The organism is Streptomyces sp. NPDC048415 (assembly GCF_040651675.1).
In the GTDB taxonomy this organism is placed as follows: Bacteria; Actinomycetota; Actinomycetes; order Streptomycetales; family Streptomycetaceae; genus Streptomyces.
Genome location: NZ_JBEZKJ010000007.1, coordinates 1 through 54,931, shown reverse-complemented (window position 1 = coordinate 54,931; position 54,931 = coordinate 1). Strand labels below are relative to the sequence as shown.

General features: G+C 70.4%; 57 protein-coding genes, 1 tRNA gene and 6 pseudogenes (1 of these 64 cut by a window edge). 38 read left to right on the top strand and 26 right to left on the bottom strand.

What is annotated here, in order from left to right; genetic code table 11:
- From AB0D27_RS07870 to AB0D27_RS07855, 4 genes are all read left to right on the top strand, one after another.
- On the top strand, positions 1–427 hold the 3' portion of the coding sequence (locus tag AB0D27_RS07870; protein WP_362503601.1) for an FG-GAP repeat protein. The gene continues 65 nt to the left of window position 1, outside the view; 427 of the gene's 492 nt are visible here — the last part of the coding sequence; its start codon lies off the left edge, out of view; its stop codon occupies positions 425–427.
- 223 nt (positions 428–650) lie between these two features.
- On the top strand, positions 651–1,640 hold the full coding sequence (locus AB0D27_RS07865; protein WP_362503598.1) for a Yip1 family protein: 990 nt from the start codon (positions 651–653) through the stop codon (positions 1,638–1,640).
- 195 nt (positions 1,641–1,835) lie between these two features.
- Complete coding sequence (locus tag AB0D27_RS07860; protein WP_362503595.1) at positions 1,836–2,249, top strand: hypothetical protein; 414 nt, start codon at positions 1,836–1,838, stop codon at positions 2,247–2,249.
- Complete coding sequence (locus tag AB0D27_RS07855) at positions 2,246–3,121, top strand: hypothetical protein (RefSeq protein WP_362503593.1); 876 nt, start codon at positions 2,246–2,248, stop codon at positions 3,119–3,121. Before AB0D27_RS07860 ends, AB0D27_RS07855 begins: the two co-directional genes overlap by 4 nt.
- A 24-nt stretch (positions 3,122–3,145) precedes the next feature.
- On the opposite strand, the gene AB0D27_RS07850 is transcribed toward AB0D27_RS07855, so the two are convergent.
- Together AB0D27_RS07850 and dcd are read right to left on the bottom strand one after the other, a co-directional pair.
- Entirely contained in the window at positions 3,146–3,643 is a 498-nt protein-coding gene (locus tag AB0D27_RS07850; protein WP_362503590.1) for a phosphoribosyltransferase, read from the bottom strand.
- A gap of 2 nt (positions 3,644–3,645) precedes the next feature.
- Positions 3,646–4,221: a dCTP deaminase gene (gene dcd, locus AB0D27_RS07845; RefSeq protein ID WP_266457691.1), complete on the bottom strand. Its 576-nt coding sequence runs from the start codon at positions 4,219–4,221 to the stop codon at positions 3,646–3,648.
- Positions 4,222–4,721: 500 nt separating this feature from the next.
- On the opposite strand from dcd, the gene AB0D27_RS07840 reads away from it, so the two are divergent.
- A tRNA-Gly gene (locus tag AB0D27_RS07840) sits at positions 4,722–4,795 on the top strand.
- A 301-nt stretch (positions 4,796–5,096) separates the two neighbouring features.
- On the opposite strand, the pseudogene AB0D27_RS07835 reads toward AB0D27_RS07840, so the two are convergent.
- The 4 genes and pseudogenes from AB0D27_RS07835 to AB0D27_RS07820 all read right to left on the bottom strand — a co-directional run.
- Positions 5,097–5,432 (bottom strand): annotated as a pseudogene (locus AB0D27_RS07835) (hypothetical protein); the annotation flags it as partial.
- A 93-nt stretch (positions 5,433–5,525) separates the two neighbouring features.
- Positions 5,526–5,786 (bottom strand): UTRA domain-containing protein, encoded by a 261-nt coding sequence (locus AB0D27_RS07830; RefSeq protein WP_362503587.1) that lies wholly within the window; start codon positions 5,784–5,786, stop codon positions 5,526–5,528.
- A gap of 100 nt (positions 5,787–5,886) precedes the next feature.
- A pseudogene (locus AB0D27_RS07825) lies at positions 5,887–6,271 on the bottom strand (ATP-binding protein).
- A gap of 345 nt (positions 6,272–6,616) precedes the next feature.
- Complete coding sequence (locus AB0D27_RS07820; RefSeq protein ID WP_362503584.1) at positions 6,617–7,357, bottom strand: GntR family transcriptional regulator; 741 nt, start codon at positions 7,355–7,357, stop codon at positions 6,617–6,619.
- A gap of 79 nt (positions 7,358–7,436) precedes the next feature.
- Here AB0D27_RS07820 and AB0D27_RS07815 point away from each other — a divergent pair, with 79 nt between their 5' ends.
- Both AB0D27_RS07815 and AB0D27_RS07810 read left to right on the top strand, forming a co-directional pair.
- Positions 7,437–8,546 carry a DUF1152 domain-containing protein gene (locus tag AB0D27_RS07815; RefSeq protein WP_362503581.1) on the top strand — a complete coding sequence of 370 codons (1,110 nt, stop codon included), beginning with the start codon at positions 7,437–7,439 and terminating at the stop codon, positions 8,544–8,546.
- Between the two features lie 66 nt (positions 8,547–8,612).
- A complete protein-coding gene (locus AB0D27_RS07810; RefSeq protein ID WP_362503578.1) occupies positions 8,613–9,056 on the top strand; it encodes a hypothetical protein in 444 nt (147 codons plus the stop codon).
- Between the two features lie 8 nt (positions 9,057–9,064).
- Here AB0D27_RS07810 and AB0D27_RS07805 read toward each other — a convergent pair.
- Positions 9,065–9,535 (bottom strand): annotated as a pseudogene (locus AB0D27_RS07805) (IS481 family transposase); the annotation flags it as partial.
- Positions 9,536–9,888: 353 nt separating this feature from the next.
- On the opposite strand from AB0D27_RS07805, the gene AB0D27_RS07800 reads away from it, so the two are divergent.
- The 4 genes and pseudogenes from AB0D27_RS07800 to AB0D27_RS07785 form a co-directional block, all read left to right on the top strand.
- Positions 9,889–10,410, top strand: a complete 522-nt coding sequence (locus AB0D27_RS07800; RefSeq protein ID WP_362503575.1) for an ATP-binding protein — start codon at positions 9,889–9,891, stop codon at positions 10,408–10,410.
- Positions 10,411–11,001: 591 nt separating this feature from the next.
- Entirely contained in the window at positions 11,002–14,118 is a 3,117-nt protein-coding gene (locus tag AB0D27_RS07795; protein WP_362503572.1) for a VCBS repeat-containing protein, read from the top strand.
- A 116-nt stretch (positions 14,119–14,234) separates the two neighbouring features.
- Positions 14,235–14,495: pseudogene (locus tag AB0D27_RS07790) on the top strand (alcohol dehydrogenase); the annotation flags it as partial.
- Between the two features lie 35 nt (positions 14,496–14,530).
- Positions 14,531–14,695, top strand: a pseudogene (locus tag AB0D27_RS07785) (IS256 family transposase); the annotation flags it as partial.
- 189 nt (positions 14,696–14,884) lie between these two features.
- Here the strand turns inward: AB0D27_RS07785 and AB0D27_RS07780 are convergent.
- The 3 genes from AB0D27_RS07780 to AB0D27_RS07770 all read right to left on the bottom strand — a co-directional run bounded on the left by AB0D27_RS07780 (position 14,885) and on the right by AB0D27_RS07770 (position 17,072).
- The gene (locus AB0D27_RS07780; protein WP_362503569.1) at positions 14,885–15,103 is read right to left on the bottom strand and encodes a hypothetical protein; all 219 of its coding nucleotides are present in this window, start codon (positions 15,101–15,103) and stop codon (positions 14,885–14,887) included.
- A 44-nt stretch (positions 15,104–15,147) separates the two neighbouring features.
- Positions 15,148–15,381 carry a hypothetical protein gene (locus tag AB0D27_RS07775; protein ID WP_362503565.1) on the bottom strand — a complete coding sequence of 78 codons (234 nt, stop codon included), beginning with the start codon at positions 15,379–15,381 and terminating at the stop codon, positions 15,148–15,150.
- A gap of 302 nt (positions 15,382–15,683) precedes the next feature.
- The gene (locus AB0D27_RS07770) at positions 15,684–17,072 is read right to left on the bottom strand and encodes a S53 family peptidase (protein WP_362503562.1); all 1,389 of its coding nucleotides are present in this window, start codon (positions 17,070–17,072) and stop codon (positions 15,684–15,686) included.
- Positions 17,073–17,468: 396 nt separating this feature from the next.
- Here AB0D27_RS07770 and AB0D27_RS07765 point away from each other — a divergent pair, with 396 nt between their 5' ends.
- A complete protein-coding gene (locus tag AB0D27_RS07765) occupies positions 17,469–18,320 on the top strand; it encodes a hypothetical protein (protein ID WP_362503559.1) in 852 nt (283 codons plus the stop codon).
- A gap of 141 nt (positions 18,321–18,461) precedes the next feature.
- Here the strand turns inward: AB0D27_RS07765 and AB0D27_RS07760 are convergent, their stop codons facing one another.
- On the bottom strand, positions 18,462–18,794 hold the full coding sequence (locus tag AB0D27_RS07760) for a cupin domain-containing protein (protein WP_362503556.1): 333 nt from the start codon (positions 18,792–18,794) through the stop codon (positions 18,462–18,464).
- A gap of 317 nt (positions 18,795–19,111) precedes the next feature.
- Between AB0D27_RS07760 and AB0D27_RS07755 the strand changes: the two genes are divergently transcribed.
- Complete coding sequence (locus AB0D27_RS07755) at positions 19,112–19,918, top strand: aryl-sulfate sulfotransferase (RefSeq protein WP_362503553.1); 807 nt, start codon at positions 19,112–19,114, stop codon at positions 19,916–19,918.
- A 37-nt stretch (positions 19,919–19,955) separates the two neighbouring features.
- Here the strand turns inward: AB0D27_RS07755 and AB0D27_RS07750 are convergent, their stop codons facing one another.
- Positions 19,956–20,570, bottom strand: coding sequence for a TetR/AcrR family transcriptional regulator (locus tag AB0D27_RS07750; RefSeq protein WP_362503550.1), 615 nt, complete (start codon positions 20,568–20,570; stop codon positions 19,956–19,958).
- Between the two features lie 149 nt (positions 20,571–20,719).
- Here AB0D27_RS07750 and AB0D27_RS07745 point away from each other — a divergent pair, with 149 nt between their 5' ends.
- From AB0D27_RS07745 to AB0D27_RS07730, 4 genes are all read left to right on the top strand, one after another.
- Complete coding sequence (locus AB0D27_RS07745) at positions 20,720–21,178, top strand: cupin domain-containing protein (protein ID WP_362503547.1); 459 nt, start codon at positions 20,720–20,722, stop codon at positions 21,176–21,178.
- 49 nt (positions 21,179–21,227) lie between these two features.
- Positions 21,228–22,046 (top strand): alpha/beta hydrolase, encoded by an 819-nt coding sequence (locus tag AB0D27_RS07740; RefSeq protein WP_362503544.1) that lies wholly within the window; start codon positions 21,228–21,230, stop codon positions 22,044–22,046.
- Between the two features lie 19 nt (positions 22,047–22,065).
- A complete protein-coding gene (locus AB0D27_RS07735) occupies positions 22,066–23,562 on the top strand; it encodes a DHA2 family efflux MFS transporter permease subunit (RefSeq protein WP_362503541.1) in 1,497 nt (498 codons plus the stop codon).
- A gap of 172 nt (positions 23,563–23,734) precedes the next feature.
- On the top strand, positions 23,735–24,202 hold the full coding sequence (locus AB0D27_RS07730; RefSeq protein ID WP_362503538.1) for a DUF5990 family protein: 468 nt from the start codon (positions 23,735–23,737) through the stop codon (positions 24,200–24,202).
- 85 nt (positions 24,203–24,287) lie between these two features.
- Here the strand turns inward: AB0D27_RS07730 and AB0D27_RS07725 are convergent, their stop codons facing one another.
- The 3 genes from AB0D27_RS07725 to AB0D27_RS07715 form a co-directional block, all read right to left on the bottom strand.
- The gene (locus tag AB0D27_RS07725; RefSeq protein ID WP_362503535.1) at positions 24,288–24,773 is read right to left on the bottom strand and encodes a hypothetical protein; all 486 of its coding nucleotides are present in this window, start codon (positions 24,771–24,773) and stop codon (positions 24,288–24,290) included.
- A gap of 283 nt (positions 24,774–25,056) precedes the next feature.
- A complete protein-coding gene (locus AB0D27_RS07720) occupies positions 25,057–25,848 on the bottom strand; it encodes a hypothetical protein (RefSeq protein ID WP_362503532.1) in 792 nt (263 codons plus the stop codon).
- 162 nt (positions 25,849–26,010) lie between these two features.
- On the bottom strand, positions 26,011–26,499 hold the full coding sequence (locus tag AB0D27_RS07715) for a hypothetical protein (RefSeq protein WP_362503529.1): 489 nt from the start codon (positions 26,497–26,499) through the stop codon (positions 26,011–26,013).
- An 87-nt stretch (positions 26,500–26,586) separates the two neighbouring features.
- On the opposite strand from AB0D27_RS07715, the gene AB0D27_RS07710 reads away from it, so the two are divergent.
- The 6 genes and pseudogenes from AB0D27_RS07710 (at position 26,587) to AB0D27_RS07685 (ending at position 30,979) form a co-directional block, all read left to right on the top strand.
- Entirely contained in the window at positions 26,587–28,038 is a 1,452-nt protein-coding gene (locus AB0D27_RS07710) for a hypothetical protein (RefSeq protein WP_362503526.1), read from the top strand.
- Positions 28,039–28,053: 15 nt separating this feature from the next.
- Positions 28,054–28,161, top strand: a pseudogene (locus AB0D27_RS07705) (MarR family transcriptional regulator); the annotation flags it as partial.
- A 269-nt stretch (positions 28,162–28,430) separates the two neighbouring features.
- Positions 28,431–28,634: a cold-shock protein gene (locus tag AB0D27_RS07700; RefSeq protein ID WP_030224351.1), complete on the top strand. Its 204-nt coding sequence runs from the start codon at positions 28,431–28,433 to the stop codon at positions 28,632–28,634.
- 210 nt (positions 28,635–28,844) lie between these two features.
- Positions 28,845–30,269, top strand: a complete 1,425-nt coding sequence (locus AB0D27_RS07695) for a DEAD/DEAH box helicase (RefSeq protein ID WP_362503523.1) — start codon at positions 28,845–28,847, stop codon at positions 30,267–30,269.
- A gap of 91 nt (positions 30,270–30,360) precedes the next feature.
- Positions 30,361–30,615: a CBS domain-containing protein gene (locus tag AB0D27_RS07690; RefSeq protein WP_362503884.1), complete on the top strand. Its 255-nt coding sequence runs from the start codon at positions 30,361–30,363 to the stop codon at positions 30,613–30,615.
- Positions 30,616–30,664: 49 nt separating this feature from the next.
- Complete coding sequence (locus AB0D27_RS07685) at positions 30,665–30,979, top strand: SCO5918 family protein (protein WP_362503520.1); 315 nt, start codon at positions 30,665–30,667, stop codon at positions 30,977–30,979.
- A 128-nt stretch (positions 30,980–31,107) separates the two neighbouring features.
- On the opposite strand, the gene AB0D27_RS07680 is transcribed toward AB0D27_RS07685, so the two are convergent.
- The gene (locus tag AB0D27_RS07680) at positions 31,108–31,482 is read right to left on the bottom strand and encodes a hypothetical protein (protein ID WP_362503517.1); all 375 of its coding nucleotides are present in this window, start codon (positions 31,480–31,482) and stop codon (positions 31,108–31,110) included.
- A 405-nt stretch (positions 31,483–31,887) separates the two neighbouring features.
- Between AB0D27_RS07680 and AB0D27_RS07675 the strand changes: the two genes are divergently transcribed.
- Both AB0D27_RS07675 and AB0D27_RS07670 read left to right on the top strand, forming a co-directional pair.
- Positions 31,888–32,226 carry a MerR family transcriptional regulator gene (locus AB0D27_RS07675; protein WP_362503514.1) on the top strand — a complete coding sequence of 113 codons (339 nt, stop codon included), beginning with the start codon at positions 31,888–31,890 and terminating at the stop codon, positions 32,224–32,226.
- A 383-nt stretch (positions 32,227–32,609) separates the two neighbouring features.
- Positions 32,610–34,535, top strand: coding sequence for an Ig-like domain repeat protein (locus AB0D27_RS07670; protein WP_362503511.1), 1,926 nt, complete (start codon positions 32,610–32,612; stop codon positions 34,533–34,535).
- A 64-nt stretch (positions 34,536–34,599) separates the two neighbouring features.
- Here the strand turns inward: AB0D27_RS07670 and AB0D27_RS07665 are convergent, their stop codons facing one another.
- Positions 34,600–35,055: a (2Fe-2S)-binding protein gene (locus tag AB0D27_RS07665; RefSeq protein WP_362503509.1), complete on the bottom strand. Its 456-nt coding sequence runs from the start codon at positions 35,053–35,055 to the stop codon at positions 34,600–34,602.
- A 26-nt stretch (positions 35,056–35,081) separates the two neighbouring features.
- On the bottom strand, positions 35,082–37,229 hold the full coding sequence (locus tag AB0D27_RS07660; RefSeq protein WP_362503882.1) for a molybdopterin cofactor-binding domain-containing protein: 2,148 nt from the start codon (positions 37,227–37,229) through the stop codon (positions 35,082–35,084).
- 328 nt (positions 37,230–37,557) lie between these two features.
- On the opposite strand from AB0D27_RS07660, the gene AB0D27_RS07655 reads away from it, so the two are divergent.
- From AB0D27_RS07655 to AB0D27_RS07640, 4 genes are all read left to right on the top strand, one after another.
- Positions 37,558–37,950, top strand: a complete 393-nt coding sequence (locus tag AB0D27_RS07655) for a helix-turn-helix transcriptional regulator (protein ID WP_362503506.1) — start codon at positions 37,558–37,560, stop codon at positions 37,948–37,950.
- 157 nt (positions 37,951–38,107) lie between these two features.
- Positions 38,108–38,941 (top strand): molybdate ABC transporter substrate-binding protein, encoded by an 834-nt coding sequence (gene modA / locus AB0D27_RS07650; protein ID WP_362503503.1) that lies wholly within the window; start codon positions 38,108–38,110, stop codon positions 38,939–38,941.
- Positions 38,942–38,949: 8 nt separating this feature from the next.
- Positions 38,950–39,816 (top strand): molybdate ABC transporter permease subunit, encoded by an 867-nt coding sequence (gene modB / locus AB0D27_RS07645; protein ID WP_362503879.1) that lies wholly within the window; start codon positions 38,950–38,952, stop codon positions 39,814–39,816.
- The gene (locus tag AB0D27_RS07640; RefSeq protein ID WP_362503500.1) at positions 39,813–40,880 is read left to right on the top strand and encodes an ABC transporter ATP-binding protein; all 1,068 of its coding nucleotides are present in this window, start codon (positions 39,813–39,815) and stop codon (positions 40,878–40,880) included. Before modB ends, AB0D27_RS07640 begins: the two co-directional genes overlap by 4 nt.
- Positions 40,881–40,907: 27 nt before the next feature.
- On the opposite strand, the gene AB0D27_RS07635 is transcribed toward AB0D27_RS07640, so the two are convergent.
- Positions 40,908–41,834 carry an FkbM family methyltransferase gene (locus AB0D27_RS07635; protein ID WP_362503497.1) on the bottom strand — a complete coding sequence of 309 codons (927 nt, stop codon included), beginning with the start codon at positions 41,832–41,834 and terminating at the stop codon, positions 40,908–40,910.
- A 257-nt stretch (positions 41,835–42,091) separates the two neighbouring features.
- Here AB0D27_RS07635 and AB0D27_RS07630 point away from each other — a divergent pair, with 257 nt between their 5' ends.
- Positions 42,092–42,511 (top strand): ATP-binding protein, encoded by a 420-nt coding sequence (locus AB0D27_RS07630; protein WP_362503494.1) that lies wholly within the window; start codon positions 42,092–42,094, stop codon positions 42,509–42,511.
- A gap of 217 nt (positions 42,512–42,728) precedes the next feature.
- Here AB0D27_RS07630 and AB0D27_RS07625 read toward each other — a convergent pair whose 3' ends face one another.
- Entirely contained in the window at positions 42,729–42,932 is a 204-nt protein-coding gene (locus tag AB0D27_RS07625) for a cold-shock protein (RefSeq protein ID WP_020871138.1), read from the bottom strand.
- 403 nt (positions 42,933–43,335) lie between these two features.
- On the opposite strand from AB0D27_RS07625, the gene AB0D27_RS07620 reads away from it, so the two are divergent.
- Complete coding sequence (locus AB0D27_RS07620) at positions 43,336–44,160, top strand: hypothetical protein (RefSeq protein ID WP_362503492.1); 825 nt, start codon at positions 43,336–43,338, stop codon at positions 44,158–44,160.
- Positions 44,161–44,176: 16 nt separating this feature from the next.
- On the opposite strand, the gene AB0D27_RS07615 is transcribed toward AB0D27_RS07620, so the two are convergent.
- Entirely contained in the window at positions 44,177–44,773 is a 597-nt protein-coding gene (locus AB0D27_RS07615) for a short chain dehydrogenase (RefSeq protein WP_362503489.1), read from the bottom strand.
- Between the two features lie 70 nt (positions 44,774–44,843).
- Here AB0D27_RS07615 and AB0D27_RS07610 point away from each other — a divergent pair, with 70 nt between their 5' ends.
- Positions 44,844–45,710: a LysR family transcriptional regulator gene (locus AB0D27_RS07610; protein WP_362503486.1), complete on the top strand. Its 867-nt coding sequence runs from the start codon at positions 44,844–44,846 to the stop codon at positions 45,708–45,710.
- Between the two features lie 107 nt (positions 45,711–45,817).
- Here the strand turns inward: AB0D27_RS07610 and AB0D27_RS07605 are convergent, their stop codons facing one another.
- The 3 genes from AB0D27_RS07605 to AB0D27_RS07595 all read right to left on the bottom strand — a co-directional run bounded on the left by AB0D27_RS07605 (position 45,818) and on the right by AB0D27_RS07595 (position 47,503).
- Complete coding sequence (locus AB0D27_RS07605; protein WP_362503483.1) at positions 45,818–46,096, bottom strand: ribosomal protein L7/L12; 279 nt, start codon at positions 46,094–46,096, stop codon at positions 45,818–45,820.
- Positions 46,097–46,263: 167 nt separating this feature from the next.
- Positions 46,264–46,947: a L,D-transpeptidase gene (locus AB0D27_RS07600; RefSeq protein WP_362503480.1), complete on the bottom strand. Its 684-nt coding sequence runs from the start codon at positions 46,945–46,947 to the stop codon at positions 46,264–46,266.
- Positions 46,937–47,503 (bottom strand): SigE family RNA polymerase sigma factor, encoded by a 567-nt coding sequence (locus AB0D27_RS07595; protein WP_362503477.1) that lies wholly within the window; start codon positions 47,501–47,503, stop codon positions 46,937–46,939. The genes AB0D27_RS07600 and AB0D27_RS07595 overlap by 11 nt, the downstream gene beginning before the upstream one ends.
- 111 nt (positions 47,504–47,614) lie before the next feature.
- On the opposite strand from AB0D27_RS07595, the gene AB0D27_RS07590 reads away from it, so the two are divergent.
- From AB0D27_RS07590 to AB0D27_RS07565, 6 genes are all read left to right on the top strand, one after another.
- The gene (locus AB0D27_RS07590) at positions 47,615–48,550 is read left to right on the top strand and encodes a L,D-transpeptidase (protein ID WP_362503474.1); all 936 of its coding nucleotides are present in this window, start codon (positions 47,615–47,617) and stop codon (positions 48,548–48,550) included.
- 135 nt (positions 48,551–48,685) lie between these two features.
- Positions 48,686–49,279, top strand: a complete 594-nt coding sequence (locus AB0D27_RS07585; protein ID WP_362503471.1) for a hypothetical protein — start codon at positions 48,686–48,688, stop codon at positions 49,277–49,279.
- Between the two features lie 90 nt (positions 49,280–49,369).
- Positions 49,370–49,921, top strand: a complete 552-nt coding sequence (locus AB0D27_RS07580) for a SigE family RNA polymerase sigma factor (protein ID WP_362503469.1) — start codon at positions 49,370–49,372, stop codon at positions 49,919–49,921.
- A complete protein-coding gene (locus tag AB0D27_RS07575; protein ID WP_362503467.1) occupies positions 49,918–50,658 on the top strand; it encodes a hypothetical protein in 741 nt (246 codons plus the stop codon). Before AB0D27_RS07580 ends, AB0D27_RS07575 begins: the two co-directional genes overlap by 4 nt.
- Complete coding sequence (locus tag AB0D27_RS07570) at positions 50,655–52,598, top strand: transglycosylase domain-containing protein (protein WP_362503465.1); 1,944 nt, start codon at positions 50,655–50,657, stop codon at positions 52,596–52,598. The genes AB0D27_RS07575 and AB0D27_RS07570 overlap by 4 nt, the downstream gene beginning before the upstream one ends.
- Positions 52,599–52,660: 62 nt before the next feature.
- On the top strand, positions 52,661–52,882 hold the full coding sequence (locus AB0D27_RS07565) for a hypothetical protein (protein ID WP_362022257.1): 222 nt from the start codon (positions 52,661–52,663) through the stop codon (positions 52,880–52,882).
- 131 nt (positions 52,883–53,013) lie between these two features.
- On the opposite strand, the gene AB0D27_RS07560 is transcribed toward AB0D27_RS07565, so the two are convergent.
- Positions 53,014–53,751, bottom strand: coding sequence for a TIGR03943 family protein (locus AB0D27_RS07560; protein WP_362503463.1), 738 nt, complete (start codon positions 53,749–53,751; stop codon positions 53,014–53,016).
- A complete protein-coding gene (locus AB0D27_RS07555; RefSeq protein ID WP_362503460.1) occupies positions 53,748–54,773 on the bottom strand; it encodes a permease in 1,026 nt (341 codons plus the stop codon). Before AB0D27_RS07555 ends, AB0D27_RS07560 begins: the two co-directional genes overlap by 4 nt.
- Positions 54,774–54,931: the final 158 nt, after the last annotated feature.

Below are 54,931 nucleotides of genomic sequence, written 5' to 3'. Positions count from 1 at the left end.
GCCCACCGACGGCGACAACGTGGCCATCGGGGACGGCGACGGCTACGGCGACATCGCGGTCGGCGTACCCGGCGAGGACCTCGGCTCCGTCCGGGACGCCGGGGCCGTGATCCTCGTCCCCGGCCAGGCGGGCGGGCCCACGGGCGCCGGTTCCGCCACGATCACCCAGGACTCCGCCGCCGTCCCCGGCACCGCCGAGCCCGACGACCGCTTCGGCGACGCGGTACGCCTCTCCGACACGAACGCCGACGGCAAGGCCGACCTGGCGATCGGCGCGTCCGGGGAGAACAACTCCGACGGCGCGATCTGGTCCCTGCGGGGCGCGTCCTCGGGAATCACGACCACGGGCGCGGTCTCCTACGGCGTGACCACTCTGGGCGTGTCGGCCACGGGGACGCCCCGGCTGGGGACGCCGATCACCAGCTGAGGTGTACGTGACGCATGAGAGCGGCGAGTCCGGCGGGCGTGGTCGACACCACCGTGCCGGGCTCGTCGCTTTCGCGGAGCCACAGGGCTCCTTGGGAGGCGGCGACCTCAACGCGGTCGGAGCGGATGCCGACGACTGGGGCTGGTTCCAGGGCAATGGGACGGCGGGCAAGTACGTGTGGTGCGAGCTCCCCGTAGGGGGGCACTCAGCGTTCCCCTAGGTGATGTCACAGATAGGCCCCAAAGCCCGGCCAACGCCCCTGGGCCCGGCACGTCACTCTCCGGGACCAGGTACGTTCGATGATGTGGCTGGATTCAGGATCGGACGCGGGCGGGACAACCGCGCCCCGCAAGCGCGACCGCAACAACACCAACCGTCGTACGGGCAGCAGGCCCCTCAGGGAGGCCAGCAGCCGCCGTACGGCTATCCGCCCGCGCCGCAGCAGCAGTACGGGAGCGGGCAGCAGCCGTACGGCGGACAGCAGGGCGGCTGGCCCCAGGGCGGCGGCGGTCAGGGCGAGCCGGAGTACTTCGGCGACGGGCACCCGCGGCAGGGCCCGGACCCTTACGCGGCGAACAGCCCCGGCCACACCCAGGCGTTCTCGATCGGCGAGGACCCCTACAGCCAGGGCGAGACCTACCGTGCCGGCCAGGCCGCGGCCCCGCCGGTGGGCCCGCGCCTGCACTGGAAGGACCTGCTCAGGGGCATCATCACCAGCCCCACCCAGACCTTCCTCCAGATGCGCGACTACACGATGTGGGCTCCCGCCCTGATCGTGACGTTCCTCTACGGCCTCGTCGCCGTCTTCGGCTTCGACGGAGCCCGCGAGGACGCGATCAACGCCACCCTCTCCAACGCGGTCCCCATCGTCCTCACCACGGCCGTCGCGATCGTGATCAGCACGTTCATCCTGGGCGTGGTCACCCACACCCTGGCCCGCCAGCTCGGCGGCGACGGCGCCTGGCAGCCCACGGTCGGCCTCTCCATGCTGATCATGTCCATCACGGACACCCCGCGCCTGCTCGTCGCCATGTTCTTCGGCGGCAACGCGTCCTTCGTCCAGCTCCTGGGCTGGGTGACCTGGCTCGCGGCGGGCGCCCTGCTGACCCTCATGGTCAGCAAGTCCCACGACCTCCCCTGGCCGAAGGCGCTCGGCGCCTCGGCCATCCAGCTGATCGCGATCGTGTCGATCATCAAGTTGGGCACGTTCTAGCAGCTGCGCACTGCTTGGTTCCCGTACCCGCTGGTACGTGCGCGAAGGGCCCCGGCCGACGACCACTCGGCCGGGGCCCTTCGTCCGCCCCCGGCCGGCCCCTCGGACGCGGGTCGCCCCAACTCTCGTACGGGACACACCTGTTGGTGCCATAAGATGGCGCCCCTGCCAGCTCAAGGAAGCGAAGGAGTGGCTGTGGACGCCGAGCTCGTGTCCCTCGCGTCGGCCGCCGGAACAGCGGTGGTGACAGCGCTCACCACGGACCTGTGGGAGCGCGCCCAGACCTCGGTGGGCGCCCTGTGGCGGCGCGCGTACCCCGATCGGGCCGACACCGTGGAGGCGGAGCTGACGGAAACCCGGACCCTGCTCCTCGCGACCCCTGACGACACCGAGCAGGACTCGGCGGACGAGTGGCGACTGCGCTTCCGCCGGCTGCTGGCCGTCCGCCCCGACCTGGCCGAGGAACTGCGCCGCGTACTGGCCGAGGACCTCAACCCGGCCCTCCCCGCCCAACAGCCCCAGACCAGCTCCACGGTCTTCCACGCCGCACCGACCGGTCACGCGCGCGTCTACCAGTCCGCCAGGGACATGAACATCAACGAACGATGACCGATCAGCCGCCTCTCCCACCGCCGGACCCCCAGGCCGGCCCGCAGCCCGCGCCCGCGCCGCCCGCGTCCTTCACCGCGGCCCCCGCGAACCAGGCACGCACATACCAGACCGGCCGCGACCAGAACATCCACGAACATCAGCACCACTACTACCCGACACCGGCCTCCCCACCGCCCGCCCGAGGCTCGGTGAGGGCCGGCGTCGCCTGGTCGCTCGCCGGGGCCATGATCCTGGCACTCGGCGCGTTCGTCGGCGTCGACCTGTGGGAGCGGCATACGGCGTCGGACGCGACGCCGGCGGGTGACGTGGGGACGCCCCACACCCTGCCCGCCAAGACGCCGGGCAGCCCGAGGGCGTCCCGGAGCCCTTCGCCGAGCGGTTCACCGAGGGTTACGGCGTCGGCGTCCACGTCCCAGGAGAAGACCGCGGCACCCGCCACTGCCTCGGCGTCCGGCCAGCCGCCCAGGCCCACATCGGGCTGCGGCCCGTGGAAGACGCCCGACTCCTACCCCAATGTGCAGTTCCACGCCTGCGGCCGCATCGTCGGCGACCGGCTGTACATGATCGCCGAGTGGCGCAGCATCTCGGACTCCGAGCTGGTGGACGTGTACCTCTGGCTGAAGGACAGCACCGGCGATCAGCTCGTCTACCCGGTCTCGCAGTACCCCAACGGCCGGAGGGAGGACTCGATTCAAAGCTGGCCGACCCCGCGCACCGACCGGCAATGGAGGGAGTTTCCGGTCCTCACCCCCCTGGCGCACGGCACGACGTACCAGGTCTGCGTGAAAGTGCTCCCAGGGGGCGCGACGGGGCCGAAGATCTCCAACCCGCAGGAGGACGGCTTCCAGTACGGGATCAAGTACCCCTGACCGCCGGCCCTCCACCCTCCACCCCTACGCGTCGAGAACCTGCCCGGCCCTCTTGATCACCGGCTCTTCGACGCTCCATGGGAAGTTGATCCACTCGTCCGTCCGCTTCCACACGTACTCGCACTTCACGAGGGAGTGGGACTTCTCATAGATGACGGCGCTGCGCACCTCGGCGACGGTGTCGACGCAGAAGTCGTGCACCAGCTTGAGCGTCTTGCCGGTGTCGGCGACGTCGTCGGTGATCAGGATCTTCTTGTCGGAGAAGTCGATGGCGTTGGGGACGGGGGCGAGCATGACGGGCATGTCGAGCGTCGTGCCCACGCCGGTATAGAACTCGACATTCACCAGATGGATGTTCTTGCAGTCGAGGGCGTAGGCGAGAGCGCCCGCGACGAACACACCCCCGCGGGCGATGGAGAGCACTATGTCGGGCTCGTACCCGTCGTCGGCGATGGCCTGGGCGAGCTCGCGTACGGCGGACCCGAAGCGCTCGTAGGTGAGGTTCTCGCGCACCTCGGACACGCTCACACCTGGGTCCGATGGAAGTTGAGGAAGGACCGGGAGGCGGTCGGCCCGCGCTGACCCTGGTAGCGGGACCCGTAACGGTCGCTGCCGTACGGGAACTCGGCCGGCGAGCTGAGCCGGAACAAGCACAGCTGCCCGATCTTCATGCCCGGCCACAGCTTGATGGGGAGGGTCGCGAGGTTGGACAGCTCGAGGGTGACGTGCCCGGAGAACCCGGGGTCGATGAACCCGGCGGTGGAGTGGGTGACGAGCCCGAGCCGCCCGAGCGAGCTCTTGCCCTCGAGGCGGGAGGCGAGATCATCGGGAAGCGAAATGACCTCGTACGTCGAGGCGAGGACGAACTCCCCGGGGTGCAGGATGAACGGCTCGTCGCCCTCGGGTTCCACGAGCCGCGTGAGATCCGCCTGCTCGACCGAGGGATCGATGTGCGGGTATCGGTGATTCTCGAACACCCGGAAGTAGCGGTCGAGCCGCACGTCGACGCTCGACGGCTGCACCATGGATTCGTCGTAGGGATCGATCCGCACCCGACCGGCGTCGATCTCGGCCCGGATGTCCTTGTCTGAGAGAAGCACGCCCCTGAGGATACGCAAGGCGCGCGGAGCCACCACAATCGTGACGACCCCGCGCGCCCGCTACTCCCTTACCGCTTCTCCAAGGTCACCGGCACCACACTGCGGAGCCGGGCACAGCGAGGACACCGGACGAGCCGTCCGGGGCCGAGACGCTCGGCCTGCTGCATCGGGAACGAAGCGGTGCTGAACACGTGCCCCTCGGCACAACGGACGACGGTGCGCTCCATCAAGTCCACAGAGTCCCTTCCCCAAGAGCCTTCGTCAGCCACTGGCGTGACTGACGACGAAAGCCACATTACGGGATCAAAGGAACGGCCCTCCAGGCGGCACTCCGGTCCCGCCCAGACCCTCTTCCACGCCTCCACCGTACGCCCCAACTCCGGCCCCCCGCAGCCGCATCCACCCCCCGAAACGCCACCGGGCCCCACGGTTTCAGCGCCGGGGGCCAGGCATGAGGTAGAGTGATCGAGCATTCGACACCGGCTAAATCGGCGTCTTACGCGGGTGTAGTTTAATGGTAGAACATCAGCTTCCCAAGCTGAGAGCGCGAGTTCGATTCTCGTCACCCGCTCCATATAAAACCCCCAGGTCGATGACCCGGGGGTTCTTTGTCGTCTAGACCTGTAGGCGGGGGGGCGCACCACCGCACTATTAGGACTGGCCAGCTGCCGGTGGGGCCCTCCCAGTGGTGCGCCCGGTCGTCGTTGTGGTGCTTCGCACGCTCGGCGCGCACCACGTCGTCGAGCCCGGCCGCTACGTCCCGTTGCCGTTCCTCGCCGCAGTGCTGATAGATCAGAGGTGATCTCCTCATCCGGCGTGCTGGGCGCGATGCCCTGCCGCGCTTTGATCAGGTCGTAGCGGTCCTCCGCCCGTCCGGCCGGGAAGGCGCCCGGGACCACGGCCGCCGCCCGGTAGGCGATACCGTGTCGTGCCTGTCCGCTGAAGACGCTCTCCCAGGGACGAGCGGCGAGGCCCGGAAGAGAGACCGGGGCACCGACGGCCAAGCCGTCCGTGACACCACTCTCCGGGACGGTCACCGCAATGAGCGACGACTCCCCCTCGTCGATGTAGACGACGCCGACCTTCATCAGCGCCTCCCCGCTGACCGCGTCCTTGGCGATCTCGCCCGTCTGCCGGTCCTTGACCTTCGGCTCAGGAGCCTCGGTCAGCAGGATCGTCGCGGACGAGGTCTCAACTCGGATTGTGCGCACAGAACTTCTCCTTCGTAGACACCCACCAGACGACCTGACAGGTTGACTTAGCAAATTCGAGTTCGGGATGCCGGGTTGGCTTGTCAAGTGGCGTCAGCGGCCCACCAATTGGGGACCCGAGACGTCAACGATCTTGCTCACTGATCCAACCCAGCCGAACCGATAGGTGCCTTCGAGTTCCTGCCTATCAGCAGGCAGGAGAACATCAGTGACCTGCAAGGCTTGCCCGGCAACGTCACACGCGACGACCAACACACTTAGCACCGGCTCCCCTTGAGGCACGGCCAAGAGGTCAGCCTCTTCCTGACTGTGCAGCCGGGCCGAGACGCGTTCGGTTACGTGGTCGAAGCGCACCTTCTTGCGAGCTTCCAGGTGTGCGCGCTGGCCCTCTCGCAGAGGAGACGAGACAGCGAGTTCGGTCCCATCGACCAGGCGCCACAGGCTGGTATCGACGTCACGGCTTCCAGGCTTCGTCGATCTGGAACCACACAACGGTTCCACCGAAGCGGCTGGGGCCGGCGGCCCAGGAGTCCGCCAGCGCGTTCACCAGGCACAGCCCCCTGCCGTGCGCATCACTAGCCCTCGGGCTGCGCAGCCGGACATCCGCAGGGAACCCGGGGGTTGTGGACGTCGATCCGCAGGGACTCTCCCAGGCGAGACCACTCAACCCGGATCCGCCAGGCTTCTTCGGACTCCCCGTAGAGAATCGCGTTCGTCACCAGCTCGGAGAGCATCAGTACACAGTCATCGATCGAGCAGGCCAGGTTGTACGGGGCGGTGAACTTCCGAAACCATCGCCTCGCCCGAGCTACGGACTCGGGGACGGGATAGAGGGTCATGCCCCCAATCGGCGGTGATCCGGCAACCGCGGCTTCTGACTCTCCACGCGCATCCGCCATGAGCGCCACTACTCCCTACCGGTGCCGTCACAGTCGAGTCAGCGCCGCTTGGACGTAACCCGGGCGCGAGCATCAGCGGCGGAGAGCGCCATGGCAGAGCGGGAGCTGACGTACTTCCACCCTCGCCCCCGGCATCCACGGCAGGCCGCTTCCCGCGAGACGTGCCGTAACTCCCGCACTCCTGGCTCACGCCCATGCCCCTTCCCAAGTGGCCTTAGCCACTTACTGGATGGTGGCATTAGCCACTGGAAGCCACAAGCGGTTCTCGGAGAGAAGCGCAACTTTCTAGCTGATCGGGTAGCCCTGCTCGAACGCCCAACGTCCCGGCGGATAGGTGGCCTCGGCGAACTGCAGAGGGCGATCCTGCATGTCATAGACCACGTGGTGGACAATCAAGACGGCGGCTCCGGGCTCAAGTTCGAGGTCAGCCGCCTCATCCTCGGTCGCCAGCCGAGCGCACATCCGGTCTTCTGCATAGCTTCCTTGGCGACCCGTGATGCTCTCGACGTACATGAGCGTCCCCTCCTGAATCCGGTCAGGATCACGGAGCTTGGGGGCCCGCTCGCCGACGTCGGCACCGAACCACGAGGTGGAGATGGTGATGGGCCCCGCCTCGTTCTTGGTCACTCGGCGACGATGAACGGCTCGGGCTCCAGCCGTCAGACTCAGCGCCTCGGCCACGTAGTCGGGCGCCTCCAGCCAACCAGCGGAGGTAATCACCGCGTACTCGCCCGGCGTGTAGATCTTGCCGGTCTGCTTGGCGCGACCGTAGAGCTCCCGAGCACGCCGATTCACCGCGAGGCCCCGCACGTAAGTGCCCGACCCCTGACGCTTTTCAACCAGGCCTTGATGACTCAGGGCTTCCAGCGACCTCGCCGCGGTTGGGCGTGAAACGCTCCAATCGGCGGCCAGTTGACGTTCCGACGGAACCTCGTCGCCGGGCCTCAAGTCGCCTCGCAAGATCTGATCGCGGATGTGGTGTGCGATCTGGAGATACTTGGGCTGGATCTCTTCGATCTGCGGCATCGGAGCCCCTCCCTAAGTGGCTATTACCAGTAGCCACTATAGGGTGAGTGGCCAGCAGGGAACCCGTACGCTGACGAGGGTGACCCGCTTGATCGTGGCAGCAGGAGGAGGGGGCGACGCAGTCGCCGCCGCAATGCTCGACGCAGCCCTCTACGGAGAGGGCGACAGTCCGGCGGTGATCCTCACGTACGCGTGGGACCGTCTCCTGATCGATCCAGTGCCAGGCCCCCGAGGGCCAGCGAACTTCAGGGGCCTCCGCCCCCTCACGCGAAGCGTCTGGACCGTCCCGGCCGACGCGGCGCCGGTCGCCCCGGCAGGCTCGACACTCCCCCGGCTGGCAGCCGAACTCCCCCACACCTTCGCCCTGATCGATCCCCTGCACGGCGCCGAGGGCATCACCCGCCAACTCGAAGAACTCATCGAGCACCTGGCCCCCGAGTCCATCGACCTCCTGGACGTGGGCGGCGACATCCTCGCCAAGGGCGACGAACCCACCCTGCGCAGCCCGCTCGGCGACGCCCTCACGCTGGCCGCATGCTGCCAAGTCAATGCACCCGTGCGGCTCTTGATCGCCGGTCCCGGCCTGGACGGAGAGCTCCCGGCCGAGCTTCTGGCCGACCGCATGGGCCCGGCAGCCCTGACGCTCACGGCTGAGCACGTCGAACCAGTCAGCTCAGTTCTGGAGTGGCACCCATCCGAGGCGACAGCGATGCTGGCGGCCACAGCCCGCGGAGTCCGAGGCCTCTGCGAGGTCAGGGACGCCGGCCTACCGGTCCCCCTCACCGACGAAGGCCCCACCGTCCACGAAGCGGACCTGGACGACGCCCTCAACCGCAACGAGCTCGCGCGCGCCATCCTCGCAACGGAGACCCTTGCCGAGGCGGAGCAGTACAGCCGCGAAGTCTGCGGTTACTCGGAGATCGACTACGAGCGCAACAAGGCCAACTGGCTCGGCAGCCAGCCGGAACAGAAGCTCGACCCGGAAACCACACTCCGCCAACTCGACCAGTTCGAGGCCAAGGCCCGCGACCGAGGCATTACGCATACGACGTTCCGCAGGATCACCGAAGCCCTCGGCCTCAGCGGGAGGCAACGCCAGGACCTCAGGGCGCTACTGCTCAACAGCCGTCCGGAGCAGCACGAAGCCCCGCTGTGGCGCATCCCAGCCGACGTGTCGGGTCTCGGGTGAGGCTTGACGGTTCGGCGTCGGGTGATGCTTGACGTCTGACCTAGACATCGTGGCTTACTGGCTGCCATGGCGGACCGTTTCCCTGAGATCACCTCCGTGGAGGAGTTCATCCGGCTGCGGGAGAGCAAGGACCCGGCGGAGTACAACCGCTCGGCGTGGGCAACCATGCCGCTGCCAGTCTGGTGGGACCTGGTGCGCAACCATCCCGACATGCGTTTCTGGGCTGCGAATAACCGAACGGCGCCGTCGGAGATTCTGGCTGAGCTGATCAAGGATTCCGATTGGCGGGTCCGAGACCGGGTGGCCGGCAAGCGCAAGTGTCCGCCTGAGCTGCTGGAACGGCTGGTCGACGATCCGCATGACGCGGTGCGGAGGCTCGTCGCAGGCCATCCACGCTCGCCGCGGTCGACGGTGGCGCGTTTGGTTGATGACCCGTGGTCGGTCATTGCGCAGGAAGCCCGCACCCGGCTGGCCAACTGGCCGTCCACGGAGTCGTCCGGGCCTGCCTGACTCGGCCATCAGACGATCTTTCGTCGGGTGTATTGACCGGACGTGCGCATCACCACCTCCTTGTCGGTGGTGCAGGGAACGGTGGTGACCAGTTCTCCGCCGTGGAAGACCCGGATCACGTCGGTGTCCAGGTGCGCGGTGACGACCAGGCGGGCGTAGGCCCGGCCGAGCTGGATTCGCTGGCCGGCGACGACGAACCCGCCGGTGCTGCTGACGGTCCGCTCGGCGATCTGGGGTGCGGGCGGCGGCAGGATCGGGGGCGGTCCTGCCGGGCGGGCGCCGCGCAGACGACCACAGCGACTCTCGGGCAGCGGACTGGCCAGGGTGGCCAGCAGCATCCCGTGTTCGTCCAGGACCTGCAACACCGTGCCGTCCAACCGCAGGGTGACCCGCTGGCCTGCGAAGGCCCAGCCGATGTTGTACTTGTCTCCGCCCAGGCCGACGTAACCGACCGCATTGACGGTCCGGTCCACCTCCACCGCCGCCTTGCCCTGCTCCGCTGGTTCGCCATGCCCTGCGCCGTTTGCCACTCTGGCCGCCAGGGGCGATGCACCGGACCGAGCCCGATATCCCACCCTTCTCGCCTGCCAGGCCTAACCTGGTCGGGCACCATCGCATGGCCAGGCAGCAGGAAGCCGACCGCGCGCCTGAGACCATAGCCGCAGGCACTGACAACGGACCTGCCGGTGATCCAGCCCCGCACCACATGCGACTTTTCGAGACAGGTGAAACCTGATCTTGGTGGTTGACACCACCCCGAGAAACGCCGAAGCCGTACCGGATTTCTCCTGTGCCCGTTCCCGCGGCCCGCACAGCGCTAGCGTTGGGTCCCGTGATCGTATGGCTCAACGGCACCCACGGCGCAGGCAAGACGACGACCAGTGCACTCGTGCAGCCGCTGATCCCGGATTCACGGGTGTTCGACGCCGAGAAGGTCGGCGAGACACTCATGGACATCACGCCGGGGCTGCCCGGGACGGACAACTTCCAGCACTGGCCGCCGTGGCGGTCACTCGTAGTCGAGACCGCCCGCCGCGTACTCGACTACACCGGCGGCACTCTGGTGATGCCCATGACTGTCCTGGTCGAGCAGTACTGGCGCGAGATCAGCACGGGCCTCGCCCAACATTCCATTCCGGTACGGCACTTCGTCCTCCACGCTGACCAAGACACCCTCCGCGGGCGCATCGAGGGGGACACTCTTCTTGGCCCCTCCCCATTCCGTCTCAAATACCTAGAGCCCTACGCCGAGGCGGCCCGCACGTGGCTACACGGCGAGGCCGAGGTCGTCGACACCACGCACCTCACGCCCGCCCAGGCCGCCCTGCAGATTGCAGAGGCCGTCAAGAGTTGAGGTCCGCCCGCCACGCGAAAACAGGCGCAGGTGGCAACAAAGAACGACCTTCCGGTGTCGATTAGTGCGAACAGGCTCAACCAGGGGCCCCGCTCAGCCCAGCACCGCGGTGTCATCTACCCCGAAAAGTCGCACCACAACCGCACCAGTTCGGACGAGGAACAGCGGGGAATCACGGGGAACCCAGGCGCCGTTGACGACATTACAGCCCAGCCGTTTTGCCCAGGTCAGCGACCGGACCGGCCCCAATTGCTCGCAGCTTCCCAAGCTGAGAGCGCGAGTTCGATTCTCGTCACCCGCTCCATGGAGAAGGCCCAGGTCAGAGACCCGGGTCGTTTTGCTGTCCACTGTGATCACTCGCCGCGTGCCAGAACGCTTGTCGGCGGCCTTCTGAGCAGCGGCAGCCCGAGCCTTCGGGACAGCCGCATCGAGGCTCGCGGCGACCTCTTCCTGCCGCTCATCGTCGGAGTGATGGTAGATAAGCCCACCCCTTTCACCTGCGCGAGGACCCCCCTTGCCGCCAGTACTCCCCTGATAACATCCGGCCAATTGTGCGAGGGCACGGGCGCTCGCAGGGGGAGGGAACCTCACGTGGGCAGACACGCCCCGAGACGGGGCGGGCTGGCCGCCGCCGTCTCCTCGCTCGTCATCGCCGTCGTGGCGGCGTCCGTCACCGTCCTGTCGGAGGGCAGCGGATCCGCGGAAGCGGCCGAAGCCGGGACCACCGCGATCACGCTGGTCGACCCCAGCACCACCACACCACGCGCCGACCGCCCGTACGTGGCCGGCGACAGCGGCTTCCTGCACCGGCAGACGGGCAAGGCCGGAATGCTGTGGACCGACTACACGACGGGCAGGACCGTCACCCTCGAGAAGGCCGACGGCAGCGTCTACACCCCGTCCTCGACCTGCTACTACCTCGACTCCGAGTGCCGTACGGCCTGGTACGGGTCGGACAGCGACCTGGTCGCCCTGCCGTCGTCGTCGGTGACGTCCTCGTCCGTCACTCTCTGGGACCCGGCCACGACCACGACCCAGAGTCTGAGCTGGGCCGGCTCCACCACCCACGGCTACTACCGGGCCCTGGCCGGAGACACGGTCGTCACCACATTCTCCTTGATCGACAAGGTCGACGGCGAGTGGCGCCCCCGCAAGGTGACCGGTGACCCGACGGCCGTGGAGAGCACGGACGTCCTCGCCGCGGACTCCTCGGGTGTGCTCTGGTCGGTCGACACCGGCAGGATCGGCTACATCGACGTTGACTCGGCCGTGAACACCTATGTGTTCACCGACGCCACCTACGCCTCGCACTACGTGATGAGCGAGGACCGCATCGGCTGGTACCAGTCCGGCACCGCCGAGCTGCACCTGAAGTCCCGCACCGACCTCACCGCCGCCGAGCAGGTCGTCACACTGCCCGCCAACCCGGGCACGCTCGACGGCGATCCGGTCCTGGTCGGCGACTGGCTGCTGCTGCCGCTGTCCTCCGGCGCACTCGGCTCCAAGCTGCTCGCGGTCAACGTCAACGACCCCTCGTTGCAGCAGACGCTGCTGGCGAGCGCCGGCGAGTACACGCTGGCCGCCGGTGACAAAAGCGCGCTGGTCTCCGGCGGCACCGACGCCACCGACTGGTGGGTGCAGCGGGTGAGCCAGGCCAAGGACGGCGCACTGCGGTTGGAGAAGGTGCTGCAGTCCCCGGCGGTGGAGAACACCAAGACGGGCATCGCGCTCAGCCGCGGCAGCCTGCGCGTCGCCGAGGACGACCCGAACGCCGTCGCGGACACCACGTCCGTGCGGACGCTCACCACCAACGGCTCGACCGGGCTGACGGCGTCCGAGGCCACGGCGAGCGGCTCGATCTACGCCGCCCTCTGCCCGTACGCGGGCGTCACCTGCTCGGCGCTGTGGGGGAACCTTGACGCCCGGGACGTCTATCTCGACGCGGGCGGCGGCACCGACGAGGGCGAGGGCCTCGGCGACGACCGGCTGGTGGAAATCGGCGGCCACTATCTGGACTTCGGCAGCCGGGGCGGCGCGATCGTCGACGTCTCCGACGACTACACCGTCTTCAACTCCGGTGGTACCACCCCGGTGCAGTACGTCGGCGAGTTCGGCCAGGGCGAGAGGCTGAAGCGGTCCGTCCGCGCCGCCGCCCTGAACGGCTCCACCCTCTGGAGCGCCACCACCGCCGGTCAGCTCACCTCGTACAGCATCCCGCTGGCCAAGACGCTCACCACGGTGACCGTCCCGGGCCTGGCCTGCGTGCCGAGCGAACTCCAGGCGGCGGGCCGCTGGGTGTACTGGGCATGCGGAACGGACTCGGCGGGCGTGTACGACACCAAGGCCGGTACGTCGACGGCGGTCACCCCCGGTGACGTGCTCCTCGGCGACGGCTTCACCGTCCGCCACGACCATGGCGCGGGCACGCTGGTGATCACCGACGCGACCACCGGCACCACCCGGGTGATCGCCTCCGACCTGGCCGACAAGGGCCTGACTGCGGACCGCCGTTACCGTTGGACGGTCGACGAGTACACCGGCCTGGTCGCCTGGTTCGATGAATACGAGCGCACGCACGTCACCACGACGGGCATCGCCCCGTCCGCCGTCACGGCCTTCGAGACGTCGGCCGGCGACTATGTGGCCCCGGGGGTGTCCTTCGAGGGCACCTGGGTGCTGTCCCGCCCGGTCACCTCCTGGTCGCTCACCTTCATCTCGGTGCAGAGCGGCGCGAACGGCAAGGCCACCCGCACGCTCACCGGCGGCGCGACCCCGGGCAGGGTGACGGCGACCTGGAACGGCAAGACGACGAGCGGGAGTTACTTCCCCAACGGCCACTTCACCTGGACCCTGAAGGCGACCGGTCTCGGCACCGCCGCGGCGAACACGGTGACCAGCGGCAAGGGCTTCCTGCAACGCGGCGCCGCCGTGCGCCACGACTTCGTCAGCCCCGAGGGCGCCGACGGCCGCGGCGACCTGCTCACCCTCAACTCCTCGGGCGGACTGACCTTCCACAGCGGCACGGGGACGGGTAAGTTCGGCGACAAGTACACGGGCACCGGCTGGCCGACGAACGTCACGGCGATCCCCTTCGGCGACCTGAGCGGCGACCGCTGCAACGACGTCCTCGTGCGCTACAGCAGCGGCGCACTGCGGCTGTACAAGCCGGGCTGCGGGGCGGCGGTCAAGCCGTCGACGTCGTACACGACCCTCGCGACCAGCGGCTGGACGCAGTACGACGCCCTGACGTCGCCCGGCGACGTGAGCGGCGACGGCCGCCCGGACCTGATCGCGAGGAACTCGTCCACCGGAGCGGTCTACCTCTACAAGGGCACGAGCGACGGCAAGCTCCCCTCCCGCGTCAAGCTCTACGACAACTGGAAGGGCTACAAGAAGATCGTCGGCACCGGCGACATCACCGGCGACGGCAAGGCAGACCTCCTGGCCCAGGACGCGTCCAACAACCTCTACCGCTACAACGGCAAGGGCGACGGCACCTTCGCGGCCCGCGTCGAGGTGCTGTCCAACTGGGGCGGCTCGTACAACGCGGTCGTCGGAGTCGGCGACATCACGGACGACGGCAGGCCGGACCTGGTCTCCCGCGACACCAGCGGCAACGTGTGGCGCAACAGCGGGGACGGAAAGGGCTCGTTCGGTCCGCGGGCGCAGATCGCGAGCGGCTGGAGCGATTACAAGTCCCTTTCGTAGGTGGCTAGTTGCTCCCCTAAGGCGCCCGGAGACTTGATGTCACCGGGCGCCTTCACACTTCCCGCGTGAAGATACGGCAACCCCCCTATCGACCGTCGAGCCCGGCTTGCTTCGACTTCGTGCTGAGCATCCCCGACGGCCTCCCCCTCGACACGACCACCCCGCTACTGGGCGCGGGCATTACCACCTACTCACCGCTGCGGCACTGGGGCACGGCCCCCGGCAAGAAGGTCGCTGTGGTGGGACCAGGCGGCCTGGGCCACCTGGCCGTCAAGCTCGCCAAGGCGATGGGCGCCGAGGTCACCGTCCCGTCCTAGTCCCTGAAAAGGATGGACGACGGCCTGTGCCTGGGCGCAGACCACTACCACGCCACCAGCGGGTACGACTTCCCGTTCCGCGGCTGCCTCGTCCACTACGAGGCACCGGAGATCGCGCCGAGTCGACGTTCTCCACGGTCAAGCTCCGCACCAAGGTCACCCGCGGCGCCGGCAGCCCAGCCGCGGCCGTCGCGATGGTGTTCAAGCTCGTCGAGTCCGCCCAGGCTCGCTGGCGCGCGATCACCGGCGCCCACCTCGTGTACGAGTAGTTCCCGCTCCATGCCGTCACCCCCGCCAGGATCCTGCTGTGCAGCAGCCGGATACAGCAACCGGCCCCAATCCGTAGCGTCCCCTTGGGGCCGATGCGCGACCTGTATGACCGTCTCCGACCGATCTCTGTAGAGCTACGGATGAGAAGGTGATGGCCTCGGAGCGATACGCCCAGGGCATCACGTCTCCGGGCCCCAGCGCTCCGGCCCCACTCCGCGCCAGTCGATCCACGGCACCCCTGCCACCTCCGCCGGGTCGATCTCCAGCCCGGCACGGCGCAGGAACTCCGCGACGTCGACCACGCTGTGGGCCAGGCCGAGAATCTCGCCGTCCACGCGTACGCGCCGGCCACCCGTGGACGACGGCGGATGCACGATCACGCGAATCGGTCCGGACATGCCTTCAGGATCATCCGGGACATGCGGCCCCGCATTCCAGCGCGTCATCGATGAAGCCGCTCACTCACGTCCCCGTCCGCGCGTCCCAGATCACGCAGTTCCCGCCACGCCGCAGGGCTCGGGCGCCCTCGCCGCCAGTAGGGATGAAAGAACAGCTGAGCCGACAGCCGGTACAGACGTCGGCGCAACTCGGTGCGGCCGGGCCGCTCGGCAAGCTGCCGGTAGACGGCACTCCACTCCTGCTGGGCATGGGCAAGGTCGTCGGGGAACGGTCGCATGACTGAATTCAAGCATGTGTTCGATTTTTCGGGCCAGCAAAGAGACCGTGTGCAGGTGGGGAGGTGTGGTCGGGTAGCCGGAGACCCTGCTGATCTCCGGCTACCCGACCACAGGAGGACAGGCCTGGGCACACCTTGGGCGGTACTGCTCGCCCCAACGCCGAAGCCGAGACCGCGGAAAGAGGGGGGCGCAACGGCGATGGCCCCCGGCACAGGCGGACAGGCGGACGGCCCGGGTGCGGGACCCGGGCCGTCTCAGGGGCAACTTTCAGGGGGAGAAACCCCGTTGCAGCAGCGTGGCGTCAGCCGCGGCGGCTCGCTCGGGCGAGGGCGGGTACGAAGCGGAGGGCGTCCACGGTGCCCACGCCGGTGGCCATGTCGTAGCCGTCGACGGCCTTGTACCCGGTGACGCCTTCGTAGCTGTTGTCGGTGCCGTCGTTGACGTCGACGATGCCGGTTTTCGTGTCGTGGTGGGTGGAGCGCTTGGAGAGGTCGTACAGCGCCTCGTTGATGTTGCCCACCCGGTGGCCGGCCGCCTGGTCGGCGAGGGCGATGATGCCCGAGAAGAGCGGGCTGGCCTCACTGGTGCCGCCGGTTACGTCCCAGCCGGTGGCGGTCGGGTCGAAGCTGGAGTAGATCCAGGCGCCGCCGTTGACCGCCGCGGCCAGCGAGACGTCCGGGGTGCCGCGGCGGCCGCCGACGACGTTCTTCACGCCGTTCTGGAAGGCCGGGCGGGAGAAGACGTGGGACTGGCCGCCGCCGCCCGCGCCGTAGTCGTTGTAGACACTGTCGGGCTTGACGCGCAGGCCCTTGTCGTTCAGGTGGAGCTGCGTGCCGCCGATGGAGGTGACCAGCGGGTCCGAGGAGGGCCAGGAGTTGACGCGCTTCTTGTAGTAGCCCTTGCCGTCCGCGGTGCTGTCGGTGGCGCCGCCGTCGCCGGAGGAGGCAAGGACGGTCACGTGCTTCCGGTTCGCGTCCTGGAAGGCGTACCGCAGCTTGTTGATGCTGGAGAAGTCGCCCTTGTCGAAACCGGGGAAGGTGTTCTCGGTGGCGCCGAAGCTCTGGGTGATGACGTCGCCGATCCCGTGGTCGATCAGGGACTTCTCGGCATCCATCATCTCCGGGAGACCCGTGACGCCTTCGGTCTCGGCGACCGCCGTCTCCACCAGGACGATCTTGGCGTCGGGCGCGACGGCGTGGGCCATCTCGACGTCCAGGGTGGTCTCGCCGGCCCAGCCGGTCATGTCGGCGTTCTTGGGGTCGAAGACGGGGACGTTGCCCCACTTGACCACGTTGACCTTGGTGCTGCGCAGGCCGAACTGCTTGCTGTAGACGTCGAGGTCGTGCTGGACGGTCGGGGAGCCGAACGAGTCGACGATGACGATGGTGCGCCCCTTGCCCGTGATGCCCTTCCGGTACAGCGCGTTGAGGTCGTACGCGGTGCGGTACTGGAGCGGGTTGTAACAGGCGATGTGCCACTTGGCCTGGCACTGCTCGCTGGAGAGCGGGCTGGCCACGCTGTGGACCAGGGTGTGCCCGACGATGGCCGGGACCGCCTTGGTGTGCGGTACGGCGGCGGGCGCGGCGGTGGTGACGCCGGCCAGCGGAGCGGTCGCCAGCGCGGCGACGGCGAGAGCGGCGGTGGCGGCCGTGGAAGCCGCGACACCCCGCCCCGTACGGGCTATGTGCATGAAATCCCCCTGAGTGGTTCTGAGTCGCACGAAGTGGTCTCCGTGCATCTCATCCAGTGAGACATGCACAGGACAAGACCATTGAACTGTCGATGCCGAACCCTTTACCCAAACAGCACCTACCGGCGCGAACGGTCCTGCCTGGGCGGTACGTTCATGGCGCGAGGGCGAAGCCGACGCTCGTCAGGGCGGTGAACGGCAGCTGCGGAGTGCCGTTGAGCAGTCGCGGACACGTACGGCACACACGCGAGGCCCCCAGCGAATCCGCACAGGAGTACCACACAGGCTGCACACAGTCTTTGGGAAGCCTCGTTAGCGTTGCTGGCTGCTCGATTCCGCGTGCGAACGTGATCCGGCCCGGCGGGGCGACGGCATGTCAACTCAGGAAGACCGCAGATGGACTATTGCTCCTCGTGTCGCCGGCATCTCAATGGCGCCCTGGCGTGCGCCGGGTGCGGTGCCTACGCTCCGGACATCGCTCCGACCACCGCCGACGGTCGCATCGTTCCGGCCCGGGCCGCCATGACGACGGGCACGGCGGTGAATGCGGCGGTGGCGTGGGAGTTCACCGGCTCGGACACGTGGCACGACGGAGGTCTTCGTGACGGGGCAGCGGTCAAGGCCGGCCTGGACGAGGCTCCCCGGACCGACCCGTACGGCGACCTCGAGGGCCCGCCGCCCGCGCCCCAAGGGCGAGCGGCGCGGCGGCGCCAGCTGGCCCGCTGGAAGAAGAACCAGCGCCGGGCGGTGGTCGCGACTGCCGTCGCACTCGTCGGAGGCGGCCTGACCGTCGCCGCGATGGACCGGCAGTCCACCGACCGAGTCCAGGCGGCCACGGCGCCGGAGGTCGCGGGCATGGGCACCGCCGAGGAACAGGCGGCTGAGCAGCCCCGCCCGTCGTCGACACGGCCTGAAACTCTCGTGTCCTCGCACACTCCCCCTGCGCAGTCGTCCGCGACCAGCTCGCCGCGCCGGCAGACCGCCGCTGCCGCGCCCCGCACCACGCCGACGAGCGCTCGGCCGTACGCCGCTGCCTCTCCTCAGCCGGCGGCGACGTCGGCCCCCCAGCCGCGTACCGCCAACCCGTCCTCCGTTGGAACGGTCCCCGACCCCACCACTGCGGCGGCGAAGGAGACGTCCGCTGCCGCCGACGGAACGGCCTCGAGAACGTCGCAACCGAGCCCCGCGGCGACGCCGGCATCGACTTCGCCGCCGCAGATCTGCCTGCTCGTGGTGTGCCTCGGCTGACCCCCGAGCCGCGCCGCCGGGCGGACCGGGCCCTGAATGCCCCCTGCCTGAGGGGGTTCTGTAGGACGACGGCGAGGACCGCGGAATCGTCTTCGGGTGCGTCGGCGCGTCCCTGCGGCGCCAGTTCGAGTTCGCCTCCGGTCAGCGGCCGAGGGCGACGACGAGGAGAGTGCGGGCGGGGACGTCGCCGACGAGGCGGCAGCGGTGGGGAATGTCGCCGCGGTGATGGGCGCTCTGGCCCGCGCGCAGGTGGATGGGTTCGTGGTCGCGGAGTTCAAGGGTGACCTCGCCTTCGAGGACGTAGACGAAGTCCTCTCCGGTGTGTTCGAACCAGCCGCGCTCGCCCTGTCCGGGGGTGAAGTGGTGTTCGTACGCCTCCATGATGTCGCTCTGGCTGCCCGGGACGAGGACACGGGCGAGCTGGCCCGCCTCCTCGGTGACCTTGATGACCTGGGGATCGGATTCGTGTGCCACCACGCCCGAGGGGGAGGAGGCGCGCAAGAAGGCACCGGGGGGCAGCGGGCTGCGCGCCCACGATCCGGAGCGCTCGTACGGTGGTTACACCCTCTACACGCCCATCGCCGGGACCGGCGAGGTCCACCTCGTCGACATCCAGGGGGAGACCGTCCACGAGTGGCGGCTGCCGCACCCGCCTGGCCGCCACGCCCAGCTCCTGCCGAACGGCAACCTCTTCTACCAGGGCAAGGACACCCAGCACCACCGACCCCCTGTTCCCCATCTGGGAGGTCTACCACGGAGGCATCCTCCAGGAGGTCGCCCCCGACGGCACCGTGCTGCGCGAGGCCCGCCATCCCTACCACCACCACGACGCGAGCGTGCTGCGCAACGGGAACCTGCTCCTCCTGGCCGTCGAACCCGTCCCGCCGCACCTCGCCGCCCGCATCCAGGGCGGCATACCCGGCTCCGAGGCCCCCGACGGCCGCATCTGGGGAGACGTGGTCCACGAGATGACGTGGGACGGTGAAGTCCTTTGGCGCTGGGCTTCCTTCGAGCACCTCGACATCGAATCGACGCCCCTCAACCGCCACTTCGCCCGCGAGCACTGGCCGATGGGCAACACCGTCAACGAACTGCGCGACGGGAGTGTGATGGACGGCTTCCGCAGTGCTTCCACCGCCGTCGTCGTCGACCGCGTGACCTCCGAAGTGACCTGGAGCCTGGGGCCGGACGTCCTCTCCCAGCAGCACTACCCCCACGAGCTGGAGTCCGGCACGATCCTCGTCTTCGACAACGGCTCCTACCGCGACGACACCTCCGTCCCCTACTCCCGCGTGATCGAGGTCGACCGCAGGACCCGGCAGATCGTCTGGTCGTACGAGGACAACCCGCCCCAGAACTTCTACAGCCCCTACATGTCCAGCGCCCAGCGCCTGTCCAACGGCAACACCTTCGTCGCCGAGGGCTCCTTCGGCCGCCTCTTCGAGGTCACCCCGGGCGGAGACGTGGTCTGGGAGTACGTCGTCCCCCAGTTCGGCACCTTCCGCACCGGAGCCGGCATGGAGTCCTCTCGCGGCGCCCAGAACGCCGTCTTCCGCGTCTACCGCTACGGCTCGGACCGACTCCCCTGGCTGACCTGAGCACCCTCGCCCCCGCCAGAGCCTCCGTGTGCCGGGCTCATCTCCGCGCAGTCGTGCGCAGTGCGGCTTCGGTCAGCGTGGTCGCCGTGCGTACGGCGCTGGCGACGGCGTCGTCGGGACTGAGGCCGCACAGGTCGGTGAGGGTGAAGAGGGCTTCGGCGCTGACGGCTACGGCGAGGTCCCGCTTGAGCTGGGCGAAGGCTTCCGGATCCGTCGTCCCCAGCGTGTCCGCCAGGGGGAGGAGCGCGTGGTCGATCAAGCCGAATCGGACACCGGGTCTGGCGGTCGCCGTCTCGGGGCGGGTGATGGTGGCCGCGATCATGGCGCGCACCGCTCCCTGACGGAGGAGCACCCCGCGCAGCAGGAACTCGCAGGCGAAGGCGACCCGTTCGGCGGGGTCGGTCGAGTCCGCGACCGGCGCGAGCGCCTCGGCGGGGGCCGGCCAGGCGCCGGCCAGACCCTCTCTGATCAGGGAGGGAAGGTCCGGGAAGTAGCGGTAGGCGGTGGCCTCGGAGACCAGGGCCGCGCGCGCGATCGCGGGCATGGTCACCTCGGCACCCGTGCCGATGAGTTCGCGGGCGGCCTCGACGATCGCCGTGCGCGTGCGCTTCTTCTGATTGCTGCGGCCGGTGTCCGTCTGCGTCGTCGGCATCGGTAGGTCCCCTTTCCTGCCCGCCCATCCGCCGTCATCTTATCACCGCCAACTCTCATCGTGAGAGTCCACTTGCATAACGAGACCACTCCCTTTAATCTCCTTCGTGAGAGTCGACTCTCACGAAAAAGCCCACGAAGGAGATGGCGATGACGGAGGTTTCCGTGGTCGGCCCGGACGACGGCGAGACGATCCGCCTGGGACCGGCACAGATCCGCATCCTCGAGGACGGCAGCACCACCGGGCACCGTCTCGGAATCGGCGAGATCACCCTCGCCCCGCACACCGAAGGGCCGCCGCAGCACCGGCACGCCCAGCACGACGAGGGCTTCTACGTCGTCTCCGGCACCGTGCACTTCACCGTCGGGGAGACGACCCATGTCGCGCCGGCCGGCACCCTCGCGATGATCCCGCCCGGCGCGCCGCACACCTTCGCCAATCTCGGCGACGAGCCGGCGGTGATGCTCAACACCTTCACGCCCGATCTGTACGTGCAGTACTTCCGCGATCTGCGGGACATGATCGCCGACGGCCAGGAGCTGACCCCGCAGGCGACCGTCCGGGCGATGAGCCACTACGCCACCGTTCCCGCGACCGACTACGCATGACGGACCGCGCCGCCAACACCCCATGCCAGTAACCGATGTGGAGACTCCTGTGACCAGCACCTCCCGCACGATCACCCTCACCCTCGACTCCGGCGACGTCGACCTGGACTTCACCGTCGACGAGCGGGGCCAGGGTCACCCCTTCCTCCTCCTGCACGGGGGCGGCGGTCCGCAGACCGTCGCGGGGTTCGCCGGGCTCCTCGCCGAACAGCGGGCCGCCCGGGTCATCACTCCCGTGCACCCCGGCTTCGGCGGCACCACCCGCCCCGACTGGCTGACCGACGTGCCCACCCTCGCCCAGGTCTACGTACGGCTGCTGGACGAGCTCGAACTGGAGGACGTCACCGTCGTCGGCAACTCCATAGGCGGCTGGATCGCCGCCGAGCTGGCCCTGCTCGGCAGCGGCCGGATCAGCGGCGTCGTCCTCGTCAACGCCACCGGCATCCACGTCCCCGGCCACCCCGTCGCCGACCCCTTCACCCTGACGCCCGCCGAACTCTCCGCTCTCGCCTTCCACGACCCCGCGAAATTCGCTGTCGACCCGAGCGCGTTCTCCGACGCACAGCGCGCCGTCGCGGTCACCAACCGGGCCGCCCTGCAGGTCTATTCGGAACCGCACGCCATGGCCGACCCGACCCTGCGCGAGCGCCTGGCCAAGGTCACCCACCCGGTCCTCGTGGCGTGGGGCGAGAGCGACCAGGTCGTCGACACCGAGTACGGACGCGCGTACGCCGCCGCCGTCCCCGGCGCCCGGTTCGCCCTCCTGCCCCGCACCGGTCACATGCCCCAGATCGAGACGCCCGGGCAACTGCTTCCCGTGATCTCGGACTTCGCCGACTCCCACGCCGCCAACCGGCCCAACGGCTGACGACGACCGGAGGGTCGACATGCCCGAACCCGGCCGCGGGCGCCGCATGCCCGTCCTGGCCGTCTGCTGCCTGAGCGTGCTGCTGGTCAGCCTCGACGTCACCGTCCTCAACGTCGCACTGCCCTCGATGCAGCGGGATCTGAACTCCTCGGTCTCCGGCCTGCAGTGGACGCTCGACGCGTACACCATCGTGCTGGCCTCGCTGCTGACCCTGGCCGGTGCCACCGCCGACCGCCTCGGACGTCGACGGATCTTCCAACTCGGTCTCGTTCTGTTCACCGCCGGATCGGCCCTGTGCAGCCTGGCCCCGACCACCGGGTGGCTTGTGTCCTTTCGAACGGTTCAGGCGGTGGGTGGCAGCATGCTCACCCCCGTCGCCATGGCCATCCTCGCCAACACCTTCACCGAGCCACGGGAGCGGGCACGGGCCATCGGCGTCTGGGGCGGGGTGGTGGGCCTCAGCATGGCGGCCGGGCCGGTCCTCGGCGGCCTGCTGGTGGAGTCGGCCGGGTGGCGGTCGGTGTTCTGGCTGAACGTGCCGATCGGGCTGGCCGCGCTGGCGCTCACCGCGCTGTTCGTTCCGGAGTCCCGCGCGCTCCGGGCCCGACGGGCGGACGCCGTGGGCCAGTTGCTGGTGATCGTCCTGCTCGGCGCGCTGACGTACGCCATCATCGAGGCGCCCGGCGTGGGCTGGACCGCGCCGCCGATCGTGGCCTGTCTGATCGTGGCGGCGGGCGCGCTGGCCGCCTTCGTACCGCATGAGAACCGGCGCGCCGAACCGCTCATCGAACCGCGGCTCTTCCGCAGCGCCCCCTTCAGCGGCGCCACCGCGACAGCAGTCTTCGCCTTCGCCGCACTCGGCGGCTTCCTCTTCGCCAACACTCTCTACCTGCAAGGAGAGTTGGGGCTGAGCGCGCTGGCCGCCGGCCTGCACCTGCTGCCGATGGCGGTGCTGGCCCTGGTGTGCCCGCCGCTGTCCGGGCGGATCGTGGGAAGTCGCGGGCCGCGGATTCCGCTGCTGCTCGCGGGGGCCGGCATCACCACCAGCGGTCTACTGGCCGTCGCCGCCACCCGCTCCTCCCACCCCTCCGACACCCTGCTGTACCTGACGTACGCCCTGTTCGGTCTCGGCTTCGGCTTCGTCAACGCACCGATCACCTATGCGGCGGTGTCCGGCATGCCGCGCACCCAGGCCGGGGTGGCCGCCGCGGTCGCCGCGACCAGCCGGCAGGTCGGCTCCTCGCTCGGCATCGCGGTGATCGGTGCCGCGGTCGCCGCCGGCGCGCGAGAGGCGGCCTGGTGGATCATCGCCGGCTGCGGGGCGGCCATCCTGGTCCTGGGCACCGTCACCTCCGGCCGCTGGGCCGCCGCCACCGCCGAACGCGTCGCCGCCCGCCTCCCGCCCGACCTGCCGCGAGCCGCGGCGGACACCACGGCCAGGCCGGCCACCGGGAACACCGTACGAGTTACCGTCACCCGCTCCCGTATGAGAACCCGCCGACGGACGTCGGGGTGACATGCTGCCGGCTGTTGGGCGGAGTGGACTGGCGCTGTCAGCAAGGCGTGCGCGGCGTTCTCGGAGGACGATGAGGCCGGGCGGTACGCGGCCGGCACCATGACGGTCGTTCCCCGGGCCCGGGCGGACCTGGCCGGGTGGCCTTTCACCGGTGGGCGGCATGATGGCCGGCATGCACATCCGCATCGACGCCGTCGACCTGCCCGGCCTCACCTGCCCTGCCCCCGCCGACAGGGATGTCCCGGTCTACGGCAACGTCCACGTCGCCGTACAACGCCGCGACCGCCCGGCTGAACTCCTCGACCCCCAGCCCGGCGACGCCCCGTCCGCGACGTGGACGCTGGAGTGCACCGCGGTCGTTTCGCCGACCGGCACCGAGGTGAAGGGCCCCTATGTACAGGACCGGCTCGGACACCGGTTCATCTACCTGTCGTGGGGCACGGTCGACGAGTCCGGTTACTTCGCGATGTTCCGACGCGCCAAGCTCATGCTCGACTCCGTCCCCGCCGACGTACTCGCCGCCGCCGCACGTGACGGCCTGCTGGTCGCACGCCTCGGCCTGACCGACGCATGCGGCAACCCCCTGTGCGCCCGAGTCGTGCCCCCGCGCATCACCTGGACCGCCGAACGTGCCGGCTAGGCCTGTCCGGCCGATCGGAGTGGAGCCTTCGTCGTGCCGCAGCGCGTGCGTGGCCCCGCGAAGAATCGGCGCCGCCGGGACACGTTCAACCGGTCGTGCTGCCCCCTCGCGTGCCGAGGTGCTTCCACTCCGCGGCCCATTGGTCCAGGCGCCGCCGGTCCATCCGCACCCGTACGATCCAGGCGCCCGCCAGCACCAGCCCGCCGGCGCCCACCGTGGCGAGCGCGCCGGACATGGCCACCTGCAGCTCCGCCTGCCCTCGGCTGAGGGGCTTCGAGACCACTGCTCCGTGCTTGTCCGTCCACACCGTGATCCGGGTGCCGGCCCGGCTGCTCGGCGGGACCGCGGCCCGGTCGGCATGGAGCGAGCCGTCCGGCGCCTTCCAGCGCACCGTGGCCCATACCCGGTTGTCACCGGCGATCCGGGCGGACGCGCCGCCTGGCGCATCCTCGGCGAGTACGGCCGAGACCGCGCTCCGCTCCGCGCGTGCCCGGTCGAGGCCCTGCTGCGTCACGCTCGCCGTGACCCAGCCCGCCAGCAGACCGCCGACCACGGCGATCGTCCACGCCACGAGCACGACCCAGGCTTCGACGACATCACTGCGTCGCCTCAGCGGACTGCGCCGCCATCGCCACAGCCACACCCGTGTACGGCATCTCCTGGCCACCCTCGACACCCCCTGGTGAGCACCGACGGCATCGCCCTTCCATTGTGCTCCCGGCAGCGCTGTCCCCACCCTTTCCGGTGTGCACGGGCGCACGATGCCTCCGCAGCGCGACGAGGCGGCGGTGCGACGCCGATGCCCATCGACGTTTCCGCGGAGCGGTCGGCGCATCGACTACGACCTGCGCGTGTCAGACCGCGGCGGCGACCTGGCGGTCGCGCTGCGACACGGCCAGGTAGCCGACGAACCCGACGATGGCAACCGTCCACGCGAAGGTGACCGGGCCCAGTCCCAGGGCGAGGCCGCCGCGGCTGTGGCCGAGGGCCATCCAGTCGGCGAGGGAGGCGCCGAGGGGGCGAGTGATGACGTACGCGGACCAGAAGGCGGTCACCGCGTTCAGGCTGCTCCAGCGGTGGGCCATGGCGGGTACGCAGATCGCGACGGCGAACAGGAGGACAGAGCCGAGGTAGCCGAAGCCGACGGTGGCGGTGAGGTCGCCCGCGGCGGTGCCGAGGGCGAACGTGGCGAGGACCGCCGCCCAGTAGAACGTCTCACGGCGACGGGTGCGGATGCTGTGGATGGACAGGGTCCGCTCACTCGCGTACCAGAGGGCGAAGACAGCGGCCAGGGCGGTGAGGAAGAGCGGGGTCGACACCACGTAGGGGACGCCGAGGCCGACGTGCAGGACATCGGCGGCCATGGTGCCGAAGACGCTGACCATGACGATGGCGGTCCAGTAGATCCAGGCGACGTACCGGCGGACGGTGAACTGGATGGCCAGGGAGGCGGTCAGGGCGAGACCGCCGAGAGCCACCGCCGGGATCGGGCCGAGCAGACGGGCCAGGAGGTCGGACGCCGTCTCTCCCATGCCCGTGGTCAACACCTTGATGATCCAGAAGTAGACAGTCACTTCCGGCACCTTGCTCGCCGACCCGCGCAAGGGTACGAGGGGCCGGTCATCAAGGAGGTGCTCTGTCGTCATGGCTCGCACGATGACACGGTGAACTGCCCCTCTCCTAGATCCCTTTGCCATTGCTTTGGGGCTTCTGGGGCATGAGTTGCCACGGTCCGCCCGGAACCTGACAGCGACCTGAACGCCTGCACGGAACCGCTGGTCAGGCCGTTTGGGCCGCTGATATGAAGGTCAGTTACCCGGTTGCGCCGCGGAAGGCCGGGAACGGGCGTTCTGCTCCACTCGGGCGGGGAGGTGCTCGATGTGGTGCTCGGACTCCGGCTTCATCAGGACGCTGCGCAGGACGCGTGCGTTGCCGGCGTCCCCGGTGACCTTCGGATGCCGTACGGCGAATGCCTGGTGGCCGGCCTTGAGGGTGCTCAGGAACACCGGGTCCGGGCTGGTCATGCCGTCCGCCAGGATGCCTGCCGAGGCAGCGTCGATGCCGGTCAGGGTGGCGGGTTCGACGGCCGGGAAATAGCTGACGACGTCCAGCTCGGGCTGCTGGTAGAGCTCCAGGAGGCCCGACGACTCAATCAGTTCCGCCCATTTCAGCGCCGCTCGCCGGCCGCCTCCCCGGACCCGGATGCCCGGGAGCCGACGAGATCCGAGACGGCGCAGACCATTTCCCTGCCTTTCCGGGCAAAGTGAAATTCGCGACTCCGCGGTACTTCCGCGCAACCCGAAAGCCGGTCCGGAGGGTCTTGGCCATGTCGACGAACCGTCGACTTCAGTTCGTACCGCTACCCCGAGGGCCTGACCACCTTCATGAATCCCCCCATAACCAACGGCCGCCGCCCCCTGCCTACTTGGCCGATTTCCGCGCTGTGGACCCTGGCCCTGGGCCTGTGGGGGCTGTCCCGGCAGCACAGTCTGTGGCGGGACGAGGCGGCGACCTGGCAGGTGGCCCAACGGCCCACCGCCGAGATCTGGCACATGCTGGGACAGGTCGACGCCGTACACGGGCTCTACTACCTGCTGATGCACGGACTGTTCGAGTGCTTCGGGCCCGGCACGACGACGCTGCGGCTGCCCTCCGTGCTGGCCATGGCGGTGGCGGCGGCCTGTGTGACCGTCATCGGCCACCGACTGGCCGGGGTGTGGGCGGGTCTGGGGGGAGGGCTGGCGCTCGGACTGCTTCCGGCGGTGCAGTTCTATCTGCAGGAGGGCCGCCCGTACGCGCTGGTCGCGGCCGGCGCCGCGATCTCGACGCTGCTGCTGGTGACCGTACTCAAGGGCCGTGGCAGAGCGGCACTTTGGGCGGCCTACGGCGGCACGGTCCTGCTGTGCGGGCTGCTGAACTGGCTGTCGCTGATGATCCTGCCCGCGCACGCGGCGACCCTGCTGTGGACGCGGGCCCGGCGCGGAGTGTGGACCCGCTGGACGGCGGCCTCGGCGGCGGCCGTGGCAGGGACGCTGCCACTGATCCTGTTCACCCGGAGTCAGTCCGACCAGGTCTCATGGATACCGCCGCTGACCTGGCACATGATGATCGGCCCGGCCGTCCTGCTGGCGATCGGCGGCCTCGGCGCACTGGTGGACCGCCCGCGCACGGGCCGACTGTCGATAGCGGCCGTGGGACTGCCGCTGCTCGCGGTGCCGCAGCTCATTCTGATCGGCCTCTGCCTGATCCAGCCGCTGTTCCTCGACAGGTACGTCCTGTTCAGCCTGCTGGGTCTGGCACTGCTGATCGGAACAGCGCTGGGCACGGCGATACGGGCGGCCGCGCCGCGCTTCCCGAAGGCGGCCCCATGGATCCTCCCCATGACCATCGCCGTGGCGATGACGGCACTGCTGCCCCAGTCGCTGGCCAAGCGCTCCGCGGCGAGCCGGGTGGACGACGTCCTGGCCGTGGCGGCGGACGTACGGCGGCTCAAGAAGCCCGGAGATGCGGTCCTCTTCGTACCGGCAGCGCGCCGCGACACCAAGTTGGTCTCACCGCACGCCTTCACCGGCCTGGGAGACATAGCGCTGACCGAGAGCCCGCAGAAGTCCGGAACCCTGAAGGGCGTGGAGGCCGGCCCGGCCCGGATCCGCGCCGCGATGCTGACCCAGCGGCGGATCCTCCTGGTGACGGACGCACCGAAGGTCGCGAGACCGGTGTCGGCGGAACGAGACCAAATGAAGACCTCAGTACTGAAGAAGTACTTCACGCCGGTGGCGGACAAGCAGGTCCGGGGCCGCAGGGTGACGGTGTACCGACGCAACGACAGCTCATGACCCCTCGACCACTCCACCCGCGGGGGCACCACCCGGCTGATCGACCGCAGGGAAGGAGCCGGTCTGGTCCCCCGCCTGCCCTCTCCCGAGGACCGCAGGCGGGTCCTGGCGGAACCGACCGAGCAGCGATCGAAGAGGCGCTCCGCGAGGGTGCCGAGTGACCCTGCGGCCCGGGCAAGGCAATATCTGTGGCCATGAAGTGAGAAATTAATATGACGCGCGGTGAAGGTTCCTTGCTCGGCAGACAGAGCAGAGTTACTCCCCACGCATGGCCGATCGCAGCATGCTACTGTCGGGCTCAGTTGGATGTAGGGGTTCCCCTATAAATTTCAAGTGCCTCATCGGTTTCATTTTCGGGTGGCGCTCTTCTCTATCTCCCGAAGGAGACCGACATGGCTACAGGCACCGTGAAGTGGTTCAACGCGGAAAAGGGCTTCGGCTTCATCGAGCAGGACGGCGGCGGCGCCGACGTCTTCGCCCACTACTCGAACATCGCCGCCCAGGGCTTCCGCGAGCTGCAGGAAGGCCAGAAGGTGAGCTTCGACATCGCGCAGGGCCAGAAGGGCCCGACGGCCGAGAACATCGTTCCCGCCTGACGCCGACACCGACTTCGCAGCTGGGACCCGCACCCTGGGGTGCGGGTCCCAGCTCGCTGCTTTCTCGCTGCCTTTTCGGACGCAGCCGCGAGCATGTCGCCGATCGATGCGGCCCCTCGCGTTTTCTTCGGCCCGTTCTTGCGATTCTCCGCGCTGCTCATATTCATGGCGGGAATTCCTTGATACGCGCCACATCAAGGAAGGTTCCACATGAACCGCACCCGTACAAACACCCAGCGCCGCGGAAAGAGTTACGGACGTCAACAAGCCGCGCCGCAAGGTGAGTTCGCGCCGCCGGCGACGATCACCCCGGCGTTGCCCGCCGTCGAGGCGTTCGCCGATCTCGCCATGCCGGCGCCGTTGCTGGCCGCGCTCGGCCATGAAGGCGTGACCGTACCGTTCCCGATCCAGGCGGCGACCCTGCCGAACTCCCTCGCGGGTCGTGACGTACTCGGCCGTGGCCGCACCGGGTCGGGCAAGACCCTCGCCTTCGGCCTCGCCCTGCTGGCCCGTACAGCCGGTCAGCGCGCCGAGCCCCGGCAGCCGCTGGCCCTCGTCCTCGTGCCCACCCGCGAGCTCGCCCAGCAGGTCACCGACGCGCTCACTCCGTACGCCCGCTCCGTGAGGCTGCGGCTTGCCTCGGTGGTCGGCGGGATGTCGATCGGCAGGCAGGCAGGTGCGCTGCGCTCCGGGGCTGAGGTCGTCATCGCGACGCCGGGCCGGCTCAAGGACCTCATCGACCGCGGCGACTGCCGGCTGAACCAGGTCGCCATCACCGTCCTCGACGAGGCCGACCAGATGGCCGACATGGGCTTCATGCCCCAGGTCAGCGCGCTGCTCGACCAGGTGCGTCCCGAGGGACAGCGGATGCTCTTCTCGGCGACCCTGGACCGCAACGTCGACCTGCTGGTCCGCCGCTATCTGACCGACCCGGTGGTCCACTCCGTCGACCCGTCCGCCGGCGCCGTCACCACCATGGAGCACCACGTACTCCATGTGCACGGCGCGGACAAGCAACGGACGACCACCGAGATCGCGGCTCGAGAGGGCCGGGTGATCATGTTCCTGGACACCAAGCACGCGGTGGACCGGCTGACGGAGCACCTGCTCAGCAGCGGCGTCCGGGCCGCGGCCCTGCACGGTGGCAAGTCCCAGCCGCAGCGCACGCGGACCCTCGCCCAGTTCAAGACCGGTCATGTGACGGTGCTGGTGGCGACCAATGTCGCGGCGCGCGGCATCCACGTCGACAACCTCGACCTGGTCGTGAACGTGGATCCGCCCACCGACCCCAAGGACTATCTGCACCGTGGCGGTCGTACGGCCCGTGCCGGTGAGTCCGGCAGCGTCGTGACCCTCGTGACGCCGAACCAGCGCCGCGACATGAGCCGGCTCATGGCTGCCGCGGGCGTCACCGCCCGGACCACCCAAGTCCGCTCGGGCGAGGCCGAGTTGAGCCGTATCACGGGCGCCCAGGCGCCCTCGGGCACCCCCGTCGCCATCACCGCGCCGGCCGTGGAGCGCCCCCGGCGCGGCATCTCCCGAGGCCGCCGCGGCCGCGCCGTCCAGGGCCGGCCCACCGGCGAGCCCGGGCGCCGCACGGCACGGCGTCAGTCCGCCTTCGACCCGGCGGCCTAGGACATCCGTGGCCAGCAGCTCACCCCCGCTCCGCAGGAGGCACCCTTTGACTCTTGTTCAGACGCAGCAGCGCCTGGCGAGTCCCGCCCTCATGACCATGGTCGACGACCGTGACGTGTCCGGGCCGCGGGTCCGCGAGGACATGACCGTCGAGGTGGCCTTGTCCGTGATGGCCGGCGCCCAGGTCGGCCATCTGCTGGTCTGCGACGGGGACGAACTGTGCACGGGCCTGATCACCCGGGCCCAGCTCACCGTCGTCCGTGACAGCCCCGCCTATACGGACCGGATCCGGGTCGCAGACGTCCTGCGCGCCGATGGACCGGGCGCCCTCACCCTCTCCCGCTGATCCACGTCACTCCATCGGCCCCGCCCCCGCTACCTTTCTGTGAGGCATCATGCGCTGCGTCATCGCCCGGTTCCCCTTCGACCTCACCAAGAGCGGGGTGCTGGCCTCGATGAAGGGCGTCAAGCCCGAGCCCGTCACGGGTGAGTACGTGATCATCGGCCGCTCCCACTACCCCGTCAAACAGGTGGGCGAAGTCGTCACCCGGCAGGACCGCCGCGACTTCACCAGCGGGGAGGTCACCCGGGCCATGAGCCGTCTCGGCTTCACCTGCCGCAACCCCGACGAGGCCCCGCCCGCGCCCGTCCTCACTCCCCTCGAGACCGCGTCGGCGCTGCTCGGCAGCCCCGCCCCTCTGGGGTCGTGACAGACGGAAACCCGACACCGGGACACAGACGAGGGCCCTGCCGACACACGTCGGCAGGGCCCTCGTCGTATGTCATGTCCGACCGGTCGACGACCCCCGGCCGGCCGGGGCAGCCGGCGAGCAGCGCCTCACTGGTCGGAGTAGCTGAAGTCGCCCACCGTCCAGGCGCTGACGTCCCTGATCGCGACGCGGTACATGCCGCCCGTCTCGGGGATGCCGACGCTGCCTTGCAGGATCCGGGCGAGATGGAAGTGCAGATACGTGGGCGGCTCAGCACGTCCGGGCCGGCGCTCCGTCCGGTCGGGGGCGAAGACGTCGGCGAAGGGGCCGAGCCGGTCCGAGTCCTTCAGGACCTCCGACACACGCTCCCGCCACACGGATTCGGGAGCCAGTCGGCCGGTGATGACAGCACCGCCGACCACCACGGTCAGCGACATCTGATTGCTTTGCCCGGACTCCACCTTGGCGGAGATGTCCACGAGCAGCTGGTCAGGGTTCGACATGGGAGCCGATTCTATTCAGCGGCCCGCCCGCCGTAGCGGACCGCAGAATACCTACGACCCGAGCGGCCCCAAATCTATGTTCGTGAGAGTAGACATTGGGCGGCGGCCTGGCTAAGGTTTCTCTCGTAGAAACGGTGGTTGTACGAGAGGAAGAAGGAGGGACCAGACGCCATCAGGATCGCCCGGCCCGAGAAACAGTCGGTCCGGGTACCGCAAGACCCCGGAATGGAAGGTGGTCCCCGGTCAAGCAGCCGCGATCCCCGCACACCCGCCCCTCTCCCGGGCCGGGCAGCGGAAACAGAAGGTCGGCAGAGCAGTAGAGCCGACAGATGGTGTTCAATTTCCTTCGGGGCCTTGGTGCCGTACGGCATCAAGGCCCCTCGACGCGTTGCACTACGAGGTGACATGACAGCAGATATCCCGCTCAGTGGTCGTCTGGACGACGACGACTACCCCGCCTACACGATGGGCCGGGCCGCCGAGATGCTCGGCACCACCCCCGGCTTCCTCCGAGCCATCGGTGAGGCCCGGCTGATCACTCCGCTCCGCTCCGAGGGCGGCCACCGCCGGTACTCCCGCTACCAGCTGCGGATCGCCGCCCGCGCGCGCGAGCTCGTCGACAAAGGCACGCCGGTCGAGGCCGCCTGTCGCATCGTCATCCTCGAGGACCAGCTCGAGGAAGCGCAGCGCATCAACTCCGAGTACCGCCGCGCGGCGGCCGAGAGCTCCGACAGTTCCCGCTGACCCCGCGCGGCGGCCGAGAGCTCCGACAGTTCCCGCTGATCCGCGCGGCGGGAAGCCGCCGGTCGGCTCGAACCCCCTGCTGGGACCGGGGCGCGGCTCACCATGCTGTCGCCCGGGCGCAGTGGTCTTCGCGCGAAGCTCGCCCGCGCTCTGTCCGAGGGCGCGACGTGCGCCACCGCACGGCCGTACCGCCTCCCTCGCCCGCAACCCCCTCCTCGTCCCCTCGCCCGAAACTCTTACCTCATCCGTCACTCCCATGACCTACGCTGCCGGACAGCAGCCGCGCCCCGCGCGTCACCGCGTCTCGCGGTCACGTCCGGGCGTTGCGCGGCGCTCTCAACTCCCGGGCAGACACCGGGTTTCCTTGTGGGGGTAACAACACTGTGCGTACGCGCAGCATCTCGGCCGCGACGTCGCTCGCGGTCCTCTTCGGCTCGGCGGCACTGAGCCTCGCCGTGGCCGGACCCGCCTCGGCGGAGTCCGCCGTCGTCCTGGCGCCCGGCGGCATCGTCGCGGACGGCGCGCTTCAGCGGGTCTTCGTCGGCGACAGCGAAGCCGGGAAGGTCCTGGCAACCGACTACGACGGCACCCTCGTCGACGCGGTGAGCGGCATCACCGAGGTCACCGACCTCGCACTCTCCGACGACGGCAGCACCCTGTACGCGGCAGCGCAGGGCAACCACCAGATCGTGGCGCTCGACGCGGCCACCCTCGACGTCAAGGCCCGCTACACCGTCGCCACCACCACCGGCCCGCGCCATGTCGCCTTCGCCGGCGGCAAGGTGTGGTTCACGTACGGCGACCAGTGGTCCGGCGACCTGGGCTCGGTCGACCCGGCGGGCGGGGACGACGCGGTGAAGCTCGCCCAGTACTCGAACCGGGTCTGGGGCCCGGCGCTGCTGGACACCGACGCGTCCGCGCCCGGCCTGCTGGCCGTCGGCGAGAGCGGCCTGAGCACGGACTCGATGGCCGTCCTGGACGTCTCCGGCGGTACGCCGCAGCCGCTCGCCTGGTACAACGGCGACTACTCCCTGAACAGCGGCATCAGCGACATCGACGTCGTGCCGGGCGCCGCGCGGGTGCTGGTCAACGGCAGGGAGCGGGACGCCTACGCGGACGGCAAGTTCACCGCCGACGGCGCCTACCCCGCCGGGCAGAGCGCCGACATCGCCGCGAACGGACTGGTCGCTCAGGCGAACGGCGACACGGTGGCGGTCTACCGGCCCGACACCACCGAGCCGGTGCGCACCTACGCCACCGGAGCGACCGCGACGACCTCCCTGAGGTGGGCCCCGGACTCCTCCCGGCTCTTCGCGCTGGTGGGGACGACCAGCGGCTACACCCTCAAGGTGCTCACCGATCCGACGGTGAACGTGCCCACCCTGACGGTGGACGCGCCCTCGACCGCCACACGGGCCAAGCAGCTCACCGTCACCGGGAAGCTGTCGGCGACGGTGCCGCTGCCGAGCGGCGTCTCGCTCCAGGTGACCCGCAGCGACCTGGACAGCCCGAACGGCAAGGCGCTGGCCGCCGCACCGGTCACGGCGGACGGCTCGTACAGCTTCACCGACACCCCGCCGGCCGGCGGCACGGTCACGTACAAGGTCTCCTACGCGGGCGACGCCGACCACGCGGCGGTCAGCGCCTCCGACAAGGTCACGGTCTCCCGTACGGCGACGACGCTGACCCTGGACAACAACGGCAAGGTGTACGACTACGGCAAGGACGTCTCCTTCACCGCGCACCTCGGCTCGACGTACAAGAACCGCACGGTCGAGATCTGGGCGAACCCCTTCGGCGGCGACAAGCCCAACAAGCTGCTGAAGACCGGGACGGTCGACTCCGGAGGCAACATCTCCGCGACCGTGAACATGACGCGCGACACGGACGTCACCGCCGTCTTCAAGGGGGACGCCCGCAACGCGCCCAGGACGGTGAAGTCCACGGGGTACGCCCGGGTCAAGATCTCCACCGCCGTCTCCAGGTACTACAAGACGGGCACGATCGGCTCGAGGTCGTACTACTGGTTCCACCAGAGCACCGACCCGCTGCTCACCACGACCATGACCTACTACACGGGCCGTCAGCAGCGTTTCGACGTGCAGGTCTACTCGGGCGGCGCGTGGCACTCCGCCGACTCGGAGTACTTCGCGCTCAGCACGAGCGGGAAGTCGGCCGTGAGCCTTCCGGCGCCGGACGAGTCCGGGATCAAGACGCGCGTACGGTCGGTGTACGTCAACGCGTCGTCCGGCGACACCGTGAACACCACGACCTACGGCCCCTGGAAGTACCTGTACTTCTCCCGCTAGGCCGTCCGCTCCCCTGACAGCCGAACGCCGCCGCGGCACGACCGCGGCGGCATGCCGGGGCCCGTCAGTCCTGCGAGGACGCCTTCTTGATCGCCTCGCGGATGCGCGAGTAGGTGCCGCAGCGGCAGACGTTCTCGATCCGGTCGATGTCGGCGTCCGTCGGGCTGGACGTCTTCTTGAGCAGGGCGGCGGCGGCCATGATCTGCCCGGGCTGGCAGAAGCCGCACTGGGCGACATCGCAGTCGAGCCAGGCCTGCTGCACGGGGTGCAGGGTGTCGCCGTCGGCCAGCCCCTCGATGGTGGTGACCCTGCGGTCCGCGCAGTCCGCGACCGGGACGACGCAGGGCTGGATCTCCGCGCCGTCGAGATGACTGGTACAGGCACGGCAGACGCCCACACCGCAGCCGTACTTGGGGCCGGTGACGTCGAGCAGATCGCGCAGCACCCACAGCAGGGGCATGTCGGCCGGTGCGTCGACGGTGACCGGTTTCCCGTTGAGGACGAAGGAGTAGGAGGGCATCGGCACCGTCTCAGAAGTCGGGGAGGTCAGAAATTGATCGGGAAGCGCCGGGGCCGGGTGCCCGTCGCGCGGGCGTAGGCATTGGCGACGGCGCCCGCCGCGGCCGGTACGCCGAGCTCGCCCGCGCCTGAGGGGTCGGCGGCGGAGGGCATGATGTGCGCCTCGAAGCGCAGTGGGGCGTGCCGTTGGCGGGCGTAGTGGAAGTCCGCGAAGCTGCCCTCGCGGACGGCGCCCCGGTCGATGTGCAGGCCGGCCCGCAGCACGGTGGAGATACCGTCGATCGCGGTGCCCATGAGCTGGGCTTCGAGTCCGCGCGGGTTGACGGCCGTTCCGACGTCGGCCGCCATCACCACCCTGGTGACCCGCGGCTCCTTCGGATCGGTGACGTCGATCTCGACCAGACAGGCCACGCAGGAGCCGTACTCCTCGTGCACGGCCACCCCTTGGGCCTGCCCCGCCGGCATGTCGCGGCCCCAGTGCCCGGCGGTCGCCACCTTGTCGAGTACGGCCCTGACCGCCTTGCTCCTCAGCGTCGTACGCCGGAACGCGACCGCGTCCTCGCCCAGGCTCGCGGCGATCTCGTCCACGACGATCTCCTCCGCGGTCCGCATCGTCCCGGAGTCCACCGAACGCCAGGCGCCCAGCGGCATCGCGAGTTCGACCGAGCCCGAATCGCCCGAGACGCGGCCGAAGTTGTACAGGCCGCTGTCGCTGGGCAGCGGACCGGCGGCGACGGCGGCGGTTTTGATGCCGCCATGAACGGCGGCCCCCGACTCGCCGCCCTGAACGGCGGCCCCCGCCTCGCCGTCCTGAACGACGGCCCCCGACTTCTCGTACGACTCGCTCACGGACGCCATCATGTGCGTGAAGGCCACCACCCTGCCGCCCGCGTGGCTGGCCCGGATCCGGTGGTGGCTGGCGGGGCGCATCCTGCCGTGCCGGATGTCGTCGTTCCGGCTCCACATCAGCTTCACCGGGCGGTGAGCGGCCTTCGAGATCAGGGCCGCCTCGATGGCCGCGTCGTAATTGAGCCGCCGTCCGAAGGAGCCGCCGCCCCGCATGACGTGCACCCGGACCTTCGACGCCGGCAGCCCGATCGCGGAGGCGATGCTGTCGCGCGCGTCCATCGGCGTCTGGGAGGCGAACCAGATCTCCGCGCGCTCGGCCCGTACGTCCGCCACCGCGGTCAGCACCTCCATCGGGGCGTGGCTGACGAAGGCGAACTCGAACTCGCCCGTCACCTGCCGGGTGCCGAGCAGCGGGGTCCCGAGCGGTGGGACGGCGGCGCGCAGCCGGGCCCTGATGGCCGCGTCCGACAGGGCGGCGAGCGGGCCCGGGGCCCAGGTGATCCGCAGGGCGTCCCTGGCCTTGAAGGCGTGGTGGAAGGAGTCCGCCACGACGGCGACACCGCCAGGGATCCTGACCACCGCGTGGACGCCCGCCATCGCGCGCGCGGCCCGGTCGTCCACCGAGACGATCTTCCCGCCGAGCGTCGGGGGCCTGGCCACCACGGTCGGCTTCGCCCCGGCCACCGACAGGTCACCGGCGTACCGCGCCTTGCCGGTGACGATGTCCCGTGCGTCGATCCGGGTCGTCGGCCGCCCGATCACCCGGTGCCGGGACGCCGGTTTGGGCTCGGTCGACACGGCGGGCCGGTGGATCCGGGCGGCGGCCTCGGTCAGTGATCCGAAGCTGGCGCTGCGGCCGTCGGGGGCGATCACCATGGTGTCCCGGGTGCGCAGCAGGCGCGGCGGGAGATGCCAGCGCCGGGAGGCCGCGGTGACCAGCTTGGCGCGCGCGGTGGCGGCCAGCGCGCGGGCCGGACCGTACAGCGAGCTGACCGAGTTCGAGCCGCCGGTGTACTGGTTCCCCTTGGTCCGGGCCTCGGCGAGCGGAATGTCGACGTCGGCGAGCCGGGCGTCCAGCTCCTCGGCGATCATCATGGCGACCGCGGTGGTGATGCCCTGGCCGACCTCGACGCGCGGCAGCCGTACGACGATCCTGTTGGCCGCGGTGACCTCCAGGACCAGCATCTCCTCGTCGGTGCCGGTCGCCAGGACATCGGACGGTACGCCGGTCTGCGCGGCGGTGGGCTCGACGCCTTCCGCGGACGACCCGTCACAGCCGAGCGGTGCCGCGACGGTCAGCGTGGAAGCCGCCAGCGAGTAGACGATGAACTTCCGACGGGACAACTGACGGGCCACCAGACACGCCTCTCCGAGCACCCGGCTCCGTACGACTGGACTCGTACGCCTGGTAAGAGGGGCCGGCGCCCCGTGAGGTTGCGTACCCGCGCGGGCCGAACGGCGCGGGGCGTCAGTCCGATGTGCGCAAGCCCGCCTTCGCCGTGTCGAATACCGGGCGGTGGCTGTCCCACTGGGCGTCCGGCGCCGAGAGATACTCCGCCCCGTACTCGGGGGCCTCCGCCGCCAGACCCCCCGTATCGCGCTTCGCGCTCGTGCTCAGACGCCGGACGGGCTGATCCCCGTTATCGTCACGGCCATGCAGTCCTACACAATCGGCCAGGCCGCCCGGCTCCTCGGGGTCAGCTCCGACACCGCGCGACGGTGGGCGGATGCCGGGCGGGTGGCCACGCACCGGGACGAGAGCGGGCGGCGGCTCGTCGACGGGCGCGATCTGGCCGCGTTCTCGGTCGAGCTCGCGAAGACCGGCGGGGAGGAGGACGTCTCGTACACCTCCGTCCGCAACGCCTTCCCGGGCATCGTCACCGCAGTCAAGCTCGGCGATGTCGCGGCCCAGGTGGAGATCCAGGCCGGCCCTCACCGGCTGGTCTCCCTGCTGACCCGGGAGGCCGTCGAGGAACTGGGCCTGGAGGTCGGCATGGAGGCCACGGCGCGGGTGAAGTCCACCAACGTGCACATCGACCGCACGTGAGCGACCCGTACACACGTGCATGAGCGCCCCGTACAAACGCACATGCGCACCTCTAACCCCTCACTCGTTGGCTCATGCGATGCGACAAGAGACCCCGTGGTGGCATCTGCGGCATGATGGGCGGCGCACGCACATCTGCCAGAGGGAGTAGCCCGTGATGACCCGTTCCGAGCGCCGGACCCGTCGGACCCGTCGGACATTTCAGGTGGCCGGTGCGGGTGCCGCCGCGCTGCTGGCCCTGAGCGCCTGCTCCTCGTCCGACTCGGGCTCCGGTTCCTCGGGCACGTCGGACTCCTCCGCGAAGTCGAAGAAGCTCTCCGGCACGGTGACCGTCTTCGCCGCCGCCTCGCTCAAGGAGAGCTTCAACGCCCTGGGCAAGCAGTTCGAGAAGGCCCACCCGGGGACGAAGGTCGTCTTCAGCTTCGGTGGCAGTGACACGCTCGCCGCGAGCATCACGGGCGGCGCCCCGGCGGACGTCTTCGCCGCGGCCAGCCCGAAGACGATGGCCATCGTGACGGACAAGAAGGACGCGGCGGCCACCCCCGTCACCTTCGTGCGCAACCAGCTGGAGATCGCGACCCTGCCCGGCAACCCCGACAAGGTCGCCTCCCTGAAGGACCTCACCAAGTCCGGCCTCAAGGTCGTCCTGTGCGACAAGACGGTGCCGTGCGGCGCCGCCGCCCAGAAGGCGCTGGACGCCAGCGGCCTCAAGCTCACCCCGGTCTCCTACGAGCAGGACGTCAAGAGCGCCCTGACCAAGGTGCGGCTGAAGGAGGCCGACGCCGCCGTCGTCTACAAGACCGATGTGAAGGCGGCGGGTGACGAGGTGGCGGGCGTGGAGTTCCCCGAGTCGGCCAAGGCCATCAACGACTACCCGATCGCTCTGCTCAAGGACGCGCCCAACGCCGAGGCGGCGAAGGCGTTCATCGAGCTGGTGAAGTCCGCCGGGGGCCAGAAGGTGCTGACGGCGGCCGGATTCCTGAAGCCGTGACCGAACCCGTGGCCGCGCTCGACACGTCCGGCGCCCCGGCCGACACCCTGACGGGTGGGCCGCGGCGCCGACGCGTCCGGGCGCGGTCACGGGGCGGGGCGCGGGCGCCGCTTCCCCTGCTGCTGCCCGCCCTCGTCGGGCTCGCCTTTCTTCTCCTCCCGCTGATCGCGCTGCTCGTGCGGGCGCCCTGGCGCAGCCTGCCGGACCAGCTGACCAGCACGGAGGTCTGGGGGGCCCTCCAGCTGTCCCTGGTCTCCGCCACACTGGCCACGGCGGTGAGCCTGGTGCTGGGCGTGCCGCTCGCCTGGCTCCTCGCGCGTACGGACTTCCCGGGGCGCGGATTCGTCCGCGCCCTGGTGACGCTGCCGCTCGTGCTGCCCCCGGTGGTGGGCGGTGTGGCACTGCTGCTGGCCCTCGGCCGCAACGGCATCGTCGGGCAGTGGCTGGACTCGGCCTTCGGGATCACTCTGCCGTTCACCACGGCGGGGGTGGTGGTCGCAGAGGCGTTCGTGGCGATGCCGTTCCTGGTGATCAGCGTGGAGGGCACGCTGCGGGCGGCGGACCCACGTTACGAGGAGGCCGCGACGACGCTCGGCGCCTCCCGCTTCACCGCGTTCCGCCGGGTCACGCTCCCGCTGATCGCGCCCGGCGTCGCGGCCGGTTCCGTACTGGCCTGGGCCCGCGCGCTCGGCGAGTTCGGCGCGACGATCACCTTCGCGGGCAACTTCCCCGGCCGTACCCAGACCATGCCGCTGGCGGTGTACCTGGCCCTGCAGAACGACCCGGCCGCCGCGATCGCGCTGAGCCTGGTGCTCCTCGCCGTGTCGATCGCGGTGCTCGCGGGCCTGCGGGACCGCTGGATGACGACGTCATGAGCCACGTCACCGAAGCGTCCGAAACCGGCCTCGACGCCCGTCTCCTCGTCCACCGCGGCGCCTTCCACCTCGACGTGGCCCTCACCGCCGCCCCGGGCGACGTCGTCGCGCTCCTCGGGCCGAACGGCGCCGGCAAGACCACGGCGCTGCGCGCGCTCGCCGGACTGACCCCGCTGTCCGACGGCGGTCACCTGCGGCTGGACGGCGCCGCGCTGGACCGTATGCCGCCCGAGTCCCGTCCGGTCGGCGTGGTCTTCCAGGACTACCTGCTCTTCCCGCATCTGTCCGCGCTCGACAACGTGGCCTTCGGGCCGCGCTGCCAGGGCGTGCCGAAGGCCACGGCACGGGCGCAGGCCGCCGCGTGGCTGGACCGCATGGGGCTGGCCGATCACGCCGGCGCCAAGCCGCGCCGCCTGTCCGGCGGGCAGTCACAGCGCGTCGCCCTCGCCCGCGCGCTGGCCATCCATCCCCGGCTGCTGCTGCTGGACGAACCGCTCGCCGCGCTCGACGCCCGGACCCGGCTCGAGGTGCGCGCCCAACTCCGGCGCCATCTGACGGACTTCGAGGCCGTCGCCGTCCTCGTGACGCACGATCCGCTGGACGCGATGGTGCTGGCCGACCGGCTCGTCGTCATCGAGCACGGCCGGGCCGTCCAGGAGGGCACGCCCTCGGACATCGCCCGTCATCCGCGCACCGACTACATCGCCCAGCTGGTCGGCCTCAACCTCTACCGGGGGCGGGCCGAGGGCCACACCGTACGTCTCGACGCGGGCCCGGCGATCACCACGACCGAGGATCTCACCGGACCGGTCTTCGTGGCCTTCCCGCCGGGTGCCGTCACCCTCCACCGCGACCGGCCCACCGGCTCCAGCGCCCGCAACCTGTGGCAGTGCCACGTCGGCGGCCTGGAGACCCACGGCGACCAGATCCGCGCGGATCTCACCGGCGAACTCCCGCTCGCCGCCGATCTGACGACGGTCGCCGCGGCGGAACTCGATCTGCACCCGGGCGCTCCGGTCTGGGCGACGGTGAAGGCGACGCAGACACACGCGTATCCGGCCTGACGGCTGTGCGCGCATCCGGTCCGACAGCTACTCGGGAACGGCGTCCGCGCGCACCATCACGCAGTCGAACTCCACCACCCGTCCGGTGGCCGCCTCCCGCGACACCGGGTACATACCGGTGATCTCGAATCCGCTGCCCTCGTACACGGCGATCGCCTCGCCCATCCGGGGGCTTCCCTCGTACAGCCGGAGCGTCGCGACCTCCGACTGCATCCCCACGAACTCACCGGCACGCTCCCCGGCGCCCGCGAACACCTCCAGGTCGTATCCCTGGGTGTCCATCTTCAGATAGGGGCGGGGTTCGCCGATCCCGGCGAGCGCCTTGTCCATCATGCCGTCGAGGCGGCGGATCTCGATGTCCTCGGTACGGGTCTTCGCGAACCGCTTGTAGCGGTCCTTGCCGTAATCGCTGGGCGCCAGAAGGGAGTTCATGGTGTTCCAGCCCACGTGGATGGAGCGCGTGGCGTCCTCGCCGCCCAGCCCGACCTGGTACACCCACCAGTCGGGATCCTCCTCAGCGGCCTTCTGGAGCTTCGCGAACGCTTCCGCCGTGGGCTCGAAGGAGACGATCCGGCCTCGGTAGCCGAGGCGGCGCAACTGCCGCCCGTACTGGCCGGAGTTGGCGCCCACGTCGAAGACGCAGTTCACCTCGTAGCGGTCCAGCAGGGCGGTGACGTGCTGGCCGCACAGATAGGACGCGGCGGCCAGCTGGAATCTGCGTTCGTCGGCCGCCGTCGCCTTCTCGTCGAGCACGAGGCGGGCCCCGCTGTCACCGAGCGGCACGTTCGTCCAGCCCGCGGCCGAACCGCGCAGCACCAGATCGGCGCCGCGCCCCACGGGAACGCGGGTCCGTTCGCCGCGCCGGTAGACCACCGCGGCGCCTGCACCGAGATCCAGCACCCGCACCCCCAGCCGGGGAAGCAGACCGAGCAGAATTCTGTGAAGGGTCGGCATGCAGCACACCCTTTCAGACACGCGGGGCCGCGCACCGGCAGTTGGTTGAACCGTCTCCCTCTGCGCGGTACAGCCCCATTCCCCCCTCTGCGTACGGCCGTGGCGGCTTTGTGACGTACGGCGCTGGTTGCGGATCTTCAGGGGCGGGCATCACCCGGAAGCAGGACCGGCCGCGCACCGTTTCGCGCGGGACCCGGCCGGCGGGGATGGAGCCGCCGGGTGTTCGTTGTCCTGGAGGGGGAAGAGAGGTGTGTGTCATGCGTGCGCACCAGCGCGCCGTCCGGCCGACCGCCCGCGTGGAGTACACACTGCCGCGTACGGCCGTCTCGGCGGGCAGGGCCCGCAGGCTGACGTCGGCGTTCCTCACCCGACCGCGGCCGCCGATGGCGTCGCCGACCGCCGACCAGGTGGACGACGCCACGCTGATCGCCTCCGAACTCGTCGCCAACGCCATACGGCACGGCCGCACCGGCTGTCGGCTGCGCCTGCAACTGGGACACGGACACCTGACGGTCGAGGTCCACGACGACAGCCCAGGGCGGCCCCGCGTCGGCCCGCTGGACACCGACTCGGAGAGCGGTCGCGGCCTCGCGATGGTCCAGCAGCTCGCCCACACCCTGGAGGTCGTCAGCACGGGCTTCGGCGGCAAGACGGTCCGCGCGGTGCTGGCGGTCTGACCGTCATACGCCATCGGTGGGATCCGCCGAGTTTCGCGGCACCGAAAAGTGGGCACGACAAAAAGTTTGTCGGAAATTCAATTGGGCGGGGCGCGCGACCGGAGTCCGGTAGAAGCCCGGGCGGGCACCGACGTCTTCGCGCAGTAGCCCCGCGGGAAAAGCAGATGGCCGGGGCCCGCACCTCAAGGTGCAGACCCCGGCCACCGGGTGTCCCGGACTAGGCGGGGACGATGTTCTCCGCCTGCGGGCCCTTCTGGCCCTGCGTGACGTCGAAGGTCACCTTCTGGCCTTCCTGGAGCTCACGGAAGCCAGAGGTGGCGATGTTCGAGTAGTGAGCGAAGACGTCGGCGCCGCCGCCGTCCTGCTCGATGAAGCCGAAGCCCTTTTCCGCGTTGAACCACTTCACGGTGCCAGTAGCCATGTCAAATCTCCTTCGGGGCAAAGCTCGAAGGCCCACACTGTGTGGACCCGCGTCGCCAGAAATGATTGCCCCGTCCGGAAAACGCACCGGAAAAACTTTGGGAACCACAACTGCAACTGAAATCGACCCTAGCACGGTACGAGCTTCGAAGGGGGCGCACTATCTCACCCCGTCATCGGGAATAGATAAATCTGGCGGCGCCGCGAACCAAATTCTGCACCCGCCGAAACAGATATTCAGGTGCCGCGCGGGTCGGGAACCAGTCGTCGCGCGCCACGGTGCCGATGCGGCAGGCCGCCCAGCCGGGCGGGCCCGGGCTCACCCGGACGGCCCGGTGCGCTGGTGGGACGCGGTGCGCGGTGGTGGCGTGGGATGACACACCGCGTCGTCCGGAGGCCCCCGCATGAACCGTCCGCCCCGTCTCCTCGCCTCCACCCTGACCGCGGGCCTGCTGCTGTCGACGGCGGCGTGTTCGGGTGACGGCGGCGGCTTCGGCCGTACGGACGTCCCCGCCTCCCCCGCTGCCAAGGAGTCCCAGGCCGCCTCGGCCAGCGCGTCCGGCACCCGCACGCTCACCGAGGCCCAGGCCAAGACCGCGCTGATCACCGACACCGACCTGGGATCGCAGTGGAGCGAGACGCAGGGCGCGGCGACCTGGCGGGACGCGCTGCTCAAGAGCAAGGTCGACGTGGCGGGATTCGTCACGGAGAAGCAGAACGCCGTCGACTGCCAGAAGCTGCTCGACGGTCTGTACGGCGAGGATCTGCTCGGTGCCCCGAAGGGTGCCCTGGCCGTCACCGGCTTCGACGACAGCGACAACGACGGGCAGATGCGCTACCAGGTCGCCGCGTACGGGCAGGCCGCGGTGGACGCGAAGCTGGCGTGGCTGAAGACGCTGCCGGACAAGTGCGACCAGTTCGTGGCCACCGACAACAAGGGCGGCAAGCAGAACGTCGAGGTCATCTCGGCGTCGGCGCCCGCGGAGGGCGACGCCCGCGCGGGACTGCAGATGACCATGAACGGCCAACTCGAGGGCGAACCCAGCACGCTGACCCTCGACATCGGCGTCGTACGCGTCGGCGACAGCGCCGCATTCCTCACCAACGGCGGCCTGGACGGCGCCGAAAGCGACTCCACGGTGCAGGCACTCCAGCAAGGCGCCCAGCGGCTGAAGGACGTCCTCGCGGGCAAGTCGCCCGCCGCGCAGCCGCCCGGCCAGCAGGACTGACACTCCCGCCGGCCCGCTACAACTCGTAGACCTGCCCGGTCTGCGCGCCCTCCACGGAGCGGACGTACGCCTGCGCGACCGTGGCGAGGTCGACCGGCGGCATGCCCGGGAAGAAGTCGCCGTAGTCGGCGAGCGCCTCGGTGAAGACGGTGGGGCTGACCGCGTTGACGCGTCGCGGGGCGATCTCGATGGCGGCGGCGCGGACGAAGGCCTCCAGGGCGCCGTTCGCCAGGGCGGCGGCGGCCCCGGTGGGGACGGGCTCGCGGGCCAGGACGCCGGTGATCAGGGTGAACGAGCCCCGCTCGGCGACGTACGGGATGCCCTGGCGGACCAGCTCGGTCTGGCTGAGCACCTTGCCGCGGAAGCCGGCGAGGTAGTCGTCCGGGGTCAGCTCGGTGACCGGCTTCCACGGAACGTCGCCCGCGGTCCCGACCACCGCGTCCAGCCGGCCCGCCCTCTCGTACAGTTCGGCGATCTGCGCCGGGTCGGTGATGTCGTACCGCAGATCGCCGCCGGTGCGGCCGACGGTGACGACGTCGTGGCCGCGGGCGGCGAGGGTCTTGTGGACGGCCGTGCCGAGGGTGCCGGTGGCACCGATCAGGAGAATCTTCATGCCCTCGACGCTAGGCCGGGTCACCGCCCGGAGGGAAAGACCGATCGCGGCGGACTTATGCTCAGCGGTTATGAATGTGGAGCTGCGGCATCTGCGGGCGCTGGCCGCGATCGGTGACGAGGGGACGATCACCGACGCCGCGACCGTGCTGCGCGTCAGCCAGCCCGCGTTGTCCCGGACCCTCGACCAGCTGGAGAAGCGGCTCGGTACGCGGCTGGTGGAGCGGACCACGCGGCGGCTCGCGCTCACCGAGGCGGGGCAGCGGTTGTGGGAGCAGGCGCACCGCATCCTCAACCAGCTCGACGACGCGCTGACCGAGGCCGCCGCCGGGCCGCGTCCGCTGCGCGTGGGGTTCGCCTGGTCCGCGCTCGGGCGCAACACCGTGCCGCTGCTGCGCGGCTGGCGCGACGAGCGGCCGGACGCGCCCGCGCAGGTCCGGCGCTGTGACGATCCCGAGGTCGCGTTGCGGCGGGGAGAGGTCGATGTGGCGTTCACCCGGGTGCGGCCGGGGGACGACAGCGGGTTCCTCGTCGTACCGCTGTACCGGGAGCCCCGGCTGGCCGCCGTGCCCGACTCCCATCCGCTCGCGCGGCGGGCGTCGGTGCGGCTCGCCGAGCTCGCCGACCAGGCGGTCGTGATCTGCTCCACGGCGGCGACCACCACGGCGGAGCTGTGGCCTCGGGGACGGCGGCCTCGGACGGTCGAGGTGCCGGGTGTGGACGAGTGGCTCACCACGATCGCCACGGGGGACGCCGTCGGGGTGACCGCCGAGGGCACCGCGCATACGCATCCTCATCCGGGGGTGCGGTATCTGCCGCTGTCCGACGCGAGTCTGGTGACCGTGTATCTGGTGCGGGCCCGGGGGACCGGGCATCCGGCGGGGGACGCGTTCTGCGCATCGGCGGTTCGGCTGCTGGGGGCGGGTGTCGCGGGCTGAGGGTGACGCCATCCTGGCCGGCGTCCAGGACGACGAGGCCGGCTCGGCGTCCCGATTGCGCGACGTCGTCCGGCACACCGCCGGTGCCGAGGGGCACCGCAGCCGGGTCAGCCCATGCGCTCGACCGTCTCCTTGGCCTCCCTGAGGCCGGCGCCTGTTGCCTCGCGGTAGGCCTTGATCGCCTGGATCTTCTTGCCTTCGCGCAGGAGGGCGGTCACCTCCGGGAAGTGGGGGTCGTCCTGATGGAGGCCGAGGTGATCGAGGATCAGGTCGAGCTTGAGCTCGACGCGGGCGATTTGGCGGTCGGTGCGGCCGAGTTTGCTTTCCAGCCCCGCGAAGCTCGCGATCATGAGCGCGGCGAGAAAGAAGAGTCCCGTTATTTCCATGGTCACCGATCCTAGGCCCCGCCGATGGGGAAGCCGATGCGGCGCAACAGGCCCAGGAGCGTGGCGTATTCGTCCTTGACCAGCGGGGCGAGGGGTGCCGGGAGGGCTTCGACGGTGAGAGTGCGGGCCGCGCTCGACGCCCACCTCGGCGCCGGTGTCCGGGCCCGCTAGCCGCCCGACGGCCCCGTGTTCGCAGTGGCCGTCGCCCTGCCCGTCGGAATCGAGCTGGGTGCGATGCCCTCGATCTCGATGACCGAGCCCGGGCGCAGTTGCTCGTACAGCCATTTCGCGTCGGTCTGGCGCAGGCCGATCCAGCCGCTCGTGCGGTCGTAGCTGCCGGGGGCCTTGTCGTCGTAGGTGAGGGCGGCGATGTAGTTCGCCGTGCCGTCGGAGGCGCTGAACTCGATCACCCAGGGGACCTTGAGGCTGTACTTGCCCTTGAGGCCGACCTCACTGCCGGGCATCAGCTTGACGGCCTCCTTGCCGGTGACCGTCATCCGGCCCGTCGCCGTGGGCGTCCACGCGGAGCCGGAGGAGAGCGGCAGTTCACGGCCCGCGACCGAGAGCACCCGCCGCGACAGGTCGACCGTGGCGTCGGGCACCGCCGGGAGGCTCGGCGTGCCGGTGGGGCTCGCGGCCGGGGACGGGCGCTGGTCCGTGTCGCCGCCGAGATTCACCGCGACGACCAGGGCGAGCGCCGCCGCGGCGGAGGCGCCGGTCACGGCAAGGGCCGTACGACGGCGGCGTCGGCGGCGTACCGCCCTGCCGCGGATCTCCGCGCCCGGCAGCGCCGGCAGCGTCTCGCCTTCGGCGGCCAACTCGCGCAGTTCCGAGGTGAGTTCATCGGACACGATCGTCCTCCCTCTTCCCCTCGTCCGCCGAATCCGCCGAGCCCACCGAGCGCGCCGAATCCGCCGAATCCGCCGCGTCGTCCGACTCCGCGGCGAGCACCCGTGCCAGTGCCGCCCGGCCCCGGGACAGCCGGGCCTTGACCGTGCCCACGGGGGCACCGGTTTCGGAGGCTACCTGCTCGACACTCAGGTCGCACAGATGGTGCAGGACCAGGGCCCTGCGCTGCGCCTCGGGCAGCGTGCGCAGCGCGGCGACCAGGGCGGTGCGCTCGGGGCCAGGGCCTGGCGTGTGCTCGGGCGGCGGAGTGCGCCGTACGAGTTCCAGCCAGCGGCGCGCACGGCGCCAGCGGCTCACCGCGAGCCGCATCGCCACGGTCCGTATCCACGCCTCCGGTGCCCCGTCGGCGAGGAACTCCCGCCGCCGGTCCCAGGCGCGGACGAACGCCTCCTGGACGACGTCCTGCGCCTCGCCGTGATCCCCGGTGAAGGCGTAGAGCTGGCCGGTCAGCCGGGGGAACGCGGTCGCGTAGAACGCGTCGAACTCTTCCTCGGTCATGCCCCCCGCCGGAGTTTCCGGATTTTCCGCGGCCTTGTGCAACCCGGCCGTCCGTGCCGTGCGTACAGGTCCCGTACGCCGCACATCGAAACACACCACAGGGGGATCACGATGACCACGGGACTCAGGGGCGGCCACGGCCGGTTCGCTCGCGCCGGGAGCGCGGTGGCCGTGTGCGCGCTCGCGCTCACAGCCTGCTCGGCGCAGGCGGTGGCCGGGAGCGGCACGTCCTCCCCGGACGGCGCACCGCACGCCACCGCGACGCCGAGCCCCACACCGAAGCGCACGCCCAAGCCCCTCAAGTCCCTGACGGGCGCACGGATCAACATCGCCGAGGGGCAGACCGTGGGCGTCGGCATGCCCATCTCCGTCACCTTCGACCACGTGATACCGGCCGCCGAACGGGCGGGTGCCGAGCGGCAGTTGAAGGTCACGGTGGACGTCGAGGGCTCCTGGAGCTGGGTCAAGGACCGCAATCTGCTCGACGGGCAGCGCGTCGACTTCCGGCCGCGCGCGTACTGGAAGCCCGGTACGGCGGTCACCGTTCGGGCCGGTGCCGGAATCACTCGGCATTTCACGGTGGGCCGCTCCCTCGTCGCCACGGTCGATGTCCGTACACACTCCATGACGGTTGCGAAGGCGGGTTCGACGCGCCGCGTGCCGATCACGGCAGGCGCCCCGGGCATGGACACCTGGAACGGCACGATGGTCGTCTCCGACAAGGCCACCAAGGTCTTCATGAACTCGCGGACCGTCGGCTACGGCGACGCGTACGCGGGCTATTACTCCTACGCCGTCCACCTCACCACCTCCGGCACCTACCTCCACCAGAACCCGAAGGCCGACACCTACGCCGGGCACCAGAACGTCACCCACGGCTGCGTCGGACTGGCCACCGACGGCACGGCGAAGAGGTTCTACGACGAGGTCATCCCCGGCGACGTCGTCACGGTCGTCGGCTCCAAGGACACGGTGGCCGTCGGCAATGGCTACGGCGACTGGAACGCGAGCTGGGAGCAGTGGCGGGCGGGCAGCGCGCTGAAGTGACGCCCGCGAAGAAAACTGCGCCCCGGTGTCATCCGGGCCACGGCCGCCAGGAGTTTAAGGAGTGGAGAGGCGCCCTCCGACCCGTACCGACCGAGGACTCCCAAGGGTCCGCACAACACGAGGAGTTGTCCGCTCATGACACGTATACGGAAGTCGGCCGCGGCCGTCGCCGCCGTGGCCGTCGCCGCGCTGGTGGGGGCGCCTACGGTGTCGTACGCCGTCTCGCAGGGGAAGACGGCGTACGACACCTCCACCCACGTGAGAGCCGCGCACACCGCGATCACCAGGGCAGCCGCCCACAAGGCCCCTTCGGCCCGGATCGTCGCTCCCGGCGAGCATGTGAAGGTCCCCGGCGGCGAGATCTGGCTCACCGAGGACGGCAAGCACTGGACGACGGCCGACAACCCCGAGCCGCAGTTCCGCAGCGTGGTCGACGGGAACATCGACCTGGGCACGCCCGGCGTCTCGATGCAGGCCGAGGGCACGGACGGACACTACTTCCTCTCCGGGCTCTACTACGGCGGCAAGGGCACCGCCTCCCGCGTCACCGTGGAGACCAGGGCCCAGGCCGTGCACGGCAAGCTCCTGGAGCTGGCGGGCAAGCCCGGCTGGGGCGTCTGGTACGCCACCGCGGAGCTGCCGACGACCGATGACCACGGCGGCCTCGACGACCTCGGCGCCGTCACCGTGTACGACACCCACGGCAAGGTCTACGCCCAGCTGAAGTGAACGCGCGGGCGGGGGAGCCGGGTTGTTCAGGTCTCGGCTCCCCCGCACCGCCCCATCCCCCACGTACCCGACTCCGAGGGACCGCCGGCCGTGCCGCACAACCCCACCGACGCCTCCCAGGACCACGCCGAGAGCGCGGACTTCGCCGCGTACGCCACCGCGGCGTGGCCCCGTCTGGTGCGCACCGCGCACATGCTCACCGGCGACTTCCACGAGGCCGAGGACCTCGTGCAGACCACGCTGGCCAAGGTCTACGCACGCTGGCCGCGCATCCCGCGCGACGACGTCGACTTCTACGTACGCCGCTCGCTGGTCAACAACAACCTGAGCCGGGTGCGCAAGAGACGCGTCGCGCAGCTGCTGATGCCGTTCCCGCCCGAGCGGGTGCACCAGCGCGAGCCCGGGCACGCGGAGGCCGTCGAGCAGCGGGCGGCTTTGGACCAGGCGCTGGCCGCGCTGTCGGCGCGGCAGCGTGCCGTGATGGTGCTGCGCTACTGGGAGGACCTGGGCGAGGCCGAGATCGCCCAGCTGCTGGGCTGCTCGGTCGGCACGGTCAAGACCCACGCCCGGCGCGGCCTCGAAGCCCTGCGCGCCCACCCCTTGTTCGCCGGCCGACACCCCGTTCCCGGAGCCCGCCCATGAACCACCCGTCCCGTTCCCCGCGCCCGCCGGCCGAGGCCGAGCGGCTGCGCGCGGTGTTCACCGAGGCCGCCTACGACGTCACACCGTCCGCGGTGCCGCTGGCCGCCATCGAGCGCGAGGGCCGCCGTCGCAGGGTGCGCCGCAGGACCGCCGTGCTGGGGGCCGCCTGCGGGATGCTGCTGGTGCCGCTGACCGTGCTGGTGCTCCGCGAGGGCGTGTCCGCGCCGGTCTCCGGACCGAGCGACCGGGTGCGGCCGCCCGCCTCGAGCGCCGGCACGTCCAGTCCGTCGCCGGCCGCGGGGAAGGTGCGGGTGGTGGCGCCCGGCGAGCGGGTGGAGGTGGCGCCGGACACCGAGATCTGGCTGACCGAGGACGGCAAGCACTGGACCGAGCCGGGCGCGCCAGGCCCCCAGTTCCGGAGCGTCATTGACGGCAACCTCGACCTGAGCAAGCCCGGCGTCAGCCTCCAGGAGTCGGGCCAGGCGGGCAGCTACTTCCTCTCCGGCATCTTCAACGGCAAGGGCGAACCGGCGCGCGTCGAGGTCAGCACCCTCGCGGGCGCCGTCAACGGCACCGCCCTCACGCTCGCGGGCAAGCCCGGCTGGGGCGTCTGGTACGCGACGGTGAAGGTGCCGGCCTCCCTGACGTCTGACGCCGGCATGCCCGGCGTCACCCGGAGAGTCACGGTGTACGACTCGGCGGGCGGGGTGATCGCACGGCAGGAGTTCAGGTCGTGAGGGCCACCACCGCGAAGGCGGCCGTACGCTTCGGGGGACGCGCCCGGGCGGGCGTCGGCCGCGTACGGGCCGGGGTCGGGCACTCCCGGGCCAGGGGCGGGCGCTTCCGGGCCGAGGTCGGGCACTCCCGGGCCGAGGTCGGGCACTTCCGGGCCGAGGTCGGGCACTCCCGGGCCGGAGTCGGGCACTCCCGGGCCGGAGTCGGGCACTCCCGGGCCGGAGTCGGGCACTCCCGGGCCGAGGTCGGGCACTCCCGGGCCGAGGTCGGGCACTTCCGGGCCGGGGTCGGGCACTTCCGGGCCGAGGTCGGCAGCCATCTGCGCAATCGCCGGATCCGGGCCCGCCGCACCCGAGGCCGGCGGATGCGGCGGGCGCTGGTCGCGCTGTGCGTCCTGCTGCTCGCCGTGGTCGGCGCGGCCGTGCTGGCGTACGAGCTGACGGTGATCCCCGAGCCGCACCCGGAGACGGCGATGCAGAGCACGGTCTTCGTGGACAGGCGCGGGGTCTATCTGGGGCGGCGCGGGCCGGTGGACCGTCAGGAGGTACCGCTCTCGCAGGTTCCCCGGCATGTGCGGGAGGCGGTGATCGCCGCGGAGAACCGTTCCTTCCGCACGGACACCGGGGTCTCGCCGAGCGCGATCGCCCGGGCGGTGTGGTCGACGGTGAGCGGCGGCGGCCGCCAGGGCGGTTCCACGATCACGCAGCAGTACGTGAAGAACGCGCTGCTCAGCCCGGAGCAGTCGCTGTCCCGCAAGGCACGGGAGGCGTTGATCGCGATCAAGCTGGACCGCACCCGGTCGAAGGACGAGATCCTGGAGGGCTACCTCAACACCGTCTACTTCGGCCGCGGCGCGGCGGGCATCCAGGCCGCCGCCCGCAACTACTTCGGCGTGGACGCGAGGGACCTTACGGTCAGCCAGGGAGCCGCCCTGGCCGCCGTCGTCAACATTCCCTCGTACTACGAGAAGGCGGGCTCGGACGCCCGGGTGACCGCGAAGCTGACGCGCCGGTGGCAGTGGGTGCTGGACGCGATGGCCGACAGCGGGGCCATCACGCCCGGCCGGCGCGGCGCGGCCCGCTTCCCGGCGTTCCGCTTCTATCCGCCGGGGGCCACGGACGGGCAGCGCCAGTACCTGATCGACGCGGCGGCGTCGGAGGCCGCCGACCGGCTCGGCATCACCCAGGACGAGCTGGCCCGCGGCGGCTACACCGTCCACACCACCTTCGACCTGACGGCGCAAGACGCGACGGCGGAACGGGTGGCAGACCAGCCGTCCGTGCGGGGTGTCCAGCTACACGCGGCCGTCGTGGCGCTGGTCCCCGGCGACGGAGCGGTCCGCGTCCTGTACGGCGGCGCGGACTACGCCCGGCAGCCCTTCAACGACGCGCTGGCCGGCGCGGTGGAGGCGGGTACGGCGCTCGAGCCGTTCGCTTCGGTGAAGCCGGTCGCTCCGCTGGCCTCCCTGGTGCGCGGCGCGGCGCCGACGCCTCTTGGGCTGGCCTCCGCGTACGCCACCGCGGCGGCCGGGGGAACGTACGCCGAGCCCTACACCGTCCAGAAGATCACCCGTGCGGGCCGCACCCTCTACGCGGCCCGGCCGCGTACCCGCACCGTGCTGGACCGGTTCGGCGCGATGCTGATCGCCAAGCATCTGCGCACCGGTCCCGGCCCGCTCGCCACCTTCACCGGCGGTGCGGGAACGCGGACCCGCTGGCGGACGACGTACGACGATCGGCTCGCCGTCACGACCGCCCTTTTCGCCCGGCATCCCGCCCACGGCGCGCATCCGGCCGGGACGGCTCAGCTGCCCGAGGGCGCGTCCGCCCTGGCCCTGCGCGTCACGGCGGACGTCCAGGATCGACTCGCCCCCGCCGCCTCTTCCCGTCCCGAACCCGGGGCTGCGCCCCACACCCCGCTCCTCAAACGCCGGAGGGGCTGAATCCCGGATCGAGACCATCAGGCCCTACCGCCCGCCGGAATAGGGCTCATACTGGCTACACGATGACGAAATCCTCCGCGCCCCGGCGCCACCTGCCCACCAGCCCCTTCGCTGCCCCGGTCGTCCCCGTGGCCAAGGAGTTCAGCCTCGGAGACCGCGTCTCCCACGACCAGTACGGCCTGGGCACGATCGTCGGCGTCGAAGAGGGCATCGCGATGCTCGTCGACTTCGGCGCCCGCCAGGTCCGCGTCCTCAGCCCCTACACCCGGATGGACCGACTCTGACCCACCCGCTGTGACCTCACCTCACCCCGGCCACCTCAGCCCGCGGCAGCCGCCTGCGCAGGTTGCCGGGGTCGTGGTGTGCCTCGGTCCAGATGCGCGACGGTTCGCCGCCGAAGCGCACGCACGGCTGTCTAACGGCGCTCGTACGGGTTCTCCGGCTGCTTCGTCTTGCGTACCGACGTGGCGTCCAGCAGCGGTGGCCACGCCTTCTCGGAGCCGAGTGTGCCCTTGGGGTGCCAGGTGCCGGTGACGGTGACCCAGGTGTCGTTCACGGGGGCGTCCGCGCCCCTGATCTCGATCTTGTACGTGCTCGCGTCGGCCGCGCAGCAGGTGATGAGGAGCCGGGCCAGGTACCAGGTGCCGTCGTCGCCCCGGCTGACGAAGCCGGTCATCCGGACGCCGCGGCCCGTCAGCGATTTGCCGCTGTCGTAGATCGCCCGGGAGGTGAACTGGCCGAGGGTCAGCTCCACCGGGTCCCCGGAGGGAAGGGCCGGGAAGGTGCCGACGCCCTGCGCCGCGCGCTGCGCCGCCTCGCGTTCGGCGCTGTACGAGCCGAGGGCCGGGGGTGGGAAGAGGAGGAGGGCCGCGGCGGGCACGGCGAGGAGCCAGGCGATTCGGGGGGTGTGGTGGTGGCCGTGGTGGCCGTCGTCGTCGGGTTCCTCCTGGTTGTCGTGTTCATGGGCGTACGTCCTTGTGGTCTCGCGTACGGCCGCCAGCAGGCCGAGTACGACCAGCACCACCCCGGACACGACCAGATAGCCCCGCAGCCCCGCCTGCACGTACCGCAGGTACAGGTCGCTGAAGAGGGAGATGCGCAGGACCGCCGCCGCACTCAGCAGGAGCAGCAGCGCGGGTCCGTACCGCCTCACAGCAGCCACCATCCGGCCAGCGAACTGCTCACCAGAGCCACCACCCATGTCACGGAGGAGAAGCGGGCCGCGAAGGACCGGCCGAAGGTGCCCGCCTGGAGCGCGATCAGCTTCAGGTCCACCATCGGGCCGACCACCATGAACGCCAGTCGCGCGGTCGGCGAGAAGCCCGTCAGGGACGCGGCCACGAACGCGTCGGCCTCGCTGCACACGCACAGCACGACGGCGAGGACGGCGAGGAGCGGTACCGACAGCCAGGGCGAGCCCGTGAAGACATCGAGGACCGACCGGGGTACGACGATGTTGAAGGTCGCCGCCGCCGCGGCACCGAGCACCAGGAACCCGCCCGCGTGCAGGAAGTCGTGCTGGAGCCCGGCGCGGAAACCGTCCCAGCGGGAGCCGGTGGAACGGGCGGCGCGGGCCGGGGGCGGACGCAGCCACTCGTCACGCCCGAAGCGGACCCACAGCCAGCCCATCACCACGGCCGTCGCCAGGGAGGCGGCCAGGCGGGCCGCCACCATCATCGGCCTGCCGGGAAAGGCGATCGACGTCGCGACCAGCACGACCGGGTTGATCGCGGGTGCGGAGAGGAGGAAGGCGAGGGCCGCCGCCGGGGCGACCCCGCGTCGCATCAGGCTTCCCGCGACCGGGACCGAGGCGCATTCGCAGCCCGGCAGGACGACTCCCGCCGCCCCGGCCACGGGTACGGCGAGCGCCGGATTGCGGGGCAGGAGCTTGCTGAACACCCGTTCCGGGACGAACGCGCCGATCGCCGCCGAGACGAGGGTACCGAGGAGGAGAAAGGGGATGCCCTGCACGGCGACGGCCGTGAAGACCGTCCACCAGGCCGCCATCGCGGGGGTCGCGAGGTCGAGGGCGAGGGTGGGGCCGAGGACGGAGACGACGGTGGCGATGGCGATGAGCGCGAGGCCGCCGGTCACCAGGTGGAAGAGGGCGCGGGCGGCGACCCGTGCGGCGTCGGCGAGGGTGCGCCGCGGCTCTGGGTAGTGCTGGTCGTCCACGCGTTTTGGTCCCGCCTGGCCTCGGATGTACGAGTTCGCAGGTTAGCCAGTGGGACTGTGCGGGGGCCGGGAAACGTCGAAGAGCGGGCTGTGCGGGTGGGTGGGCGGGCGTGAGCGGGGGTTTTCGCCCCCTCCGCCCCTACCCTCCCGCATCGTCC

What these genes read in the sequence shown, in the direction of transcription:
- AB0D27_RS07865 (WP_362503598.1), top strand. Translation starts at nt 651, where the DNA reads ATGTCACAGATAGGCCCCAAAGCCCGGCCAACGCCCCTGGGCCCGGCA.
- AB0D27_RS07855 (WP_362503593.1), top strand. Translation starts at nt 2,246, where the DNA reads ATGACCGATCAGCCGCCTCTCCCACCGCCGGACCCCCAGGCCGGCCCG.
- AB0D27_RS07820 (WP_362503584.1), bottom strand. Translation starts at nt 7,357, where the DNA reads ATGCCGCAGATCGAAGAGATCCAGCCCAAGTATCTCCAGATCGCACAC.
- AB0D27_RS07810 (WP_362503578.1), top strand. Translation starts at nt 8,613, where the DNA reads ATGGCGGACCGTTTCCCTGAGATCACCTCCGTGGAGGAGTTCATCCGG.
- AB0D27_RS07780 (WP_362503569.1), bottom strand. Translation starts at nt 15,103, where the DNA reads ATGTCCGGACCGATTCGCGTGATCGTGCATCCGCCGTCGTCCACGGGT.
- AB0D27_RS07775 (WP_362503565.1), bottom strand. Translation starts at nt 15,381, where the DNA reads ATGCGACCGTTCCCCGACGACCTTGCCCATGCCCAGCAGGAGTGGAGT.
- AB0D27_RS07770 (WP_362503562.1), bottom strand. Translation starts at nt 17,072, where the DNA reads ATGCACATAGCCCGTACGGGGCGGGGTGTCGCGGCTTCCACGGCCGCC.
- AB0D27_RS07765 (WP_362503559.1), top strand. Translation starts at nt 17,469, where the DNA reads ATGGACTATTGCTCCTCGTGTCGCCGGCATCTCAATGGCGCCCTGGCG.
- AB0D27_RS07750 (WP_362503550.1), bottom strand. Translation starts at nt 20,570, where the DNA reads ATGCCGACGACGCAGACGGACACCGGCCGCAGCAATCAGAAGAAGCGC.
- AB0D27_RS07745 (WP_362503547.1), top strand. Translation starts at nt 20,720, where the DNA reads ATGACGGAGGTTTCCGTGGTCGGCCCGGACGACGGCGAGACGATCCGC.
- AB0D27_RS07735 (WP_362503541.1), top strand. Translation starts at nt 22,066, where the DNA reads ATGCCCGAACCCGGCCGCGGGCGCCGCATGCCCGTCCTGGCCGTCTGC.
- AB0D27_RS07730 (WP_362503538.1), top strand. Translation starts at nt 23,735, where the DNA reads ATGCACATCCGCATCGACGCCGTCGACCTGCCCGGCCTCACCTGCCCT.
- AB0D27_RS07720 (WP_362503532.1), bottom strand. Translation starts at nt 25,848, where the DNA reads ATGACGACAGAGCACCTCCTTGATGACCGGCCCCTCGTACCCTTGCGC.
- AB0D27_RS07710 (WP_362503526.1), top strand. Translation starts at nt 26,587, where the DNA reads ATGAATCCCCCCATAACCAACGGCCGCCGCCCCCTGCCTACTTGGCCG.
- AB0D27_RS07700 (WP_030224351.1), top strand. Translation starts at nt 28,431, where the DNA reads ATGGCTACAGGCACCGTGAAGTGGTTCAACGCGGAAAAGGGCTTCGGC.
- AB0D27_RS07695 (WP_362503523.1), top strand. Translation starts at nt 28,845, where the DNA reads ATGAACCGCACCCGTACAAACACCCAGCGCCGCGGAAAGAGTTACGGA.
- AB0D27_RS07690 (WP_362503884.1), top strand. Translation starts at nt 30,361, where the DNA reads ATGACCATGGTCGACGACCGTGACGTGTCCGGGCCGCGGGTCCGCGAG.
- AB0D27_RS07685 (WP_362503520.1), top strand. Translation starts at nt 30,665, where the DNA reads ATGCGCTGCGTCATCGCCCGGTTCCCCTTCGACCTCACCAAGAGCGGG.
- AB0D27_RS07680 (WP_362503517.1), bottom strand. Translation starts at nt 31,482, where the DNA reads ATGTCGAACCCTGACCAGCTGCTCGTGGACATCTCCGCCAAGGTGGAG.
- AB0D27_RS07675 (WP_362503514.1), top strand. Translation starts at nt 31,888, where the DNA reads ATGACAGCAGATATCCCGCTCAGTGGTCGTCTGGACGACGACGACTAC.
- AB0D27_RS07665 (WP_362503509.1), bottom strand. Translation starts at nt 35,055, where the DNA reads ATGCCCTCCTACTCCTTCGTCCTCAACGGGAAACCGGTCACCGTCGAC.
- AB0D27_RS07655 (WP_362503506.1), top strand. Translation starts at nt 37,558, where the DNA reads ATGCAGTCCTACACAATCGGCCAGGCCGCCCGGCTCCTCGGGGTCAGC.
- modA (WP_362503503.1), top strand. Translation starts at nt 38,108, where the DNA reads ATGACCCGTTCCGAGCGCCGGACCCGTCGGACCCGTCGGACATTTCAG.
- AB0D27_RS07640 (WP_362503500.1), top strand. Translation starts at nt 39,813, where the DNA reads ATGAGCCACGTCACCGAAGCGTCCGAAACCGGCCTCGACGCCCGTCTC.
- AB0D27_RS07635 (WP_362503497.1), bottom strand. Translation starts at nt 41,834, where the DNA reads ATGCCGACCCTTCACAGAATTCTGCTCGGTCTGCTTCCCCGGCTGGGG.
- AB0D27_RS07630 (WP_362503494.1), top strand. Translation starts at nt 42,092, where the DNA reads ATGCGTGCGCACCAGCGCGCCGTCCGGCCGACCGCCCGCGTGGAGTAC.
- AB0D27_RS07625 (WP_020871138.1), bottom strand. Translation starts at nt 42,932, where the DNA reads ATGGCTACTGGCACCGTGAAGTGGTTCAACGCGGAAAAGGGCTTCGGC.
- AB0D27_RS07620 (WP_362503492.1), top strand. Translation starts at nt 43,336, where the DNA reads ATGAACCGTCCGCCCCGTCTCCTCGCCTCCACCCTGACCGCGGGCCTG.
- AB0D27_RS07615 (WP_362503489.1), bottom strand. Translation starts at nt 44,773, where the DNA reads ATGAAGATTCTCCTGATCGGTGCCACCGGCACCCTCGGCACGGCCGTC.
- AB0D27_RS07610 (WP_362503486.1), top strand. Translation starts at nt 44,844, where the DNA reads ATGAATGTGGAGCTGCGGCATCTGCGGGCGCTGGCCGCGATCGGTGAC.
- AB0D27_RS07605 (WP_362503483.1), bottom strand. Translation starts at nt 46,096, where the DNA reads ATGGAAATAACGGGACTCTTCTTTCTCGCCGCGCTCATGATCGCGAGC.
- AB0D27_RS07595 (WP_362503477.1), bottom strand. Translation starts at nt 47,503, where the DNA reads ATGACCGAGGAAGAGTTCGACGCGTTCTACGCGACCGCGTTCCCCCGG.
- AB0D27_RS07590 (WP_362503474.1), top strand. Translation starts at nt 47,615, where the DNA reads ATGACCACGGGACTCAGGGGCGGCCACGGCCGGTTCGCTCGCGCCGGG.
- AB0D27_RS07585 (WP_362503471.1), top strand. Translation starts at nt 48,686, where the DNA reads ATGACACGTATACGGAAGTCGGCCGCGGCCGTCGCCGCCGTGGCCGTC.
- AB0D27_RS07575 (WP_362503467.1), top strand. Translation starts at nt 49,918, where the DNA reads ATGAACCACCCGTCCCGTTCCCCGCGCCCGCCGGCCGAGGCCGAGCGG.
- AB0D27_RS07565 (WP_362022257.1), top strand. Translation starts at nt 52,661, where the DNA reads ATGACGAAATCCTCCGCGCCCCGGCGCCACCTGCCCACCAGCCCCTTC.